Below are 55,531 nucleotides of genomic sequence, written 5' to 3'. Positions count from 1 at the left end.
GCCATCCTGGTCGGCAAGGACTCGACCATCAGCTCCGTCGCCGCACTCAAAGGCAAGAAGGTCGCCGTCTACAAGGGCAGCTCGGCCAATGCGAACCTGCTGCTGCAACTACAGAAGGCAGGCCTGTCGCTCAGCGATGTCGAGCCGGTCTACCTCGCCCCCGGCGACGGCTACACCGCGCTCACCCGCGGCGACGTCGACGCCTGGGCCACCTGGGACCCCTACACCGCCATCGCCGAAAAGGAATCGGGCGCCAAGTCCATCGCCACCGCCGACCAAGCCGCCAACGGCTACAACTTCTGGGTAGCGGGCAACAAAACCGTCGCCGACGCGGGCAAATCCGCCGCCCTCGCCGACTTCTTCCAGCGCTACGCCGCCGCCACCACATGGTCCGCTGACAACCTCGACACCTGGTCCACCAAGTACGCCGAACTGACCCAGATCAGCGTCGACGCCTCCCGCACCACCTGGACCCGCTCGATCAAGCAACCGATCGAACTTTCCGATCAGGTCATCGCGTCCGAACAGGAAATCGCCGACGCCTTCACCAAGGCCAAGGCCATCCCGGGCAAGGTCGATTTCGAGTCGTTCGTCGACACCCGCTTCGACAAGTCGTAATCCGCACCACAGGACATCGGCGCCCGCGATCCATCTCCGATCGCGGGCGCCGTTCGCGTGACGCGCCCACTGTTCGCTCGTTGCCGGGTCAGGCTCCCCGGCGAACAGCTGAGTGATGCGCCCATTGTTCGCTCGTTGCCCGGTCAGGCTCCCCGGTGAAGCGCTGATGACTCGGTAGGTTGAGCGGCGGATCGGTCATGACCAGGAATCGGCGGTGAAGCTGAGTGGTGGGCACAAGTGCTGAGGCGTACGGATCGGTGCGCTGGGTCATGCTCGGGGTGCTGTGCGCGAGCCTGTTGCTGGTGGCGATGGATGCCACCATCCTCAATGTGGCGTTGCCGTCGCTGATCGAGGATCTGCAGGTCGGCCCGATGGAGCAGCTGTGGATCATCGACATCTACGGGCTCGTGCTCGGTGGTTTGCTGATCACCACGGGGGCGCTCGGTGATCGGGTCGGGCGAAAGTTGTTGTTCATCAGCGGGTTTGTGCTGTTCGGTGTGGCTTCGGTGGTCGCGGCTACGGCGGGGAGTGCGGCGCAACTGATCGGTGGGCGGGTGTTGCTCGGGATCGGTGGGGCGATGGTGATGCCGTCGACGCTGTCGCTGATCCGCACCATCTTCACCGACGTGCGGGAACGCACCATGGCCATCGGGATCTGGGCCGCGGTGGCGGGGGTGGGCGCGACGGTCGGGCCGATCGTCGGCGGGTACCTGGTCGAGCATTTCGGGTGGGCGTCGGCGTTCTGGCTCAATGTGCCGGTGGTGGTGCTGACGGTGGCGGTCGGGCTGTGGGTGCTGCCGGAATACCGTGCGCCCCACACGGGCAGGCTCGACTGGTTCGCCGCCGCTGCCTCGGTGGTCGGCATCGTCTGCCTGGCCTGGGGTGTCAAGCATCTGGCGAAAGGTGAAGCAACCGTGGTGGACTGGGCGATCCTGGTAGCGGGCATCGCCGCGCTTGCCTGGTTCACCCGTCGCCAGCTCACCGCCACAGATCCGCTGCTGGACGTACGCCTCTTCCGCAACGGCGCGTTCACCGCGGCCGCGCTGGCGACCCTGCTGGCGATGATGGCGATCGGCGCGGCCATGTTCCTGATCTCGCTGTGGCTGCAATACGTCCACGGCTACAGCCCATCGCAGGCCGGCATCCGAATGCTGCCCGCAGCCCTCACGCTGCTCACCGCCTCCCTGCTCACGCCGATGCTGATGGAGAAGTTCGGTGTCCGCGCGGTACTCGGGGTCGGCCTCGGCGCGGTCGCGCTGGGCTTCCTGCTGCTCGCGGTGAGCCCGGAGCCGACCACCTATCCGGTGGTCGCGCTGGTCCTGGTGTCCTTCGGCCTCGGCGACGGCATGGCCGTCACCGCAGCCGCCGCGGTCCTGGTCGGCGCCGTCCCCGCAGACCGGGCAGGCCAAGCAGGCGCGGTCGAGGAGACCAACTACGAGGTAGGCATCGGCTTCGGCGTAGCCCTGCTCGGCAGCCTCCACGCCAGAATCTTCACCCAACACATGACCGACCTCCCCGTCCCCGCCGACCGCCTCGACCAGGCAAGCGGCTCGATCGGCGGCGCCGCCGAAGTAGCCGCCGACCTCCCCGACCCCGCCCACACCCAACTGACCCAAGCCGCCACCCACGCCTTCGACACCGCCCTCACCACCACGTCCTACCTCTCCGCCGCGGTGGTAGCTGTGGTCACCGTCGTCACCGTCTGGCTGGTTCCCAAGGGATTCAAGATCACTGGCGGCCACTGAACGCGGACCTTGCCAGGTCCTGAATACCGTCGATCCGGCGTAATCGACCAATCGGACGCAGAAAATACAGAAAACCGACTTTCGAGCGCCGTTTTGGACGATTACGCCGGGCCGATGCTGCCATCACCCGTCGCGCGGTCGACGGAAGGCAAAGCAGCAGGTACCGGGGCCGCGTGGACAGTTATCCACAGCTTGAAAGTTATCCACAGGGGCGGCTGTGAACGGGGTATCGGCCTGAGTCGCCGGCGCAGAATGCCTGGCATGGACAGAATTGTCACCCGCGCGCAGTTGGCCGCCGAGGGAGTTGCGTCGAGCACGATCGGTGATCGGTGTCGTCGCGGCCGGTACGTGCGCCTGTTACCTGGCGTCTTCTGCGAAGGCACGCCGACAACTTTGGCCCGTTGCGCGGCGATCGTGGAGTGGCTTCCGGACGCGCATTTGAGTCACCGAACGGCCGCCTGGCTGTGGGCGATGTTGCCAGAGCCGCAGATTTTCGAGGCGACCGTGCCGGTCGCCCGGCGTCGGCAGACTCCATCCTGGTTGCGGCTTTACCGCCGCGATCTGCCTGCCGATGCCAAGGACGACCTGGCCCAGCTGCCGGTGACCACCGCGGCACAAACCGTGCTCGATTGTCTGACCGTGCTGCCTACTCCAGAGGCGGATGCGCTGATCGATGAACAGATCTGCCGCACAGTGGATCCGACTGAATTGACCGGCCTGTGCGAAACCCGTCGTCATGGAGTTCCCGTTTTGCGCCGACAGTTGCAACAGGCGGCGCTGCGGCCGATGTCGGAGCCCGAGCGGTTGTTCGCCCGTGCACTCGCCCGGCGAAATCTGCCTTTGGCGGCCAATGAACCTGTTGGCCCCTACACCTGCGACTTCGTCGATCATCGTGGTCGCACTGTGGTGGAGATAGATGGCTGGGAGTTCCACCGAGACAAGGTGAACTTCCGTCATGATCGACTCAGGCAGAACTGGTTGGTGATCCATGGTTGGTTCGTGCTGCGCTATTCCGCGCACGACGTACTGCGCAACCTCGACCACTGCGTGGACGAAGTCGTGGACGTGGTCCGCCGTCGGCGATCCGGTCGCGGACTGGCGTAATCGACCACTTCGGCCCCGCTCAGTCGGAAAACGGACCGAAAGCCATGCCGATTGGTCGATTACGCCGGACCAACCCTTGACGCAACCATTCGGTTGCCATACTCTGAGTTGCAACCAGTCAGTTGCAATATACGAGGAGCGCATCATGGGATTCCCTGATCAGATCGTGCGGACTGTCGAGCTCGCGCATCCGCCGGAGAAGGTGTGGGCGGCGATTACTACCGCGGAGGGACTGGCGAGTTGGTTCGGTAATACTGCCGAGATCGATCTGCGGCCGGGTGGGGCGATGCGGATGACCTGGACCGAGGGGTTCTCGGCGGATATTCGGGTGGAGCGGGTGGAGGAGCCGAGCGTGTTCGGGTACACCTGGCCGATCAATGGACTGCCCGACGAGGATCCGCGGCGCACCTATGTGGAGTTCACGCTGGAGCCGGTCGGTGCGGGGACGCGGTTGACCGTAGTCGAGACCGGGTTCGCGCAGCTGTCCGACGATGCCTACAAGGAGGCGTTCGAGGGCAATGTCGGTGGCTGGAAGAGCGAGTTGGGTGAGCTGGTCGAGTACCTCGATGCGGCCTGAGTCAGAGGCGACCGCCGAACGAGTCTTCGTCGCGCTGGCGGATCCGAGCAGGCGAGCGGTGCTGGCCGCCCTCGCCGCCGACGGGCCCGCCACCGCGACGGACCTCGCCGATCGTCTGCCCATCACGCGGCAGGCGATCACCAAACACCTTGTCCTGCTGGCAGATGCGGGCTTGGTGATCGCGGAACCGGGGGAGCGGCGCAGGGTGCGCTACCGACTCGACTCCGCTCCTATGCAAGTGGCTCAACAGTTTCTGGCCGCCATGGCCCGTGACTGGGACGGGCCGTTGGACGCCCTCCGGAAGCATCTGGACGGCTGAACCGAAGGAAAAGCAATGAGCAACAACAACTTCACCGCGACCACCATTGTCGACGCGACACCCGAGGAGGCGTTCGCAGCGATCAACAACGTGCGCGGCTGGTGGAACGAAACGATCGAAGGCACCACGGGCGTCGTGGGCGACAGCTACCGCTTCGAGGTCCCTGGCGCGCACCGCTGCACCATGACCACCACCGAGTCGATCCCCGGTGAGCGCCTGGTCTGGCACGTGACCGACACCTACATCTCCTTCATCGACGACACCGCCGAATGGGAGAACACCGACGTGGTTTTCGAGATCTCCGAACGCGACGGGGGCACCGAAATCCGGTTCACGCACGTGGGTTTGCGGCCCGCCGACGAATGCTACGAGGTGTGCGCCAATGCCTGGGGCGCCTACATCACCAAGAGCCTGCACGACCTGATCACCACCGGCACCGGTGACCCGTTCCGCACCGACAGCACCTTCGAGACCGAGGTGCTCAAGCACGGCAACGCCGACTTGGTGAAGCCGCGTACATAGGCGCTGCGGACGCTGTGTCCTCCGCGCGCGGCGCAGCCACCATCACGACTGGGCAGCGCCGCTCCACCCTGGTGAAGCCGCGAAGCTAACGAGGTGCCAGCAGCAGGGTTTGGGTGCTGCGGCCCAACGGTCCGGTCTCGTCGAACAGTGCTGATTCGGCGAGGCCGATGCCGTGGGGTTGGGGGTGGGTGATGGCGTCCAGGCACACCCATTCGCCGATCGGTTGGCGGTGCAGGGTGACGGTGAGGTCGGTGTTGATGAACAGGTACTTGGACCAGTCGAGGACCGCGCTCACGCCGTTGCCCGAGTCGGCGGCGGCGAGTGTGCGCTCGAGCGGGCTGGGGGTGGTGCCTGCGACGATCGGGTACTTCAGGCGGATCCAGCAGACGGCGGGTCCGGGTTCGTCGAAAGAACCAGTGGCGAAACGGTATTCGATGCCGGTGTGAAAGCCGACTTCGTGATCGGTCGGGAACGGGGAGGGTTCCGTGGCTTCGGGGAACGGTCGGGTGCCGGTGGGCAGGAATTCCGCGGGGAGGTCGAGGGCGGGCTCGGCCAGCTTGATCCGCCACGCCTTGGCCTGCATCACCGGTCCACGCTCCGAGGACAGGGTCGCCTCGATCAGTTCGACGCTGCGGCCCGACCGCACCACCTTCGCGTGCGCGGTCAACGGCGCCAACGGGACGGGCCCGAGAATCTCCACCGCGACCCGCCCGACCTGGAACCCCGGCCGTGGCTCGCACCGTTCGATCACGTGCCCGAGCAGCGCGGACGGCGGTCCGGCGTGCTGCGCGTCCGGCGACCAGGGGCCGCGCGTGAGCTCGGTCGAGATGTACCGATCGGAGTCGGCGGGATCGGCTAGGTAAAAGGCTTCGGCCACCTCGCCGACGTTACCCCGCACCCTGACCCCGCCGCCCCTCACTCCGGGAGAGAACTGATGCGCCACGCGACGACGCGCCCGACCTGTGGCGACGCGCTCGACCGGTGGCGGCGGGTCTGACGTGTGGCGACGCGCTCGACCGGTGGCGGCGGGTCTGACGTGTGGCGACGCGCTCGACCGGTGGCGACGCGCTCGACTGGTGGCCACGCGCTCGACTGGTGGCCACGCGCTCGACTGGTGGCCACGCGCTCGACCGGTGGCCACGCGCTCGACCGGTGGCGACGCGCTCGACCGGTGGCGACGCGCTCGACCGGTGGCGTCGGGTCTGACGTGTGGCGACGGGTCTGAACTATGGCATCAGGTCTGAGGCGTGGCGCCGCGTCGGGCGGTGGCCACACGTCTCACTCCGAGTTACGCGGTCCCCCCGGAAGCGACATGCCCCGCCCGGACTGGCGGACTTAGGCGCTGCCCGTGGTCAGGGCTGTGAACAGGTCGAACAGGGGGCGTAGGGCGCAGGGGCTGGTGTCCGAGGTGCAGCCGATGGAGGACGAGCCGGAGTCGGCGACCGGCAGGGATGCGGCCTGGGCGGTGCCGAGCGGGGCGGCGACGGACAGGGCGGCGGCCGCGAGGGCCCCGGCGACGATGCGCTTCATTCATTCACTCCAGTGCTAGGCGTGCCGGCAGGTCGACACGCTTACCAAAGCTACCGATCTCCCCGGCGAGCGAAAGCCCCGAAATCCGGGGTGTGCGCGGTGCCGCGGAGCGAACAGCGCGATGTCCCGGTGTGCGAGACAGCGCGACGCCCGCCTGATCGCGAGGACCGGGCGGGCGTCGACGATGGTGGTGCCGTGGTCAGGAGACGACCGGGAGGTAGACCTTGTTGCCCTGGTCGGCGAACTCGGCGGACTTCTCGGCCATGCCCGCCTCGATGGCGGCCACGTCGGTCAGGCCCTGCTTTTCCGCGTACTCGCGCACGTCGGCGGAGATGCGCATCGAGCAGAACCTTGGACCGCACATCGAGCAGAAGTGCGCGGTCTTGGCGGGTTCGGCGGGCATGGTTTCGTCGTGGTACTCGCGGGCGGTGTCGGGATCCAGCGAGAGGGCGAACTGGTCGTGCCAGCGGAATTCGAAACGGGCCTTGGACAATTCGTTGTCGCGGTCCTGGGCATGCGGGTGACCCTTGGCGAGGTCGGCGGCGTGGGCGGCGATCTTGTAGGTGATCACGCCGACCTTGACGTCGTCGCGGTTGGGCAGGCCCAGGTGTTCCTTGGGGGTGACGTAGCAGAGCATCGCGGTGCCCGCCTGGGCGATGATCGCGGCGCCGATGGCGGAGGTGATGTGGTCGTAGGCGGGCGCGATATCGGTGGCGAGGGGGCCGAGGGTGTAGAACGGCGCCTCTTCGCACAGTTCTTCCTCGAGGCGGACGTTCTCGACGATCTTGTGCATCGGCACGTGGCCGGGGCCTTCGATCATCACCTGCACGCCATAGGATTTCGCGATCTTGGTGAGCTCGCCGAGGGTGCGCAGTTCGGCGAACTGGGCCTCGTCGTTGGCGTCGGCGATGGAGCCGGGGCGCAGGCCGTCGCCGAGGGAGAAGGTGACGTCGTACTTGGCCAGGATCTCGCACAGTTCACGGAAGTGCGTGTACAGGAACGATTCCTGGTGATGCGCCAAACACCAAGCGGCCATGATGGATCCGCCCCGCGAGACGATGCCGGTGACGCGCTTGGCGGTGAGCGGGATGTAGCGAAGCAGCACGCCCGCGTGCACGGTCATGTAGTCGACACCCTGCTCGCACTGCTCGATCACGGTGTCGCGGTACATCTCCCACGTCAGCTTGGTGGGATCACCGTTGACCTTTTCGAGGGCCTGGTAGATCGGCACGGTGCCGATCGGGACCGGCGAATTGCGCAGGATCCACTCGCGGGTCTCGTGGATGTTCTTGCCCGTGGACAGGTCCATGATCGTGTCGGCGCCCCACCGCGCGGCCCACACCATCTTCTCGACCTCTTCGGCGATCGACGACGACACCGCCGAGTTGCCGATATTGGCATTGATCTTGACCAGGAACTTCTTGCCGATGATGGTCGGCTCGAGCTCCGGGTGGTTGTGGTTGGCCGGGATCACCGCGCGACCCAGCGCGACTTCGTCACGCACCAGCTCGGGCGAGACACCCTCGCGAGCGGCGATGAACCGCATCTCGGGCGTGATGAAACCCTCACGCGCCCAATGCAACTGGGTGCGCGGACCTTCGACGGCGGGCTTTTCCCATTCCGCACGCAGCTTCGGCAGCCCGGCTTCCAGGTCGATCACCGCGTTGTCGTCGGTGTACGGGCCTGACGTGTCGAAGACGTCGAAGTGCTCCCCGTTGGTGAGATTGATGCGACGAACCGGAATCCGCAGGCCGTCGACCTCGTTGTAGTGCTTGACGCTGCCCTGGATCGGGCCTGTGGTGACGGTGTCGACAGACGTGTTCGAGCCCATGAAAATCCTCCCTACGCCGGCATTACCCGGTCAGGTTCATACGGTCGACGGCCCTGACGCCCGATTGGGCTAGCCGTCCTCTCAGCCCGCTGGTGCGAGCCCCCGTTGGTGTGAATTGCCTGGCCGACGATACCCGCCGCCGTTCGCGACCCGCCCGGGGATCGACCGGACGGATCGCGAACAGGACGTACTACACCGAGGCCGAGTCGAGTCGCTTCGACGCGTCCGGCACCGAGTCGTCACCTTCATGCAGGCCGAACTTGTTGTGCAGCAAGGCAAGCGGCTTCGGTGCCCACCAGTTCCAGGTCCCCATCATGCGCATGAGCGCGGGCGCCAGCAGGCCGCGGATGACGGTCGCGTCGCTGATCACCGCGAGTGCGCAGCCCAGGCCGAACAGCTTCATCATCGCCACGCCCGAAGTGGCCACGCCGAGGAACACGATGCTCATCAGCAGGGCGGCGGCGGTGAAGATGCGGCCGGTGCGGGCCACGCCCATCGCGACGGCCTCGGTGTTGCCCTGGGTGGTTTTGGGTCCGGCCAGCCATTCCTCGCGAATCCGCGACAGCAGGAACACCTCGTAGTCCATGGACGCGCCGAACGCGAGACTGAACATGAGGATGGGCATGGCCAGGTTGAGGGTGCCGGTGGCGGTGAAACCGAGCAGTTCCGACAGGTGGCCCTCCTGGAAGATCCACACCATCGCGCCGAACGTCGCCGCCAGCGAGAGCATGTTGAGGATCAGTGCCTTGATCGGCAGGACCACGCTGCCGGTGAACAGGAACAGCACCACCAACGTGGTGAGCGCGATCAGCGCGCCCGCCAGCGGTAGTTTGCCGGTGATGGCGGTGACCGAATCCTGGTTCAGCGCAGCGGGTCCGGTGATCAGGGCATCGGTGGGCGCGGGGATCGCACGCAGGGTGTCGAGTTGGGCGCCGCCCGCGTCGGAGTACGGGTCGAGGGAGGTGGCGACCGACAGGTACGCGCCGTGCTGCGCGCTGGACATCGCGGGGATGCCCGCGGCCACGCGGAGTCCGTTGCGGTAGATCGCCGCGCTGCTGAGTACGGCAGGTACGTCGGGGACCTTGGACAGTTCGCGGGCGTAGGGGTCGAGCTCGGCTGCGGTGCCACGGAATTCGGGCAGCACGATGGTTGCGCTGGAGGCGAGGTCGGCGTCGAATTCTGTGCGCAGGATGTCGCCGACCTCGCGACTGGCGACATCGGTGGGCAGCGATCGGTCGTCGGGGTAGCCGAATTGCACGCCGAGGAACGGTGCGCCCAACAGCAGCAGGAACGCGGTGGTCGCCAGCGCGATCGACATCGGGCGCTTCATCACCGCGATGACCAGGCCGTACCAAAACGTCTGGCGCGGCGGCCTTTCCACCGCGGGCGACAGTCGGAACAGCTTGCGCAAGGGGCCGCGCAGGTCGCCGGCGTCGATGCGGTGGCCGACCAGGATGAGCATGGCGGGCAACACGATCACCGCGGCGGCGGCCGCGGCGGCGACCACGGCGATACCCGCGTAGGCGAACGACTTGAAGAAGTACTGCGGGAACACCAGCAGCGCCGACAGCGACAGCGCGACAACCAGTGCCGAGTACACGACCGTGCGTCCCGCGGTCTGAACCGAGCGCAACACCGCCGCCTCCGGCGTGGCACCACCGGCCAACTCTTCGCGATACCGGCTGACGATGAACAGGCTGTAGTCGATCGCCAGGGCCAAGCCCAACGCCGTGGTCATGTTCAGCGCGAAGATCGACACGTCGGTCAGCGCGGTGAGCACGCGCAGGATGCCCAGCGACGCCGCGATGGCGAACAGTCCGATCGCCACCGGCAACGCGGCGGCCATGAGACTGCCGAACACCAGGGCCAGCAGCAGACCGGTGATCGGGATCGCGATCGCCTCGGCGATGATCAGATCCTTGCTGATCTCGGCGTTCATATCGGCGAAGGTGGCGGCGAGACCACCGGCTTTCACCGTCACCGGGCCGCTGTCGACCTGCAATTGCTCGTTCAGTTCGGCGGCGCGAATCGGTAGCTCGGCATCATCGCCGTCGATGCTGGCCATGATCAGCGCCAGCTCGCCGTCTTTGCTGCGCAGTGCCTGTTTCAGGGTGGGGTCGGCGGTCCAGTAGGACTGCACCCCGGCGACGTAGGAATGCTCGCGTAGACCCGCGATCGTGCGCTCGGCGGCGTCGCGCGCGGCGGGGGAGTCGGGTCCGTCCGCCGCGTCGACGGTCAGGATGTAATTGGGCTCGCTGCCGGGGAAATGCTCGCTCAGGTACCGGTTGGCGCGCACCGAGTCGAGATCGCTGGTGACGAATCCGCCCGATTTCATGTGCGAGTGCACCGTGGCGCCGATCGCGCCGCACAGGATCATCAGCAATAGCGCGACCGCGATCACCAGCCGGGGTCGGCCGACGGCGGTGCGGGCGATTCTCGTCAACATCGTCGGGTGCCCTCTTTGCTGGAGACTGCTAGGAAACGTGTTGACGTCACCGTAGCCCGCGCCCGATTCTCCCCGATACCCACTCAGGGCGGAGAGTTATGGACTACGATCTCCGCCCCTGGGTGGAGGTAGTTACCTGTCGAAGCCCGACCGGGAGAGCCCCGACGAGGTCGAACAGATGGGCAGGTCATCGGATGTGTTTCCCCCCGGATGGCCCGGCCCGACGCATAAACCCGCGTCAACGTATCGGCACCGCGGTGGCTTCGTCAGACGTAAGTTCCAGTTCTCAGGTGTTGTGCGCCTGCAGGATTCGTCCACTGACTTGTCCGAGTCCGATCCGTCTTCCCTCGGTGCCGGGCGCAGTAGCCGTAATGCTGACCTCGTCGCCATCGGCGAGGAATGTGCGCTGCTGGTCGCCCACGATGATGGGTTCTGCTCCACCCCACGACAATTCGATGAATGAACCAGATTCGGTGCGTTCAGGTCCGGAGATCGTGCCGGAGGCGTAGAGGTCGCCGGGGCGGATGGAGGCGCCGTTGGCGGTGAGGTGGGCCAGCATCTGTGCGGGGGACCAGTACATGCGCGAATACGGTGGGCGGGTGACGGTTTCACCGTTCCAGGCGACGGTCAGGTCGATGTCGAGGCCGTATTCGTCGGTGCCACGCAGGTAGGGCAGCGGTTCGGGATCCTGCGTCGGCAGTGGGACGTGGGCTTGCGACAGGGCGGCCAGCGGGGTGATCCAGGCCGACATCGACGTGCTGAACGACTTGCCGAGGAACGGGCCGAGCGGCTGGTACTCCCAGGCCTGGATGTCGCGGGCCGACCAGTCGTTGACCAGGGCGACACCGAACACGTGCTCGGTGAACTCGTCGACGGTGACCGGTGCGCCGAGGGTGGAACCGGTGCCGACGACGAAGCCCAATTCGGCCTCGATGTCCATGCGCTGAGACGGTCCGAAATCAGGTGTGCCAGAGGCTGTTCGACGCTGGCCGTGCGGCCGAATGATCGGCGTGTCCGACACCACGACCGTGCCCGCGCGGCCGTGATAGCCCACCGGCAGATGACGCCAGTTCGGCAGCAGCGGTTCACTGTCCGGACGGAACAGACGGCCGAGATTGGTGGCGTGGTCGATGCTGGCATAGAAGTCGACGTAGTCGCCGACGCGCACCGGCAGCGCCATCCGCACCGAAGACACGGGATACACGGCGTCGACCGGCAGCGCCGTATCGGCGAGTTCGCGCAGTCGTTCGCGAACCTCGCGCCAGCGGCCGGCGCCCTGTGCCAGAAAGGCATTCAAGGAAGCACGTGCGAAGACCGAATCGTCCAGCAGTGCAGCCAGATCCAGGACCATATCGCCCAGTCGACAGCCGACCCGGAAATCACCGTCGGGCGGTGCGAAGACCCCGTACGGCATATTCTCCGGCCCGAACAGCGAGTCCGCAGGCACCTCGACACGCAACGACCCTTCGCTGATCATCGACATCTACCGCCCCGCTGCCCGCTCATCGCAGTCCCGGCCCACGACCCGACCACGTCCACGCGTACGCGGGATCCTCGCAGGCCAGCGCACCCTCGCCCAGTTGCAGCGGCCGGAAAGTATCCACCATCACCGCCAGTTCATCGAAGAATTCCGCACCGATACTGCGCTCATAAGCACCGGGCTGCGGGCCGTGCGCGTAACCGCCTGGATGCACCGACACCGAACCCTGAGTGATCCCGGAACCCTTGCGCGCCTCATAGTTTCCGCCGCAATAGAACATGATCTCGTCGGAATCCACATTCGAGTGGTAGTACGGCACCGGAATCGACAGCGGGTGATAGTCCACCTTGCGCGGCACGAAATTGCAGATCACGAAATTGGTGGCTTCGAAGGCTTGATGCACCGTCGGGGGTTGGTGCACGCGGCCCGTAATCGGTTCGAAGTCAGCGATATTGAACGTGTACGGGTACAGGCAGCCGTCCCAGCCGACGACGTCGAACGGATGCGTCGCGTACGTCATCTTGGTGCCGATCACCTCGTTGCCCGCCCGGTGCTTGACCAGCACCTCCACGTCGGTCTCGTCGATGAGCAGCAATTCGGTGGGCCCGTGCAGGTCTCGCTCGCAGTACGGCGAGTTCTCCAGCAGCTGGCCATATTTCGACAGGTACCGCTTCGGCGGGGTGATGTGGCTCGAAGCCTCGATCACATACGCGCGCAACGGTTCCTCGCCGGTCGGTAGCCAGCGGTGGGTGGTCGCACGCGGCATCAGAACCTGATCGCCCTGCCGAACCGGCAAGCTCCCGAACACCGTTTCCACCACGGCCGCACCGGATTCCACGTACACCAGCTCGTCGCCGATGGCGTTGCGGTACAGCGGCGACGCACCCTTGGCGACGACGTACGAGATCCGCACATCCGCATTGGCCAGCAAAAGTCGGCGGCCGGTGACCGGGTCGGTCGAGACGGCGGTGTCGCCGGGAAACAGCAGCGGAAGACGTAAATGCCGGTGTCGCAGTGGATGATTCGGCGTCAACGTCTGATCGGGCAGCTCCCACACCGTCGCGTCGACGATCGCGGGCGGCAAGGCGCGGTGATACAGCAGCGAGGAGTCCCCGGAGAACCCCTCTTCGCCCATCAACTCTTCGTAGTAGAGATTGCCCCGCTCATCGCGATGTTGCGTGTGGCGTTTCGGCGGCACCGCACCCACCTGGCGATAGAACATCGAGCACCTCCCGCTACGTTGCAGGCTGAAAATTCTCCCTCCAACGTAACCGAGACGCGCGGAAAATCCGTCAGAATTCGGCGATCACCGGAGCATGGTCGCTGGCGCCCTTGCCCTTGCGCTCCTCACGGTCCACCGACGCGTCCTTGACCTGGTCGGCCAGCGCGGGCGAGGCGAGGATGAAGTCGATGCGCATGCCCTCCTTGCGGGGGAAACGTAGCTGCGTGTAGTCCCAGTAGGTGTAGACGCCGGGGCCGGGCGCGAACGGGCGCATCACGTCACGGAAGCCCAGATCGAGCATGGACTGGAACGCCTCGCGCTCGGGTGCGGAGGTGTGGGTCTTGCCGATGAACAGCTCCGGGGCCCACACGTCGTCGTCGGTCGGGGCGATATTCCAGTCGCCGACCAGGGCGATCTTGGCGTCGGGGTTGTCGGCGAGCCAGCCCGCCGCCTTCTCGCGCAGCGTCGACAGCCACTGCAGTTTGTAGGTGTAGTGCGGGTCGTCGACCGCGCGGCCGTTGGGGACGTACAGGCTCCACACTCGCACCCCGCCGCAGGTCGCGCCGAGCGCGCGCGCCTCGACCACCGGCGTTTCGATCAGCGAATCGCCCGCGTTCTTGTCGAAGCCGGGCTGATCGGGAAACGCCACCTCGACATCGGCCAGCCCGACCCGCGACACGATCGCGACCCCGTTCCACTGATTGAGCCCCACATGCGCCACCTCGTACCCGGCGGCCTCGAACTGCTCGAACGGGAACTGGTCGTCGCGACACTTGGTCTCCTGCAACGCCAGCACGTCGATGTCGTGACGGTCGAGAAAGGCGATCGCCCGATCGACGCGGGAGCGGATCGAGTTGACGTTCCAGGTGGCGAGACGCACGGGTGCGCGGTCCTTTCGAAGTCGCTAATGATTCTGTGGAGCGGCGTACCGGTACGCGTGATGTTCGATGAAGCCCAGCTCGCGGTAGAGGGCCAAAGCCTCGGCGTTGCCGACTTCTACCTGTACGTAGGCGTGCGTGGCGCCCTGTTCGGCACCCCATCGCAGCAGTTCGGCGCATACCAACGCGCCCAGTCCTTTTCGGCGATGCGCGGCGGCAACCGCGATGCAGGTGAGGCCGATCCAGCGTCGGCCGTCGGGTGCGGTGGTCACCGCGCCGCGGCCGATGGACAGCGGTTCGGGCAGGCCGAGCGAAGCGAAACCTAGGGTGCCGTCGATCACCGAGGTGAGCACAGAGAAGTTCGGTTCGCGCACGTTCGGGTCCAGCGGCAGTTCCCCGCGGTAGCGATGCGCCGTCAGCCAGCCCTCATCGGGTTCGGGCGCGATCCGCACCATCGACGGACCCTGTGGGAGAACGAAATTGGCGATGTCGAGTCCGAGGACGACAGTTTCGCTCCAGCTGTTCCAGCCCGGCGGCACCGGAGCCAGCCGGTCCGGCAGTTGCAGTAGCAGCGGCAGTCCCTGACTGGTGTACCAGTCCGCGATCTTGTGCATCGTGTCGATCGACAACACCGCGGGAACACCCGAACTGCCCAGCGGCACAGCCGAATTAGCGCGCCCGGTGTACCCGTTGCCCGCACGCGCAAGCCACCCGTCGATCCACAGATGCGCGGTACCCGGCCAGGCCATCGCCGCCGCCGTCTCCAGCGACCTGATCTCCTTGGTCCGAATAGGTCTTGGCCCCAACGCTTTCAACGCCACCACGCGATCGGGCGACACCGAAACCAACTCACCCTCGGCAGTGCGCACCGACGGCGGAGTCAACGACACCAGTTCACCGATCACATCGGTGAGTGGTTGTGGATAACCGGCGGGCAGCTGATAACGCATCACCACCCGTCGGCCGAGGGGGATTTCAGTCGTCATGACCGAAGGGGTCCGGCACGGTGCCCGGGATCCAGCTCAAACCCGGTGTGCCCCAACCGTTTCGCTTGATCGCCTTCTTCGCGGCGCGGGCATTGCGGCCGATCAGCACGTCGACATACAGGAACCCGTCGAGGTGACCCACCTCGTGCTGCAACATTCGCGCGAAGAACCCGGTGCCCTCGATGTCGACCGGGTCGCCGTTCTCGTCGGTGCCGGTGACCCTGGCCCAGTCCGCGCGACCGGTCGGGAACTGCTCGCCGGGCACCGACAGGCAGCCTTCCTCGTCGTCATCGGGGTCGGGCATGGTCTCGGGGATCGCCGAGGTCTCCAGCACCGGGTTCACCACCACGCCCTTGCGGCGGACCTGGTTGCCGGCTTCGTCGAAGTCGGGGCAGTCGTAGATGAACAGCCGCTTGCCCACGCCCACCTGGTTGGCGGCGAGGCCGACACCCTTGGACTCTTCGAGCGTGTCGTACATATCCGCGATCAGCTCGGCCAGCTCCGCGGGAGTCTCCGTCACCGGGGCGGTGGGGTTGTGGAGAACGGGGTCACCGACGATCACGATCGGGAGAATTGCCATGCTCGCCATTATCGCCGCCCGCGCGCGCGACGCGGCGGCGACCCCTGTGGCCCGCGACACCACTGCTGGCGGCCAGTCAACACGCCGTGACAGGGGTCGAAGGTTCGGCGACACCCGTGGTTGAATGACCACGGTATTGAAGCGTCTCGTGATACTCGGCGAGGGAGCAAGATGGACGGCGCAGCGGCTCGGCATGTTTCCGGGATCCAGGACGGCTCCACTGCGGGCGAACAGGACTCGGCGGTCGCCGATGGCACCGGCCTGAGTCGGCGCGACCTGGACATCCTCGACTTCGAACGTAAATGGTGGAAGTACGCGGGCGCCAAGGAAGACGCGATCCGCGAGCTGTTCTCCATGTCCGCCACCCGGTACTACCAGGTCCTCAACGCCATCGTCGACTCCGACGCGGCACTGGCCGCCGACCCGATGCTGGTCAAGCGGCTGCGCCGACTGCGCGCCAGCAGGCAGAAGTCGCGGGCCGCGCGCAAACTCGGTTTCCAGGTCTGACATGACAGCCACACACCGTCGGATACGACTAGGGTTGGGCGGGTGAGCAACCCGAATCCCACCCCCGGCGGACCGCCGTTGCGCGCGCTGGCGATGGTGTTGATCGCGCTGGGCATCGTGTTCGCCGGCCTGGGTGCGATGTCGCTGTCGAACTCCGATGCGCAGGCATCCGAGGAGCCGACGCCGACCACCACCTCGAGTGCGGTCGCGCAGGCGCCGGCCACCACCTCCGCCGCGCCGAAGACCACCACCAGTGAGGCCACGACGACAACCGTGGCGCCCACTACCACCACCACGACCCCTGCCGCGGGCGGCACGGATCAGGCGGTGTCGGTGCGGGTGCTGAACAACAGCCTGGTCGCGGGCCTGGCCGCGCGCACCGCGAGCGAACTGACCGCCGCAGGCTGGACCAACGTGAGCACCGGCAACTACAGCGGCGCGAACCTGACCACCACCACGGTGTACTACGGCGGCGGCGCGGGCGACAAGGCCGCGGCCACCGAGATCGCCGCGCAGGTCGGTGGGAGCGTCGCGCCCAAGTCGGGGGACACCTCGCCGGGTGTCGTAGTCGTACTGACCGGTCGCTGAACGCGGCACGCGGTGCCGCAAGCCGTCGCGCCGCTGTGGCATCATCTTCAGCGGTATAGCCCCAGTCCGATAAGGAGTGTCTCCTGATGGCCACGTCGACAACTCGTCGCCCGTCCTGGCGCATTGTGACCCCGGTGCTCGCGGTCGCCGCGCTCGGGCTCGCAGCCTGCAGCAACAGCCAGGAGTCGAGTGACGTCAAGGGCACCACGCCGCCGGTGTGGACCTCGTCGTCGGCGCCTGCGGGCGAAAGCGGCGGCCACGGTGGCGGTCACGCCGCACCGTCGACCACCGCGGCCCCCGGCCACGGTGACGATCACGGTGCCCCGGCAGCGGGCGGTCTGAAGACCACGCTGAAGAACGCCGCCGGTGCCGATGTCGGCACCGCGACCATCGCGCAGTCGGGGAGCCACCTGGTGGTCACCGTCGAAGCGCACGGTCTCACTCCCGGCTTCCACGGCCTGCACTTCCACCAGAACGGCACCTGTGAGGGCGACTTCGCTTCCGCCGGTGGACATCTGCAGGTCGGTGCCGCCACCGCGCACCCGGCCAGCGGTGACCTCACCTCGCTGCAGGTGCTGGCCGACGGTTCCGCGAAGCTGGTCACCCAGACCGACACGGTCACCCTCGACAACGTCAAGGGCAAGGCGCTGATCGTGCACGCCGGTGCCGACAACTTCGGCAACATCCCGCCGCGCTACACCCGTGAGGGTGGCACCGGACCGGACGAGACCACCCTGACCACCGGTGATGCGGGCGCGCGGGTGGCCTGCGGCGTGGTCGGTTAGCGAGACTCGCGTGGCCGGGGCATTCCAGCCAGTTGCGTTTCACGGTTCGCCCCGGCCGACCATCGGCATCGAATGGGAGATCGCGCTCGTCGACAAGGTGACGCGCGATCTGTCCAATACCGCCTCGGCGGTCTTCGACGCGGTCGGTGACCTGCGCGCGCACGACGGCACGCAGCAGGTGACCAAGGAATTACTGCGCAACACAGTCGAATTGGTGACCGGCGTGCACGACACGGTCGGCGGCGCGGTCGAGGAACTGCGCGGCACCATGGACGCGGTGCGACGCGCGGCCGATCCGCTGGGCGTCGACCTGTTCTGCGCGGGCACGCATCCGTTCGCGCAGTGGTCGGCCCAACAGCTCACGCGCTCACCGCATTACGACGAACTCATCGAGCGCACCCAGTGGTGGGGCCGCCAGATGCTCATCTGGGGCGTGCACGTGCACGTGGGAGTTTCGCACCGGGACAAGGTCTTTCCGATTCTGAACTCGCTGCTGCTGTCGTATCCGCATCTGCTGGCGCTGTCGGCGTCGTCGCCGATGTGGTCCGGTGACGACACCGGCTACGCCAGCAATCGCGCGTTGATGTTCCAGCAGTTGCCCACCGCCGGGCTGCCGTTCCAGTTCGAGAACTGGCGCCAGTTCGAAGGTTTCGTGCACGACCAGGTGAAAACCGGTGTGTTCGAACAACTCGGCGGCATGCACTGGGACATCCGGCCCGCACCCAAGTGGGGCACCATCGAAGTGCGCGTGTGCGACGGGCTGTCCAGCCGCGCGGAACTGGCCTCGGTGGCCGCGCTGATCCACTGCCTGATCGTGGACCTGGACCAGCGGCTGGAAAACGGTGAGACGCTGCCGACCCTGCCGCCGTGGCACGTGCAGGAGAACAAGTGGCGGGCCGCGCGCTACGGCCTGGACGCGATCATCATCGTCGACGACGACAGCAACGAGCGTTTGGTCACCGACGATCTCACCGACCTGCTCACCCGATTGGAACCGACCGCGCGGCGGCTCGGTTGTGCCGACGAGCTGGCCGCGGTCGCCGACATTCCGCGCCACGGTGCGTCCTACCAGCGGCAACGCCGGGTCGCGGCCGCCACACAGGGCGATATGGTCGCGGTCGTGGACGCACTGGTGCGCGAGCTGGATCAGTAGCGTTCAGCTGCGCAGCGGGCTGGCGTTCACCCGCCGTTTACGATGGCTGGATGCTTGTCGAACAACCTCGCACCGCGGCGGGGGGTGCCACCCTCGGTTCCCGCCTGCGCGAACCGCGGACACTGGCCGTTATCGCGGTGGTCGCGGTGCTCGCGCTGCTGGTCGCCTTGCAGATCGTCGCGTCGGTCATGGGCTTCGAGGGACCGCTGGTCAGTCTGGCTCGTGATTTCGTCGGCACGCCCAAGTCGATGTCGGTGCCGTGGGCCGGGTTCGTGCTCGCGCTGGTCGGGATTTCCACGCGTCGACGGGTGCTCGCGCTGACGGCGGCGATCGGGATCGATGCGGTGTGGGTGGCGTTGCGGCTGCTCGACGGTAGTCCGCTGTCGTTCGGCAACGGTCCGACGATCGTGCTGGCGGCGCTGGGCGTGATCGCGGCGGTGCGGTGGCGTGGGCGGGAGCGCGCCGATGCGTTGAAGGCCGTGGCGCTGGGTGCGCTGTTGGTGCTGGCCACCAAGGTCGGTGACGTGTGGTTGCACCTGACCTCGGCCGTGCGGCCCACGGTGCTCGACGAATACGCGCTGCTGGCCGATCACGCGCTCGGTGACCCGTCATGGGTGGTCGGGCGGGTGCTGGATGTGCTCGGGCCCGAGGTGTACGCGGTGCTGCACTGGGTCTATATCGAACTGCCGGTGGCGGCGATCGCGGTGGCGGTGTGGCAGCTGCGCAAGGTGGTCACCACCGGGCACTGGCCCAGCCACTATCTGGTGCGCACGTTCCTGGTCCTGGGCTTGGTCGGGCCGCTGTTCTATGTGCTGTTCCCGGTGGTGGGGCCGATGTTCGCGTTCGGGGCCGACGGGCACGGGTTCGAGGTGGGCAACTTCTGGCCCGCCGCGCTGCCGCCGATCGACTCGAATCCGTCCGCGTTGACGTTCGACGAGGTCACCCCGCGCAACTGCATGCCCTCGATGCACACCGCCTGGGCGCTGGCGCTGTTCATCCACACCCGCCGTGACATCGACGGGTCGCGCGCGCCGGTCTGGATGCGCTGGGGCGGGGCGTTCTGGCTGGCCGCCACGGTCACCGCCACGCTGGGCTTCGGCTACCACTACGGCGTGGATCTGGTCGCGGGCGCGGTGCTGTGCCTGACGGTGGAGTCGGCGTTGCGTGCGCCCGAGCGTGGGTGGGGTGCGTTCCGGATTCGACTGGTCGGGTTCGGGGTGGCGGTGTTCGCGGCGCTGCTGTTGGCGTACCGGTATCTGGCGGTGCCGATGGCCGAATATCCGATGGCCGGGGGCGCGATCGTGATCGGGCTGTTGGTGGCGGTGGTCGTGGCCTTCCACAACACCTGGTTCGCCGCTGCTCCGGCTGCGCGCCAGGCCGGCTCCGTCGAGCAACTGGCCTGACCGGATGCCGGAATCCTTCGGCCGCTAGGAGATTCCGTCCCGGTGGCGTTGTTCGCGGTAGGCGGTGCGGCCGATGAGGTGGGCGACCACCGGGGCCGTGATGATCGTGAACAGGCCGGTGAGCACCAACATCCAGACATCGACGTCCCCGCGGATGTCGATGCCCGTGCCGAGCAGCACCAAGATCAGGCCGACCACCTGCGGTTTGGTGGCCGCGTGCATGCGGGTGAGGGTGTCGGGGAAGCGGACGATGCCGATCGACGCGGTGAAGGCGAGCACGCAACCGGCCAGGATCAGGATCGCCGAGACCCACTCCCACGCGCTCACCGGTCGTCCCGCACGCGGAATCGAGTGACCGCGGCCGAGCCGAGGAACCCCACCAGCGACAGCGCCACGATCGCCGGGATCACCGAGGTGTCGCCGCTGTACGCCGCCCATACCGCCAGGGCCGAGGCCGAAATGGCCATCAGCGAATCGATGCCGACGACCCGGTCCAGCGTGCTGGGTCCGGCGAGCACGCGGTAGCTGGTGATCACCGCGGCGGCGGTGAGCAGGACCGCGGCGATCACGGCTACGGCGGTCACGGTTGTACCCGCGTGGGGCGACGTCGTTCGCTGGGTCGTTCGAAGGAGTTGATCATCAGGTGCTCCAGCCGTCGGGTCGTGCGGTAGAACTTCGCGACCGCTTCGTCGCTGCCCACATCCAGGACGTGGACGTAGACCACGCAGCGGGGGCGGTCCAGTTCCAGGACCATGGTCCCGGGAATGAGGTTGAGCAGGTCGGTGCACATCACCAGCACGAGGTCGGACTGGATGCCCAGGTGCACGCGCAGCACGCCCGAGACGGGGGGACCTGCGGGGCGGATGGCGAACCAGGCGACCTGCAGACTCGATTCCAGGGCGTAATAGGTGCTCACAGCGAGTAATTCGAGGAACGACAGCGGGTGGAAACGGCCGGAGACCGGAACCAGTGGCAGGGGTAGGGCGACGACCACGATCAGTGCGACGACGATGCCGCCGAGCACGTTGGCGATGCTCAGGTCACCCCACAGTGCTACCCAGACTGCGGTCAGCCAGACCAGCACGCCGAGGCGAAGGACGTTGTCGCGGTTGACGAGTCGGCTCATTGCGCCACCGGACCGAGGACGGAGTCGATGTAGACCGACGGGTTGTGCAGGTCGTCGGCTGCGCGTTCGGCGATGCCGAGGATCGGGCCGGCGAACACAGTGAGTGCGAGTCCGGCGGTCACGAGTCCGGCGGTCGCCAGCACCATCAGTACCGGCATCCGGCCGGGGTCGGTGCGGTCCTCGTAATGCACGTCGGTCGAATCCTCCACCAGCGTAGGCAGATTCGCGGCGGTGAGGTGTCCTTCCGGGGCTTCCTCGCGCGGCCGCCAGAAGGCTTTGCTCCACACTCGCGCGACCGCGTACAGCGTGAGCAGGCTCGTGATCACCGAGCCGGCGACCAGTACCCAGGCCAACACGCTGCCCTCAGCGGCACCAGCTTCCAGGAGTGCGACCTTGCCGATGAACCCCGAAAAGGGCGGAATGCCACCGAGATTCAAGGCAGGAAGCAGGAACAGCACGCCCAGTAGCGGGCTCGCGGTGGCCAGGCCGCCGATCCGGCGCAGCGACACCGACCCGGCCTGCCGTTCGATCAGTCCCACGGCCAGGAACAGCGCGGTCTGCACGAGGATGTGGTGGGCCACGTAGAACACCGCGCCGGTCAGTCCGGCGGTGGTGGCCAGGCCGATGCCGAAGACCATATAGCCGATGTGGCTGATCAGGGTGAACGACAGCAGTCGTCGGATATCGGTCTGCGCGATGGCGCCGAGGATGCCGACGAGCATGGTCGCCAGGCCGCACACCAACAGGATGTTGTCGAACGCGCCGTCGGGGAACCACAGCGTGTGGGTGCGGATGATCGCGTACACCCCGACTTTGGTGAGCAGGCCCGCGAACACCGCGGTGACCGGTGCGGGCGCGGTGGGGTAGGAGTCGGGCAGCCAGCTCGACAGCGGGAACACCGCCGCCTTGATCCCGAACGCCACCAGCAGCACCGCGTAGCAGGCGGTGCGCACGCCGTCGGGGATGGCTTCCAGTCGCACGGCCAGCTGCGCGAGGTTCAGGGTGCCCGTGGCCGCGTAGGTGATGGCGATGCCGATCAGGAAGATCAGCGACGACACCATCGACACCATCACGTAGGCGATGCCGGTGCGGATGCGTTCCTCGGTGGCGCCCACGGTGAGCAGCACGAACGAGGCGACGAGCAGGATTTCGAAGCCGACGAACAGGTTGAACAGGTCACCGGCCAGGAACGCGGTCGACACGCCCGCGGTCAGGATCAGGTAGGTGGGGCGGTAGATCGAGGTGGGTTGGTGTTCGTCGCCGTCGGAAATGTTCTGTCCCGCACCGTAAATCGAGACCACGAGCAGGACGAAGGCCGAGACCAGCAGCATGGCGGCGCTGAGTCGGTCCACCACCAGGGTGATGCCGATCGGGGTCGGCCAGCCGCCGACCTGCACGGCGGTGGTGCCGTCGCGGTCGGCCAGGTACAGCAGCAGGGCGCTGATCACCAGCACCACCGACAGTGCCGACAGCGTGATCATGGCCTGTACTCGCGGGCGTCGGCCGAACACCAGGGTGGCCGCGGCGGCCAGCAGCGGAACCAGCACGGGCAGTGCGGCGATGCCGGGCAGGACATCCGGGGACAGCGTCACAGTTCGGGGTCCTCCCGTTCGCGGCGGGAGGCGACCTGGGCGTCCTCGGGGTCGTTGGTGATGTCTTCGGTGGTGGTCAGCATGTACGCGCGGTAGGCCAGGGCGAGCACGAAAGCGGCCAGGCCCATGGTGATCACGATCGCGGTGAGCACCATCGCTTGGGCGAGCGGGTCGGCCATGCCTTCGGGGGAGGTGTCGGAGCCCGCGATGATCGGCGGTTTGCCGTCGGGGCCGCCCAGGGTCAGGATCAGCAGGTTGACGGCGTTGCCGAGCAGGATCATCCCCAGCAGCATCTTCGACACCACTCGCTCGAGCAGCAGGTAGACCCCGCACGCGGTCAGCACGCCGATGGTGATGAGCATGATCAGGTTCGCGCTCATGACAGTTCCTTGTCCAGGCGGGCGCCGAGGCTGCGCAGCACGTCCAGCACGAGCCCGACGATCACCAGGTAGACGCCGAGGTCGAAGAACATGGCGGTGACCAGCTTGATATTGCCCAGCAGGGGCAGGGTCACCTCGATGATGGTGGAGGACAGTGGGGGTGCGCCCAGTAGCAGCGAGGCGGTCGCGGTGCCCGCGGCCAAGGTGAGGCCCGCGCCGAGCAGGTGACCGGCGTCGACCGGGAGGGCTTCGCCCAGTTCGTAGCGTCCGCCCGCGAGGTAGCGCAGGGTCAGCGCGAGCCCGGCGACCAGGCCGCCCGCGAAGCCGCCGCCGGGGGCGTTGTGGCCGGAGAAGAAGAAGTACACCGACAGCACCATGATGGTGGGGAAGACCAGGCGGGTGGTGATCTGCAGGACCATCGACCGGTCGCGGCTGTCGAGCAGGCGCGCGGCGGGCAGCCAGCTCACCTTGTCGGGGTCGTAGTGGGGTGATTCGGCGGCGCGGGGGGCGCTGCCGAAGCGGCGGCTGCGGAACACCAGCGAGGCGACACCGGTCGCGGCGACCACCAGCACCGAGATCTCGCCGAGGGTGTCCCAGGCGCGGATGTCCACCAGCAGGACGTTGACCGCGTTCTTGCCGCCGCCCAGTCGGTAGGCGGCATCCGGGATCGCGTGCCAGATCGGGTCGCTGTGGCGGGCGGCGATCGCGAACGCGGCCAGCACGGGGACGGTGACGCCGACGGCGATCGCCAGCAGTGCTCGCCGGAATTTGAAGGCGGTGCCCTGGCTTTCGGCGATCTCCGCGGGGAACGCCCGCAGCACCAGCACGAAAGTGACCAAAGTGACTGTCTCGACCAGGAATTGGGTCAGTGCCAGATCGGGCGCACCGTGCAGTGCGAAGATCACGCCGCAGCCGTAACCCACCACGCCGACCACGAGCACGCTGGCCAGACGATTGCGTAAGACGGTGGCGGCCAACGCCATCGCGATCATGATCCCGCCGATCCCGGCCTGCAGCGGCGAATCCCACAGTCGCAGTTGCACTCCCGTGCGGGTGCCGACCGCGAGCAGCACCGTGGGCAAGATGATGAGCGTGCCGAGGATCGTGGCCTGGCTGGCGGGGAGCGAACCGGACTGCACGGTGCCGGTGATTCGCAGCGAGAGGCGGTCCATCGCGCGCAGGGCCGCGTCGTAGTTGCGGTCGGCGTTGCCGAGGCGCGGGTGGGCGGGTTCGCCGATGCGGCCGCGGATCAGGAACAGGGCCACACCGGTGGCGACGATGAGCACCGTCAGGCCGAGCGGGCCGTTGAAACCGTGCCAGAGGGCGAGGTGGGTGTCGAGCACGCCGGACAGTGACTCGGCGTAGGGGTTGAGCCAGCGGTCCACGGTCGGGGTGGTGAGACCGCCGACCAGCCCGGCCACTGCGAGCACCGCGGGCGGGCCGAGCAGCAGTGGACCGGGTGCGTGCCAGGTCGTTTCGCGTTCGGGGTTCGCGGTGATGCCGAAAGCGCCCCAGACGAATCGGATCGCATAGGCCACGGTGAACGCCGATCCGATAGTGACTCCGGCCAGCATCGCCACGCGCACCGGCGTGCTCAATACTTCCGCCGACCACAGCGCGCTCAGTGCCGATTCCTTGCCGACGAATCCGAGCAGCGGGGGCAGTCCGGCCATGCTCAGCGCGGCGAGTATCGCGATCGCGCACAGCACCGGTGCGCGTTGGCCCAGGCCCGACAGTCTGCGCAGGTCGCGGGTGCCCGCACCGTGGTCGATGATGCCGACCACCATGAACAGGCAGGCCTTGAACAGTCCGTGCGCTACCAGCAAGGTGAGTCCGGCCAGGGCGGCGTCGGGGGTGCCGATGCCGACCATGGTGATCATCAGACCCAGTTGGCTGACGGTGCCGAACGCCAACACCAACTTCAGGTCGTGCACCTGGATCGCTCGCCACCCGGCCAGCAGCATGGTGATGATGCCCAGCGGCAACAACATCAGGTGCCAGGGCGGGGTCTGCGCGAGTGCGGGTGCCAGCCGGGCGACCAGGTAGACGCCCGCTTTCACCATCGCGGCGGCATGGAGATACGCGCTGACCGGTGTGGGCGCCGCCATCGCGCCGGGCAGCCAGAAGTGCAGCGGCACAATCGCGGACTTGCTGATCGCGCCCAGCAGCACCAAGCCGACCGCCACCGACACCGCGCTGCCGCCCGGGGGAGTGTGCGCGAGCAGGTCCGAGAGCAGGAAACTGTTGTAGCGCAGTCCGAGAATGACGATCCCGACCAGCATCGCCAGCCCGCCCGCGCCCGTCACCAACAGCGCCTGGATCGCGGCCCTTCGACTCACCGAACGTTCGGCGTAATGGCCGACGAGCAGGAACGACAGAACCGTGGTGATTTCCCAGAACACGTACAGCAGCAACATGTTATCGCTGGTGACCAGGCCGAACATGGCACCGGCGAATCCGGTCAGCTCGGCGGCGAACACACCCAGCCGTGCTTCGTCACGTTCGAAGTAGCGGCCGCAATAGGCCAGGATCAGCGCGCCGACGCCCAGGATCAGCGTGCACAGCACCGCGGACAGCGCATCGAACCGCAGATCGATGTTCATCGAAATCTGCGGCGCCCACTCCACCCGCGTGCGCACGGTTTCGCCCCAGTGCGCGATCACCCAACCCAGGCCACCGAGCGGGACCAGCGCCAGCAGGTAGAAAGCGTTGCGGCCCAGCACTCGCACGCACAGCGGGGCCAGCAGTGCGGCCAGTGCGTGAACGAGCAGTACGGCTAGCAACTCCCCCTCCGTCAAGGTAGGTAGCGGTCGAGTAGCGCGGGCTCGATCCTACGGGCGGGAACGGGATGTTCGGCGGCACCGCGGTTGTCGCGTCGGCCATGTCGCGCGGGGTGCGGCTATCGCGCTACGGGTCGGGGGGCGTTGTGGGATCGGGCCCTGCCGGTGCAGGGGTGGCCGGCCTGATCCGGTACAGCAGCATCAGTGCTGCGGCGGCGCTGATCGTGATGGCCAGCGCGACGCGACCCGGCGTGCCCTCGTCGACCGGGGTCGAGCTGGTCGGCCATTGCCGATGCCGGGTGGGAATGGACCACAGCACCGACGGCAGGTACAGCGCGCCGATCCCCAGCACCGCACTGGGCAGGTACGTGACCCGCACCGAGCCAGCCGCGAAACCCGTTGCGGCGGTGAGCAGCACCACGCCCGACGTCCACGCGATCGACCACGGCAGCCGATCGGCCAGCGCCGCGAACACGCAGACCGCGCCGACGCCCAACAGCGCGCCCCACGGTGTGGCCCAGCGCAGTCCCGCCAGGATCGCGGCCGCGCCGATCGCCAGCACGAGCACCAGATGCGGACCCAGTGCCTCGGCGTCACCCAGCGCGTCGCCCGCCGCGGCCAGACTGACCGCCACCAGCACGGCCGCGCCGTCGCGCCCCGGCAACAGGACCGCGGCGATGAAGGCCGCCACCACGGTCACCGTCACCGCCACCGCGATCGACCCGAAGTTGTTGCGGCGCCCGTCGAACTCGAGCCCGAGCCATTCGGTGGCCAGCAGCAGCGACAACGACAGCACGGTGATGGACACGATCGGGCTGATCGGCAGGTCCGCGGCCAGGCGTGGGGACGGGGTCGGCATGAAGCCGTGCCGGTGCCGCAGCGTGTTCGCCGCCAACAGCACGCACGCGCCGCCGATCAGCCAGATCGGCGTGTGCACCGCGGTCTGCGCCGTGGCCGCGGTGTTCGAGCTGAACACCGCGACTACCTCGCCGTACACGAACACCGTCACGATGCCCAGCGCGAAACCGATTGCGGCCCACCACAATCGCAACGCGCAGATGCCCAGCGAACCCAACAGCACGCCACCGGTGAGCGCGTCGATGTAGTTCTGGGTGGACAGCACATCGGCGGAGGTCATCCACAGTCCGAGCGCGTAGTTCACCCCCGAAGCCGCCGCCGCGCCCGTCGCCACGAGCCAGACCAGCCCGGGCCGGGTGATCGGCCGGATCAGCACGGCCACGACCACGGCCACGATCAGGCCCAGCGCCGCCGCGCGCGGGACGCTGTTGACCAGGCTGGTGACGCGATAGGGCGACTCGAGGGTGGAGCCGATGCCGAAGGTGAAGGGCAGAAACAGCGACATCCCCGCTGCCGCGGCCCCGGCGAATGCGGTGACCGCGTCCAGACCATTCCCGATCTTGGGCACCGGATCGACGATACCGGCGATTACCCCTGCCACCTGGGAGGTCGTGGGTGATCAGCGGGTGCGAGTCCCCGCGCGGGAGTACGGATCAAGCCACTGTTGTCGACGGATCAGCTCCTGTTGTGGGCGTAGCGGCGTAGTGATTCGACCTGTGCGGGGTCGAGGGAGGGGCGCACGGTGGCGCGGGCGGTGGCCACGTCTTGGGCGGTGACGTCGGCGGCGGACATGTCTCGGCGCAGGGCGGACAGGGCCGCTTCGCGCAGTAGTGCGGCGCAGTCGGCGGCGGAGTAGCCGTCGAGATCCTCGGCCAGTGCGGCCAGATCGACATCCGGTGCGAGCGGGACCGAGCGGCCCGCGGTGCGCAGGATCTCCAGGCGGGCCGCACCGTCCGGCGGCGGGACGAATACGAGCCGGTCGAGTCGGCCGGGCCGCAGCAGCGCGGGGTCGATCAGTTCGGGCCGGTTCGTCGCGGCGACCACCACCACATCGCGCAGCGGTTCGACACCGTCGAGTTCGGTGAGCAGGGCGGCGACCACCCGGTCGGAGACGCCGGAGTCGCTGTTCTGGCCGCGTCGGGGAGCGAGCGCGTCGACCTCGTCGAGGAAGATCAGCGACGGGGCCGAATCGCGGGCCCGCTGGAACAGTTCGCGCACGGCACGTTCGGAGGAGCCGACCCACTTGTCCATCAGCTCAGCACCTTTCACCGCGTGCACACTGAGTTGACCGGTGCCCGCCAGCGCTCGCACGAGGAAGGTCTTGCCGCAGCCGGGCGGGCCGTAGAGCAGGACACCGCGCGGCGGGTCGATGCCCAGGCGGGCGAACGAGTCGGGGTGGCGCAGCGGCCACAGGACGGTTTCGGTGAGGGCCTGTTTGGTTTCGACCATGTCGCCGACGTCGTCGAGGTCCAGGGAACCGATCGCCAATTCCTCTGTGCCCGAACGAGAGAGAGGCCGGATGACGTCGAGCGCGCCGACCAGGTCGTTCTGGGTGAGTTCGGGTTCGGTGTGTTCGCGGCTGGCTCGACCGGCCGCGCGCACAGCTGCTTCCCGGCAGAGTGCGGTCAGATCGGCTACGACGAAACCCGGTGTGCGCGAGGCGATTACATCGAGGTCGAGTGTTCCTGCGGGTACTTTGCGCAGCAGCTGTTCCAGGAGGGCGCGTCGGATCGCCGCAGTCGGCAGCGGCAGAGCGAGTTCGCGATCGCACAGGTCGGGGCCGCGCAGACGCGAATCCACCTGTGTCGGATGGGCTGTGGTGGCCAGCAGGGCGACGCAGGGGGTGCGCACGGCTGCGCGCAACTGGTCGAGGATGAGGGTGGCGACGGGTTCGGCTTCGGCGGGCAGCAGGGCGTCGATATCGGTGATCAGCAGGACACCGCCCTGACCGGTGGCCACATCGGCGACGGCTTCGGCGACCGTGCGCAGTCTGGCGCCGCTCTCGGTCGCGCCGACGCCGGGGCCGTCCAGTTCGATGATGCGACGCGGTGCGGCAACGGCTTTGGCCAGAGTGGCCTTCCCGACGCCCGCCGGACCGGTGATGAGCACACCCAGATCCGCCGGGGCCCCAAGGGATTTGAGCAACTCGGGCTCGTCGAGAGCCAAGCTCAGCCATTCGCCGAGTTTGGCTGCCTGGCCCTGGACTCCGGCGAGATCCTCCGCCAGCACCGGCGCACTGACTGGGCCTACCGTGTCCACAGGTTGGAGCATTGCCCGATCGGTCTCACCGTCACGTTCGACAGCGTGCATGATCGCCGCAGCCCCGGCACCCCACCCCACCGCCGAATTCGGTTGCACGCTAACCGGTCCCGGCATCGGATCGATCGCGGTGACCGTGAGCAGCTCGGTGGTCCAGGCGATCCCGAACGCACGCGACAGCGCCTGCGTGGCCGCCGACGAACTGATGTCGGGGCCCAGATCGCGCGGCAGCAGCGACACCGTGTCACCCACCGTCACCACTTTGCCCAGCAGCGCCTGCCGCAGGGTGGCCGCCGGAATACTGGCCATCGCGTGCGCCGAACCGCTCAGCGAGATCTGTTTGGCGCCGAACACCGTCACCGGCGCGACGACCACCGAAGCGTTCTCCCGCAACCCCACATTCGACAGCGTCACGTCGTCGAGCAGGGCAACGCCGGGCGGACTCCCCGCGGGCGCTTTCGCCACCACCGCGGCGGTCCGGCGCGCACCGATCAGCGCGATGCCGTCCCATTCGCGTAGGCCCAGGGCCGTCAGCGTCTCGGGGTGCAGGCGCACCACCCCGCGGCGGGCGTCGGCGGCGGAGGGGTTGAGCCGGGCGGTGAGCGAAAGTTCAGCCACCGCCCCATTCTGCCGTGTTCGCGCGCGATCAGGATTCGATAGGAGCATCGCAAGGTCGACGGGCCATTCTGAGCGACATGACGAACTCTGTACGCCAGTCGGTACGCTGCACCGGACGCGCCGGAGGTGCCGGCGCCGCGATCTACCGGGGAAAGCAGCAGATGAACCGAATCTCCCTCGTTGTTCTGGCCGCCGGGACACTGGCACTGGCCGGGTGCGGTTCCGCCGACGAATCCGCCGACGCCAACGGCCTGCGCAAGGGCACGCCCAGCGCCAGCGCACCCGCCACCACCACCAAGACCTCCGCCGCGCCCACTCCGGCCGCGGTCAGCGCGGGCATCACCTGCGCGCAGTTCAAGACCCTGGACGCCGACGGCGAGAAGCAGGCGATCGACGTGATCCTCGCGGAAAACCCCGGCGGCCCGTTCGAAGGCAGCCCCAACGTGGCACTGAGCACGGCCAAGCTGGTCTGCCTGGTTCCTGGCAACGCCGACAAGCCGGTCGCCGACGCCGCCGGGATGAAGCCGTAGTCAGCTGATCTGCGACTGCCAGTCCATCGGCACGCGCGAGGCGGGGCCGGGCACGGACTGATCGGCGGGATGGCTGGTGGGCGGGGCGAGTTCTGGTCCGTCGCTGTACATCTCGCCGGTGGCGAAGTTGTAGAACCAGTCCTCGCCCGGCTCGTAGCTCTGCATGAACGGGTGCTGGGTGGCCTGGAAGTGCTTGGTCGCGTGCTTGCTCGGTGAGCTGTCGCAGCAGCCCACGTGTCCGCACTGGGCGCAGCGGCGCAGGTGCACCCACCAGCCGCCGGTCTCGTCGCACTCCACGCAGCCCGCGCCGCTGGGCGGCACGCTGGGATCGATGCCCGCTTCAGCCATCCTGACCTCCTGTAGTTGGTGTGCTCCCATCCTCCTGCGCGGGGTGCAGGGGCAGTCGGACGATGAACCGCGTGTTGCCTGGTTCTGATTCGACCCGGATGTCGCCGTTGTGTTTGTTCGTCACGATCCGGAACGAGATGTCCAGGCCCAGGCCCGTGCCGTCGCCGACCGGTTTGGTGGTGAAGAACGGTTCGAAGATGCGGCTGCGGAGTTCGGCCGGGATGCCGGGGCCGGTGTCGGCGATTTCGACGGCCGCGCAATCGTTTTCCTTGAAGGTGCGAATGGTGAGCGTGCCCTGCCCGCCCATCGCGTAGACGGCGTTGTCGATGAGGTTGGTCCACACCTGGTTGAGTTCGGCGGCGAAACAGGGGACCGGGGGCAGGCCGCGGTCGTAGTCCTTGACCACGCGCACGCCGTCGCCGAGCTTGCGGTTGAGCATCACCAGCGTGGAGTCGAGCAGTTCGTGCAGGTCGACGACCTGGTAGGGCGCGCGATCCATCTGCGAGTACTGTTTGGCCGCGCCGACCAGGGTGGAGATGCGGGTGGTGGAGTCGAAGATCTCGTTCATCAGCAGTTCGGTTTCGATGGTGTAGTTCAGCCAGCGCACCGCGCCTTCGAAAACCGGTGCGTGACAGGCCTCCAGGGTGGCGTGCACGCCTTCGAGCCAGTCGGTGTCCAGGCCCGCCTGCACGAAGGTGGGGGCCAGGTTCCAGCCGTCGGCGATGCCGCGTTCTTCGAACCAGTCAGCCAGCGCGTCCTCGCGGTCGGCGGCTTCCAGCGGACTCAGGTCGGGGGCCTTGGCGACCTGGTCGGCGGCCTGTTCCTGCAGTTCGACGAGCTTGACCAGCGCCTCCGGCGGGAACTCGCCTTCGGCCATCATCTTCAGCTTGTGTCGCATTCCCGCCACGCGTTCGCGCAGGCCCGAAGTCGCGCGGACCGCGGCGGCCGCGGGGTTGTTGAGCTCGTGGGTCAGCCCGGCCGACAGCGAACCGAGGGCCAGCAGTCGTTCGCGTTCGGCGATGCGCTGACTGGACTTCTGGCTGCCGAAGAACACGCCCTCGAGCAGGTGCACCGCCATCGGGAACCACTCGTTCATCACGCGCGCGAAATCGTCGGCGGCCAGGACCAGGAAACGGGACCGGCGTAGGACGTACATGGAGCCGTTGTAGTCCTGGCTCACCTTGTCGCCCATGTAGGCCATCCAGGCGCCCGCGTACACGCCGCGATTGCCGGTGCGGTTGATCTCGACTTCCACCCCGCCCGACAGCTTGGTCAGCCGCACTTCGCCGTCGATCAGCACGTAGAAGTTGCGCGCGGGTTCGCCTTCGCGGAAAACCGGGCCGGGATCGACGTATTCGATCTTGCCGACCGCGCACAGTTCGGCGAGCTGCGCGTCGGACAGCTTCTCGAACAGGAACAGGGTGCGCAGTTCCTCCGGGTCGCAGATCATGCGAGGTACCGATGTACGAGCATGACCGCCATCGCGCCCTCACCGACCGCGGAGGCGACCCGTTTGGCGGATTCGGCGTGCACGTCGCCCGCGACGAACACACCGGGGACGCTGGTTTCCAGGTGTTGGGGTGGGCGGGGGAGTTCCCAGCCGGGCGGTCGGGCGCCGTCGACCATCAGGTCGGGTCCGGCCAGCACGTAACCCGCGGCGTCACGGGTGACCACGCCGTCGAGCCAGCCGGTTTGCGGTGCGGCGCCGATGAACAGGAACAGGCGTTGGGCATCGACCTTGTCCTCGGTGCCGGTGGTGTTGTCGCGCAGGATGATTCGCTCGAGATGTGCGTCGCCGTCGACACCGACCACCTCGGTTTCGGTGTGCACGACGATGTTGGGAATCGCCGCGATCTGCTGAACGAGATAGTGCGACATCGACTTCGCCAGTGAGTCACCGCGCACCACCAGGTGCACGCGACGGGCGTTGCGGGACAGGAACACCGCGGCCTGCCCGGCAGAGTTCGCGCCGCCGACGATGTAGACCTCCTGCTCGGCGCACTCCGCTGCCTCGGTCATTGCTGATCCGTAATACACACCGCGACCGGTGAATTCGTCCACGCCCGGTGCCGGATGACGTCGATAGTCCACGCCCGTGGCGATCAAAACTGTGTGCGCACACAGCTTTCCACCATCGGCAAACCGCACCGTGCGCGCCGAACCGTTGACTTCCAGCGCCACCACATCGCGGGTGGTGATGATCTCCGCACCGAACTTCGTGGCCTGCCGTCGCGCCCGATCCGCCAGCTGCGACCCCGACACCCCGTCGGGAAACCCCAGGTAGTTCTCGATCCGCGAACTCTGCCCCGCCTGTCCGCCGGTGGCCGTGCGCTCCACCAGCACCGTGCGCAACCCCTCCGACGCGCCGTACACCGCCGCGCCGAGCCCGGCCGGACCGCCGCCGACCACGATCAGATCGTAGAAGTCACCACTGGGTTCGACTGTGAGACCGACGTTTTCGGCCAGCTCGCTGTCGGTGGGCTGGATCAGCGCGGTGCCTGCGGCGGTGATCACCACCGGACACGTCAGCGGATCGGCGCCCGCCGCTTCGAGCAGTCGGGTGCCCTCGGGTTCGTCGACCGGGTACCACCGGTACGGCAACTGGTTGCGCGCCAAGAACTCTCGCACCTGCGACGATCGCGGCGACCACCGATCGCCCACCACCTTGGTCTCGTACACCGGCCGCTGCTCGGCCCCGCGCCACACGTCCAGGAGCCCGTCGATCACCGGGTACAGCTTCTCCTCCGGCGGATCCCACGGCTTGAGCAGGTAGTGATCGAGGTCGATGACGTTGATCGCGTTGATCGCGGCATCGGTGTCGGCATACGCGGTGAGCAGCACCCGCCGCGCGTAGGGGTGCAGGTCCATCGCCTGCTCGAGGAACTCGATCCCGTCCATCCCCGGCATCCGATAGTCGGCGATCAACACCGCTACCGGCTGCCCCCGTAACTTCATCTCCCGCAACGCTTCCAACGCCTGCGGACCCGATTCCGCCCGCAGAATCCGGTAGTCGGCGCCGTACCGCCGCCGCAGGTCCCGCACCACCGCCCGGGAAACCCCCGGGTCGTCGTCAACGCTCAGAATGGCCGGTTTCGTTACCGCAGGAGTGCTCACCGCACCGAGTATTTCAGGGTGGGGTCACAACTGGTGGTGCAGCACCAGATCGAGTTCGCCGGGAGTCAGCAGTCGTTCGAGGCGTTCCTCGCGTTTGAGACGGGTGCCGCGCGGCACGAACGCGCTGGGCAGCGCGAAGGCCTCGTCGGGCCCGATGCTGGGCAGCAGCGGGATCTCGTTGATGGGCTTGCGTGGCAGGAGAGAGCGCAGTTTCACGGCCGATCACCTCGGGTTGACGACGGGAACGCGGAGGCTGAGCTTCGTCGATCAGCTGACGTCGGTAGCGAAAAGTTTGCCAGTATGTCCTAGTTGGTGCAACTGGGAGTAGGTGGACTCGGCGAGCCAACCGCGCGATGGCCTGCTTCGTCGCAGGCCACCGGGGATTCGCAAGATTTGCTGATCAGCTATTTCCAGGCGGGCAGGCGGACAACTTGTGCGGCGTAAGACAGTCCGGCACCGAAGGCGATCAACAGGGCGGTGTCGCCCGGGGTCGATTCGCCCTTGCGTAGCAGGGCCTCCATGGCCAGCGGGATCGATGCCGCGGAAGTGTTGCCCGCTTCCTCGATGTCGTTGGCCAGCGCGCAGTTCTCCGGCAGGTTCAGCACCCTGGCCATGATCTCGATGATCCGGCCGTTGGCCTGGTGCGGGATCATCGCGTCCAGGTCCTCGGTGGTCAGGCCGGCGCGGTCGATGGCCTCGCGGCAGACCTTCTCCAGCGAATGCGCGGCCCAGCGGAACACCGCGGTGCCCTCCATCGTGAGGTAGGGGCGCACCGCGTCGGTGCCCTGTTCGTCGACCTCGGCGAAGAACTCCATCCAGTCCTTGGTCTGGCGGATGGCGTGGTGCTGGGTGCCGTCCGAACCCCACACGGTCGGGCCGATGCCCTGCTCGTTCGACGGGCCGACCACCACCGCGCCCGCGCCGTCGGCGAACAGGAACGCGGTCGAGCGGTCGGTGAAATCGAGGGTGTCGGTGAGCCTTTCCACGCCGATCACCAGCGCGTGCTGGGCAGTGCCCGCGCGGACCAGATCCGAGGCCATGCCCAGCGCGTGACAGAACCCGGCGCAGCCCGCCGAGATGTCGAACGCGGCCGAGCCGGTCATGCCCAGTTCGGTGGCGATCCGCGGCCCGATGGCCGGGGTGAGCAGCAGGTGCGTGGACGTGGCCACGATGACACAGTCGATCTGATCGGTCTGCACACCCGCGGCAGCGATCGCGTCGCGCGCGGCGGCCACGCTCATGAATTGGATGGTTTCCTCGGCCGAGGCGAAGCGCCGCGACTTGATGCCGGAGCGGGTGAAGATCCACTCGTCGCTGGAGTCGATCGGCCCTGCGACCTCGTCGTTGGTGACCACCCGGGTGGGGCGGTAGACGCCCAATCCGAGGATCGCGGTGTGCTCAGCACCCGTGGTCTGGGCGATTCGAGCAGCCATGTGTGTCTCCTATGTACCTGTCAACCGGCGGCAGCACCGCTGGGTGTACCCGAAGCAACGAAATCTGTCCCTCATCAGCAGTGACCCGCGCGTGGATTCGATATGAACGCTGAAGACATGAGGCTTCCTCATATTAGCGTGCGGATCTGATATGTGAGTGTGGATTGTCACAAGCCGAGGCGGGTATATCGTGGACACAAGGCGTTTGCTCGCCGACCCTTCGAGGGATCGAGGACACCATGCTCGGACTCGGCATCATCAGTTGGATCATCATCGGCGGTCTGGCCGGTTGGATCGCGAGCAAGTTCATGAAGACCGACGCACAGCAGGGCATCCTGCTCAACATCGTGGTCGGTGTCATCGGCGGACTGCTGGGTGGTTTCCTGCTCAGCCTGTTCGGCGTCGATGTCGAAGGCGCGGGCTGGATCTTCAGCTTCATCACCTGTCTGGTCGGCGCGTGCGTGCTGTTGTACCTGGTGAAGATGTTCACCGGACGCAAATCTGTCCACTGACCACAGGTGCTTGCCACGGGCTTCCCGTAAGGTGTGATCGCTTGTAGTCATCACACGAAAGAGGGAGCCCGTGGCACGCCGCCCCACCCCGTCCGGCACGCCCGATACCACCGGCGTCGGACATGTCGTCGACTTGGTGCGGGCCGCTGTACCCCCGCTTCACCCCGCCGGACTGCCGTTCGTCGCCGCGCCGTTGGCCGTGGCCGTCATCGGCGGCCGCAACAAGTGGGTGCGCCGCGCCGGTCTGTTCGCCGCGGCCGCCTGCGCCGCGTTCTTCCGGCACCCGCACCGCGTGCCGCCGAACCGGCCGGGCATCGTCGTCGCCCCCGCCGACGGTGAGGTCGCGCTGGTCGACACCGCGATCCCGCCCGTCGAACTCGGACTCGGCGAGACGCCGCTGCCGCGCGTGAGCATCTTCTTGTCGGTGCTGGACGTGCACGTGCAGCGCGTTCCGGTGTCGGGCACCGTGCGCGAGGTGCTGCACCAGTCGGGCACGTTCCTGTCCGCGGATCTGCCCGAGGCCTCCGACGCCAACGAGCGCAACAGCATGGTCATCGACACCGCCGACGGCAAACAGGTCGTGGTGGTGCAGATCGCCGGCCTGCTGGCCCGGCGCATCGTCTGCGACGCCCGCGTGGGCGACCTGCTCACCATCGGCGACACCTACGGCCTGATCCGGTTCGGTTCGCGCGTGGACACGTACTTCCCGGTCGGCACCGAACTGCTGGTCACTCCCGGGCAGCGCACGATCGGGGCCGAGACTGTCCTGGCTGTGCTGGGATGATCGACCGGGCTCGTAAGCGCCCACGCTCGGTGCGATTGCTGCCGAGCGTGGTCACCATCCTCGCGCTGTGCGCGGGCCTGTCGGCGGTGAAATTCGGGCTCGACGGCGAGCTGGGCATTTCCTTGGCGATGGTCGGCGCGGCCGCGGTGCTCGACACCCTCGACGGCCGCCTGGCGCGCATGCTCGACGCGACCTCCAAGATGGGCGCCGAACTCGATTCGCTGTCGGACGCCATCTCGTTCGGTGTCGCGCCCGCACTGGTCATCTATGTGACCCTGCTCGACGGATACAGCGCGGGCTGGATCGTCGCGCTGCTGTTCGCGGTGAGTCTTGTTCTGCGCCTTGCTCGTTTCAACACTCTGCTCGACGACGATTCGCGGCCGAACTGGGCGCGGGAGTACTTCGTCGGGGTGCCCGCGCCCGCGGGTGCGTTGATCGCGCTGGTGCCGATCGCGTTGAAGGTGCAGTTCGGTGACGGATGGTGGGACAGTTTCGCTTTCGTCGCTGCCTGGACGATCTTCGCCGCGCTGCTGTGTGTGAGCACGATTCCGACTTTGGCGATGAAGTCGGTGTCTGTCGCACCGCAGGCCGCAGCCGGTCTGCTGGTGCTGACCGCGCTGGCCGCCGCTCTGCTGGTGACCTATCCGATCGTGCTGCTGTTGATCTTGGTGGCGCTGTATCTGGCGCACATTCCGTTCGCGTGGCGGTCGGCTCGCTGGGTGGCCGCGCGGCCGGAGACCTGGCAGCACAAGCCCGCCGAGCGGCGTGCGCAGCGACGTGCGCAGCGCAAGATGCCCGCGATTCGTCGGCCCGCGATTCGTGGGTCGGCCCGGTTGCGTCTGCGTCGGCCGCGCGACGATAGCTAGACATCCACGCTGAGCGGACATTCTGCGTGAGAGTGGTCGACTTTTCGACCGTCGAAGCGCACAGTGTCCGCTCAGCGTGGTTCCGACGAAAGAGGCACAGATGGAATCCGACGGCGTCGCCGAGTTCATGGAGCACCGGCCCCGGCTGTTCTCGCTGGCCTACCGGATGTTCGGCGCGGCGAGCGAGGCCGAGGACGCCGTTCAGGAGGTCTACCTGCGGTGGGCGTTGGCCGATCGTGGGGAGATCGCCAATCCTGAGGCGTGGTTGACCACTGTCACGGTGAATCTGTGTCGCACGCAGCTGGTTTCGGCTCGGGCTCGACGTGAAACCTATGTGGGGCAATGGCTTCCGGAGCCGGTGCCGACCGGCGGTGGTGCGCTCGGACCGTTGGGGACCGTCGAGGAACGGGAGTCGGTGTCGTTGGCGCTGCTCACCGCGATGGAACGGCTCAGTCCGATCGAGCGCGCGGTGTTTGTGCTGCGCGAGGCGTTCGGGTATCCGCATGCGGAGATCGCGGGGATGCTCGAGCTGACCGAGGCCAATACCCAGCAGATTTTCCACCGGGCGGGGCAGCGGGTGCGCACCGGGAAGCAGCGGTTCGTGGTGTCGGCCGAGCATGCGCGCACGATGATCGAGAAGTTCCTGCAGGCGGCGTCGACCGGGGATGTGGGCGGGCTGCGTGAACTGCTCGCCGATGATGTGGTGTCGATCGCCGATGGTGGCGGCAAGGTTGTCGCGGCCAAGATTCCGGTGGTCGGCGGGGATGTGGTCGCGCGCTACCTGTCCAAGCTGCGGCGTTTCCTCGGTCCGACGGCACGGTTCGACTTCGCCGAGATCAACGGCGATGTGGGGCTGATCCTGATCCAGGACGAGGTGCCCGCCGGTGTGCTCGTGTTCGATTTCGACGAGGCGGGTGCGATCGCGACAGTTCGCACCGTCGTGAACCCCGTCAAGTTGTCGGCCGTCATGGTGTGATGCAGGTCACTGCATAGACCTGTCAGGAACTCGGGGGCTGTTCGGTCTGGTGTGTGTAGGCATCGAGCGAAGGAGCCACACCATGACCGGTCAGCATCGGATCGTCGTCCTCGGCGCCGGGTACGCGGGACTCACCGCCGCCCGCGCCCTCGCGAAGAAGACTCGCGACACCAAGATCACCGTCGTGGACGGCCGCGCCGAATTCGTGCAGCGGGTGCGTTTGCACCAGGACGCGGCCGGTCAGTCGGTCAAGCGGCTCGACCTGGAGAAGTCGCTGGGGCGCAAGGGGATCGAGTTCATCCAGGCCCGGATTACCGACCTGGACCCGGAGCGCAAGATCGTCGCCATCGACGGCGAGTGGACGCTGCACTACGACACCCTGGTCTACGCCCTCGGCAGCCAGGCCGACCGCAATGCGGTGCCCGGTGCCGCCGAGCACGCGAAGTTCGTCGCCACCGCCGAAGACGTGACCGCACTGTCGGGCCAGATCGTGATCGTCGGATCGGGCCCCACCGGCATCGAACTTGCCACCGAACTCGCTGAGTCACACCCGGATTCGCAGATCAGCCTGCTGGGCTCCGAGGACCCCGGCGCCTGGCTCTCCCCGCGCGCGCACCAGTTGATCCGGTCCGCGCTCACCCGGTTCGGCGTGGAAATCCTTTCCGGCGCCAAGGTTGTCGAGGTGCTCGCCGACGCGGTCCGGCTCGCCGACGGCACCCTGGTCCCCGCCGCCACCACCGTCTGGACCACCGGTTTCACCGTCTCCGACCTGGCCGCCCGTGCCGGTCTAGAGGTCGCCGCCGACGGTCGCATCCGCACCGACGAGACCCTTCGCTCGGTCTCGCACCCGGATATCTACGCCATCGGCGACGCCGCGCTGATGATCGGAGTGGACGGGCGTCCGCTGCGAATGGCTTGTGCGACAGCCATTCCCGCCGGGCAGTACGTGGTCGGCGCGATCACGGCACGGGCGAAGGGCCGCGAACCCGAGCCGATGAAGGGGCGCTACGTGGCGCAGTGCATCAGCCTCGGCCGCCGTGACGCGGTATTCCAGGTGGTCAAGGCCGACGACACCCCCACGAACACGGTCGTGACCGGGCGGCTCGGTGCGGTGATCAAGGAACTGATCGTGCGCGGGACCGCGTTCACGGTTGGGCTGCGATAGTTCGCTCGGACTGGCGTAATCGACCAATTCGCAGCCGTTCAGCCCCGATTCCGACCCTGGGGCCTGCGAATTGGTCGATTACGCCGGGGGGTCGGCGAGGTCGCCGCATCGAGTGCGCACTCTTCGGGCATTGTGGATGCCCCGGCCGGCTGAGCGATCAGTCGCGCAGTGCGGTCGGTGTGCGTCGCGCGTGGCGGATCAGTGTCCAGGTCCAGGGTGCGATCGCGATCAGGGCGAGCACGCCGAGCCACGGAAGTCGCCACCACCAGCGCAGATCCCGCTCGGCCGCCGTCGTCGGCTCGGTCAGCAGGCGGGCCGTCGACGACCACACCACGAACGCGTCCCCGATCGGCATCAGCCCGAACGCGTACCGCTTGGAGCCGGGCAGGCTGAGTGGGAGTCCGAGCAATTCGCCTTCGGAACCGATCGCGGCCGCCAGATCGCGGTCACCGTTCACCCGGGCGGCACCTTGGGCGACGACCGTGGCGGACAGGCTGATTCCGGCGATCAGCGGTCCGGAGTCGACATCGCCACTCCCGTCGACCCCCTTCGGATACTCACGAAGCGCGGGCCCGAAACCACCTGGGTAAGCGACGAATTGTTCGCGATAGAGCGCGTATTGGCTCTCGGCGAAGGCTCGATCGATCTCGGGCAGGAATCGGTGGATCGCCGTTTGCGAGGTTGCCCGTGCGCCGGTCGTCATCGATCCGTCCGCTGGTGAAACCTGATGGGGCAGTAGTCCGGTGGCAGGGTCGAGCCGTGTCTTCGCCTGTTCGAGCCAGCGATCGATCACCGGCTCGTACTTCGCACCGAACAGCTTGTCGTGCAGGCGCAGCGATGCCATGGCGACCGTGGAGTCCACTGGCCAGGCTTGGCCCTGGTAGGCCTGGAGAAACGGCGTTTCGGCTGCGGTGAATGCCTGCGCGATTTCGGAGCTGTGCGTGGAAAAGCGTTGTACCTCTTCGGGGTTAGATCTATCCAGCGACACGATCGCCCCGCGCAACCAGTTCGTCCAGCCTGCCCAGAAAACCCCGTATGCGGGCTGCAGTCGGGGGCTGAATATCGCCCGACCCTCGTCGGACTCCAATCGGGCCAGCGCCCACCGTGATTCACGTACCGCCTTGTCGCGTAAAGCTGAATCGGTGTGCGCGGCCTGTACCCACGCCAGGCCATAGAGCACGTTCGAGAAGACGTACCCCTCCGGAAACAGCTCCTGCGCAGCGGTATCGGAGCCCTCGTCGAGCGAATCGCGCACGAAGGCCAATTGACGTTCCGTCGATCCGGGCTGTTGGTCCAGGCCCGGCTGCGGCCACAGCAGACGCCCGGCGCCGACAAGGCAAGCCAAGGTCACGACGATCCCCACCACTCGCGGCGCCCAGCGCCGAAATCTCCCCATGACGACACTGTGCCAGGAATTGACCGTCAACCAACCGTTGACGCAGCCACATCGTCAACCTACAGTTGACGCATGAGCACACCGAACTTCCGCCTCGACGACCTCATCGACGGCATCAAAAAGGCCCGTCCCGACAACGTCCTCGACCAACTCAACGACGCGGTAGTCGTAGCCACCAACCTCGGCGAAGTCGCCGACCACCTCATCGGCCACTTCGTCGACCAAGCCCGCCGCTCAGGCGCGTCCTGGACCGACATCGGCTCGAAGATGGGCGTCACCAAGCAGGCGGCGCAGAAAAGGTTCGTCCCCAAGCAGCCGGGTGACACCGAAGCGCTCGATCCGCAGGCCGGTTTCGCTCGGTTCACCGATCGGGCCCGTCACGTGGTGGTTTCCTCGCAGGAGGTAGCGCGCGCGTCCGGCAATGCCACGATCACCCCGGTGCATCTGGTGCTTGGGCTGCTCGCTGAGCCGGAGGGCCTGGCGGTTCGGGAGATCGTCGCGCGCGGCATCACGCTCGACGCGGTGCGGGACGCGGCTACCGCCGCTTTGCCCGCCGCCTCCGACGACATCCCCGCCCTCATCCCCTTCGGCGCGGACGCGAAAAAGGCGCTCGAACTGACCTTCCGCGAAGCGATCCGTTTGGGCCACAACTATGTCGGCACCGAACACCTGCTGTTGGCGATGCTCGAGCACGAGAATGGTAGCGGCCTTCTGAGTGATCTCGGATTGGAGAAAGCGGTGGTCGAAGCCGATATCCTGCAGCTGCTCAAGCCGTTCATGAAGATCAAGTAGCACTGCCGCCGCAACGCCCGGCGACTTCGGTTGGCCGGGCGCAACCTTGCACTCTCACCACCTGAGTGCTAAAAATGGGCTTGGCACTCGTGACTGTTGAGTGCCAGGTCGGGACGGTGAGATCGGGTTCCATCGACACCCTCGGTCGTCCGTCGCGGGCACCTCCTGGCCAGCGTACTTTGGGGCGATCCAACCTGTGGTCGTCTCGTGTGTCAGCCATAGACATGTGGAGGATCTCAACGCAATGGCCAAGACAATTGCGTACGACGAAGAGGCCCGCCGCGGCCTCGAGCGGGGTCTGAACGCCCTCGCCGACGCTGTCAAGGTGACGCTGGGCCCGAAGGGTCGCAACGTCGTGCTCGAGAAGAAGTGGGGCGCCCCCACGATCACCAACGATGGTGTTTCCATCGCCAAGGAGATCGACCTCGAGGACCCGTACGAGAAGATCGGCGCAGAGCTGGTCAAGGAAGTCGCCAAGAAGACGGATGACGTCGCCGGCGACGGTACGACCACCGCCACCGTGCTGGCCCAGGCGCTCGTACGTGAAGGTCTGCGCAACGTCGCGGCCGGCGCGAACCCGCTGGGTCTGAAGCGCGGCATCGAGAAGGCCGTCGAGGCGGTCACCGCTCGACTGCTCGACACCGCCAAGGAGATCGACACCAAGGAGCAGATCGCTGCTACCGCTGGTATCTCCGCGGGCGACCCGGCCATCGGCCAGCTCATCGCCGAGGCGATGGACAAGGTCGGCAAGGAAGGTGTCATCACCGTCGAGGAGAGCAACACCTTCGGGCTCCAGCTGGAGCTCACCGAGGGCATGCGCTTCGACAAGGGCTACATCTCCGGTTACTTCGTGACCGATCCCGAGCGTCAGGAAGCGGTCCTCGAGGATCCGTACATCCTGCTGGTCGCGTCGAAGATCTCGACCGTGAAGGACCTGCTGCCGCTGCTGGAGAAGGTCATCCAGGCCGGCAAGCCGCTGCTGATCATCGCCGAGGACGTCGAGGGCGAAGCCCTGTCGACCCTGGTCGTGAACAAGATCCGTGGCACCTTCAAGTCTGTCGCCGTCAAGGCGCCGGGCTTCGGTGACCGTCGCAAGGCCCAGCTGGCCGACATCGCCATCCTCACCGGTGGCGAGGTCATCAGCGAAGAGGTCGGCCTGTCGCTGGAGACCGCTGGTCTCGAGCTGCTCGGCCAGGCGCGCAAGGTCGTCGTCACCAAGGACGAGACCACCATCGTCGAAGGCGCGGGCGACCCGGAGGCCATCAAGGGCCGGGTGCAGCAGATCCGCGCCGAGATCGAGTCCTCGGATTCGGATTACGACCGTGAGAAGCTGCAGGAACGTCTGGCCAAGCTGGCCGGCGGCGTCGCGGTGATCAAGGCCGGTGCCGCCACCGAGGTCGAGCTCAAGGAGCGCAAGCACCGCATCGAAGATGCCGTGCGCAACGCCAAGGCCGCCGTCGAAGAGGGCATCGTTGCCGGTGGTGGCGTCGCGCTGCTGCAGGCCGCCCCCGCGCTGGACGGCTTCAAGGGCCTGACCGCTGACGAGGCGACCGGTGTCAACATCGTGCGCGTCGCGCTGTCGGCTCCGCTCAAGCAGATCGCCTTCAACGCGGGCCTCGAGCCCGGCGTCGTGGCCGAGAAGGTCTCCAACCTCCCCGAGGGCGAAGGCCTGAACGCCGACACCGGTGTCTACGAGAACCTGCTGGCCGCCGGCGTTGCCGACCCGGTCAAGGTCACCCGTTCGGCCCTGCAGAACGCGGCCTCCATCGCGGCACTGTTCCTCACCACCGAGGCAGTCGTCGCCGACAAGCCGGAGAAGTCCGCCCCCGCGGGCGACCCCACCGGCGGCATGGGCGGCATGGACTTCTGATCTGATGATCAGCTAGTTCCCGCAAGTCACGAAGGCCGGTCCACCTCACGGTGGGCCGGCCTTCGGCATGAAACCCCGGGAGTGAACATGGCGATCCTCCGCAAGTCCTGCGCGGTCAGCCGACTGGGGTCAACCGCAGACGCTCCGCCAGTTCGTTGAAGATGTAGAAGTTGGGGATGGTGCTGACGGGGGCCAGGGACATCCACATGCCGGAGAGTTTGATGCGGATGTGGCCGCTGCGGGCGTCGATGAGTTGGATGTCTTCCCAGGGCAGGGCTTCGGCGCGGTAGGTGAGGGCGTCCAGGGATAGGGCCAGGTCGCCGAAGGGGACGGTTTCGCCGCTGTCGATGGCGGTGACCGCGGTGGGGAGTTGGGTTGCGGTGACCGCGGATTGGATGGCTCTGGCCCATTCGCGGGCGCGGGCGAAGCCTTCTTCGTCGATGGTGGCCTCGACGCCGCCGGGGCCCGACAGTTCCAGCAGGTAGTGCACGGGGGTGGTGTCGTGGAAGGGGATCTCGTGCTGACGCACTTCGGTGCTGTCCCAACGGAATCCGGCCACGCGCTGACCCGACCGGTAGACGGTGACGCCGTGGTCGAACAGGTCGATGCGCGCGGCCCGGTTCTGCCGGTTGATCACACCGCGACGCAACGCGAGCAGCACGGGCGCGGCCGCGACCACCAGCAGCGCGATACCGCCCTGCCAGGCGCCGACCGCCCCGATGATGACACCGATGGTGGCGATGCAGCCCGCGACGATCCCGCAGCCGCGCACGAACGTGTCGTCGGCCGGGGTGGCGAGAAAGGTGTCGCGGTGCGCGCCGAGCTGCTGATACTCCGCCATCAGGTGTATCAGCTGGGTCAACGGCACTGCATGCCGATTGTCGGCGAGGTCATCCGGCCTGTGCGGAGTGATCACTAATCCCTCCATGAGGCGTTTTCATCCGCGGCGAAGCGTATGCGACGATTCCGATTACCGCCACTGGTGCACGTCCGGCGATCGAGGTAGGCCGAAAAGTGGCTGCTACGCGGGGTGAATCCGGTTGTAGAGGGGGCGCTACGGATTCAGCAGTCGGCTGATGACCGCGTCGACCAATTCCTCGGTCGCGGGCAGGGTGCGCGGCGCGATCCTGGCCAACTGATTGAACCCGTGATAGATGCTCACGGCCACGCTCGCACGGAGGTGCGCCTGGGAGTCGGGCAGGCCGAGTAGTCGCAGTTGCGTTGCGACGTAGTCGATCCGACGTTCGGCGACCCGGCTCATCGCGGCGGCGACGGCGGGCTGATCCACCGAGGCGAGCAGCGCGAGGTCGTCCCTGCCGTCGGCGGCGTACTCGATGACCTGGGTGAACAGTTGCCGCAATCGTTGCGCGGGATCGGTCAATCGGTCGAGTTCGTCGATCACCGCCTGGGTGTCGCGCTGTTCCCACCGCACGAGCACGGCCTCGATCAGCGCGGCCCGGTCCTTGAAATGCCAGTAGAAGCTGCCCTTGGTCGCGCCGAGTCGTTTCGCCAGGGGTTCCACGGCCACCGCAGCCAGCCCACCTTCGCCGAGCGCGTCCAGCGCGGCCCGCACCCAATCGTCGGCGGTGAGTGTGCGCTTCTCCTCTTGCGGCATCCCCATACGCTACCGTATGGTCGAATCCATACGGGACAGTATGGAGGTTTGACCATGACGATCGTTTCCTCGCCACCACTCGCCCACGCGGCCATCGCCGATCCTGACTACTCCGACGCCTATTCCGTGGATGTGCCGCCCGGTGCCGCCACCGACCCTGCCGCGTGGACACGAGCGATCTTCGGCCGCAACGCCTTTCCGGAAAGGGCGATCTCGCCCACCGAGCACCTGACCGGTGATGCCATGCCGATGCTCGATTTCGTCGCATCGGTGCACGTGCTTGACGGTCGTGTGACACTGACAACCCTTGTGCGATACCGCAATCCGCTCGGACGTATGTATTTCTCGGTGGTCCGCCCGTTCCATCGACTGCTGGTGCCGCGGATGGTGGCCCGTGGCGGACGGAAGATGCGCGATGCGAGTTGATCTGCCGCCGGGTCAGCGACCTGCACCTCATGAACCGTTCGGTCTGCCCCAATTCGGCGGCGTCCGTGCACTTTCCGGACCTGGCCATCGGGTCTCGGTCGGCGGAAAGGCTCGCCATCCGGCCCAGTTCGGTATCGACGACTTGTTCGGTGCGGGCGAGCGACTCACCCGAACCAGTGACCTGCACTGCGTCACCCAATGGAGCGCGGTCGGATTGACTTGGGAGGGAGTGCGTTTCGCTGACGTGTATCGCTGGCTGGCCGAGCGGGTGATTCCACACCCCGGCGCCCGCTGGGTCCGCTTCACCGGCCTCGACGGCTACTCCTCGACCATGTATCTCGAAGATGCACTTGCCGCCGATGTCATTCTCGCCGACCGACTTTCGGACAGCGAACTCACCAATGCCTTCGGGGCGCCGCTGCGTCTGGTCGCACCGGCCCATTACGGGTACAAGAGCGTGAAACAGGTGTGCGCGATCGACTTCTTGCGGTCTTACGATCCAGGTCAGGCCAGGATCGTGTCGCACCCGCGCGGGCGGGTGGACCGGGAGGAGCGGGGACGGCTGCTACCCGGACGGTTGTGGCGGGTGGCGGTGACGCCGGGTCAGATCGAACGCGTGCGCGCGCTGTTCCGCGCCGACCTGTAGTCACCGTCCTCGATATTCTGGACGGGTGTTGTTTCTGGACGAAGGACCGCGGACCGGCCCGGCGATCGTGTTCATCCACGGGATCCCGGGTTCGGTCGACTGGTTTTCCGCGGTAGCCGAGCGGATGGTCGGTGAATTTCGCGTGATCCGGGTCGATATGCGCGAGGCGGGCACCGACGGGGATTTCTCCGCCGATGCCCGTACTGCCCCGCTCAGCGCGCTCGTCGAGGAACTCGACCTCACTGACGTGACGGTGGTCGGGCATTCGTTCGGGGCCGAGATCGCCCTGGAACTGGCCGCGATCTCGAACCGGGTGGGCCGCGTCGTGCTCGTCGGTCAGGCTCCGGACTACGAGATCGCCAGCATCCCCGCCGTCGCGAAGTGGGTTGTCCGGCCGTGGTCGGTGCGGCTGGCGCAACGCCTGACACCCGGCCCGGTGATCCGGTTGGCTTGTCGCACCGCCTTCGCGCCCCGCTTCCGCTATGACTCGGCACCCGGGTTGGCTGACGCGCTGGTTCGCGATTTCCGCGCGACCCTGCCCGGAGGCCTCGCCTACGCCGCGGGCCCCCGTTCCGACGACTTCGCCGCGCACCCTCTCGACGCCCGCGTGCGAGCCCTGACCCAGCCCGTCCTCGCCATCCACGGACGCTACGACTACCTCTACGACAGCACCGAAACCCTCGCCCGTTTCGCGGCAGCGGGTGCCGACACCCACCTGGTCGACCACGCAGGTCACTCCCCGCAGGTCGAGCAGCCGGACGAATTCGTTTCCGTACTAAGCGAATTCATCACTAGAACCCACTGATCGCTGAAACCACGAACGTTCCCGGCGTACCTTCCTGGCCCAGCGGCCCGCCCTTGTCGAACTGGGACGACACGATCAACGCTCGATCACCCGAATGCACCATCGTTGTAGGAACATTCAGCGCCGCATCGTGGAATTCGCCTGTGCGAGTGGCTGATCGGCCGTCGTCGGTGAGGGTCCACCGGCTGATCGTGTTGTCGAGGTTGTGAACGATCCACAGCGTGTCCCCGCGCAGGTCCAAACCGTCGCCGTGCAGTGCGTCGCCCCCGGTCAGCGTCATTCTGCGGATCGGATCCGCGTCGCCGGTGAGGTCGATGCGGTACAGCTGGGCCGCTGACATGGCCACGACGATCAGATAGGTCCCGGTCGGATCGGCGACAATGCCGTTGAGCTCGAACACCTTTGGATCTCGCGGGCCGAGCGTGGGAGTCAGGTCGTACGCGACGGTCAATTCGCTACTGCCGGAGCCGATTGCGGCCCGATAGACGACATTGCGCATGCTGTCGGTCAGATAGGCGGTCCCGTCGGCGCCGAAATCCAGGTCGTTGACGAAACGCGGCGCCTCGCCCGGTACGGCGAATGTCGCCAGCAGCACACGTGACGCGATGTCGTAAACACTCACTCCCACACCGGAATCGATCACCCACAGTCGACCGCTTCGATCGACCTTCATGCCGTTCGCGGTTTTCCTGCCGTCGGTGCCCGCGGGCAGGAACACCTCGGCGCGCGAGTCGCCTGCGGCCGCGCGATACACCGCACCGTCGGCGAACGAGCCGACGTAGGTGTCGCCGTTGCGAGCGTCCAAGGCGATGCCCTCGGGGTACACGGCGTTGCCGGGCAATTCGTACGCGGTGCTCAATACCGGTGTGGCGGGCGGGCTCCCGCAGGCGGTCAGGGCCAGGCAGGCCGCGGCGGCTGCGACGGTTCGCAACATGATGAAGCCTCTCAGCGATGTAATACAAGACATCTAAAGATAGACAGTAACGTAGATTAGAGTCGTTATGATCGTCAAGAGAATTACTAGATGATGGGCGGATACCATGCACAGATGACCTCCATGCCCGCCGCCGAAAGGCTCGGCAGCTACATCAAGCGCGCCGAACAAGCCGTGATGGCGACGAAGACGGCCGCGCTGAAACCGGCCGGGCTGACCGTTCCGCAGTACAGCGCGCTGCTGCACCTCGCGGAGAATCCCGGCATCTCGGCCGCGGCGCTGGCCCGGCTCGCCGGTGTCACCCCGCCGACGATGAACACCGTGCTGACCAACCTGCAGGACCGCGGCCTGGTCGACCGCACCCCGCACGAGTGGCACAAAAACGTGCTGGAAACCCGTCTGACCGAGGCGGGTCGGACCGTTATGAACGATGCCGACGGTCGCGCGATCGCGGTGGAGCGGGCGCTGGCCGACCGGTTCACCGCATCCGAACTGGCGGCGCTGCAGGAGTTGCTCACGCGCAGCGCGCAGGCACTCGACGAGATCCGCGACAACCTGCGGTGACGAAAAAAGCCCGCCGGAAATTCCGGCGGGCTCTCGATTCGAGGTGAAATCAGCGCTCGGCGGCGACCTTCACCTTGCTCAAGGTCTCCTGCATGCCCGCGACCAGATCGGCTTCGAACTTCTGCTCGCCGCCCATGGCGACGTCGATCGCCTTGGTCAGCCAGGCGGGCAGGCCCTTGGGGTCGACGGTGCGGGTTTCGACCAGTCGCGTGCCGGTGGCGGTGGGGGAGAGTTCGTAGGTCCAGGTCGTGCGGTTCTCGTTCATGCGGAACGCGAACGCTGTGTTCGGCTCGAAGCGCACGATGCGCGAGGTGGTCGGGTAGATCTTCCAGCCGACCTTGTTGATGTTGACGGTGTACGCGCCGTCGCGAATGCCGCCGACCGCGACCATCTTCACCGTCGTCGGGCTGAACTCGGGCATGCGGCGCAGGTCGGCGAGTACGGACCAGACCTTCTCCGGTGCCGCGGCGATGTCGATACTGGCTTCGAGAGTGTTCGGCAACGGTGCCTCCGGGGTATACGTGACGGACTGTCACGCTCAGCATAGGCACCGGTCACCGGGCGTACCTCCGCCCGTGGTCGGAACTTGGTGGCTAAAGCGTTTGCCGTGACGTGGATGCTTTGTGATGATCGCGGCATGGATATGGGGGTGCTGGAGCCCGACGATGCGTTGGCCCAGCTGCACGCGACGTTGGATGCCCGGCTGCGGCCGGAGAGCGTGGCGTTGCTGGTCTGGTACGTGCTGAAGAACGACCTGGGGCTGATCGACCGTCGTCGGTTGGGCAGCGTGGCTCGTGTCGCGGGGCGGTGGAACGGATTGTCCTCCATGGCTGACGATTTCGAGCGTCCGGTGGGTGGGGCTCGGCAGGTCGCGGCCACCAGTCGGTTGTTCGATATCGCTGCCCAGGTCGATCCCGACGTGCCGGCATCCCTGTTGTCGTTCGCGCAGTCGGTGGGTGCCGCGATTCGCTTCGACCCGCAGCGGCCCGACTTTCGCACCGGCCGACTCAATCGGCGCGACCGCGCGTCCGCCGGTGTCGATATCTCGAAACGTCAGTACAACAGGCGATTTCGTGCGCTGCAGCGAGTCACGGCCAAAGCGGACGTCCTCGGCGCGCAGCAGCGCAAACGCCATCTCACGATGCTGGCCAAGGCCGGATTCGCCGGTGAACTCACCCTCGACAGGTTCCGCGCCGACCCGAACGCGGCGTGCTTCCTCGCCTACTACACCGCCAAGCGCAAGCTGCGCCGCGAGTTCACCCTGTCGGGCCGCGAGAACCCGTTCGACGAGATCGCGGAGCTGCTGTTCGCCCGCTGTCGACGCGATCCGGGCACCGACTGGTGGATGATCGCCCAGGCCTATCCGACCAGGGATGTGCTCGAACACCTCACCGATGAGCAGCGGGGTGAACTGCTGGGTCGGTGGTTCGCGGCGATGCGTTCCACTGCCGAGGTGCTGGAAAGTGTGTGGGCGGCAAGCACGTTCGACCGTGAGCGGATGATCGTGCGGAGCGGAAACGATTCGTCGACGTGGAATCTGCTGTGCGGTGCGTACAACGCGGCGCGCGCGGCGTGGTTGTCGTGCCTGCAGGCCACCGGTGCGACCGGCCTGCTCGAAGTGGCCTGCCCCGGCAAGGCCATGATGCTGATCGCGGGCGATCTCGCCGCCATGCACTTTCGCTCCGGATCGGGACTGCATCCCGATACCCAAGTGTGGGCCGCATTGCCGTTGCCGTGGGAGGTGCTCGCCGGTCGCGCGACTTGCACCGCCGCCGAAGTCATCGACGTCTGTGAGATCGCGGGTGTCGATCCCGAACGCAGTGGGTGGATCGGTCCCAAAGCGGCGGGCGACGTCGGCTCCTTCCGTCCGACACCCGAACTCGTGCACGGTGTGTCGGTTGCGGACCCGATCTGGGCGGGAATGCTGCGCAGCGCAGGGGTTTTCAGCGGCAAGCCGATCAAAGCCGAATACGCGCAGGAACTTTCGGCAGGCGTCCCCGCCACCGTGCTCACGGAATCCGGTGGACACCCCTACCTGCCGTGAGGCACGATCACGGGGCCCGCTGTAGCTCAGTGGTAGAGCGCCCGGCTCTTAACCGGGTGGACGCCGGTTCGAGCCCGGTCAGTGGCACTGGTTTCCCCTCGGTCAAGGCCGAGGGGCACCAGTTCTACCCCCGTTGAGGGGGTGTCGGCGGATGTCTCGTCGTAGCTCAGCGGTAGAGCGCCCGGCTAGGCCCGGGTGGGCGCCGGTTCGAGCCCGGTCGACGAGACGTCCGCCTTCTATTCGTCCGGGTAGGCGAAGTCTTCGATGGTCCATGGGTCGGTGGGCTGGTCTCGCCAGGCCAGGCGGCCCGGGGCGAGGGTGGCCAGTTCTGCCAGGGATGAATCGGTGTCGAGGACGTGATGGATGTGCAAGATGGTGGCGGTGTCAACGCCCAAGGGGGCGTCGGAGCCGTCGCTGATGATCCACTCGCCGTCGGGGTCGTGGACGACGACCCGGGCGGGGAGTTCGCCGGTGGCGACCGTGTTGTAGACGTAGGCGGCGAGGTCGTGGGGGAAGCACCGGCCGTAGGCGTCGGGGGGTGGGTCGCTCGGGTTGCGGTCGGGGAGGGTGGGGGTGGCGGTGCGCCACTGGTCGTTGGCCGTGCCGACGTCGTAGTACCAGAGTTTGTCGGCGTGTCCTTGCAGGAGTGTGGCTTTGACTTCCTCGATGTCGCTGCCGAGCGGCACGTTCAGCGCGACCAACCCTTCGCGGCTGCCTTCGCTTTCGACGCCCAACGGCGCGAACGCGTCGATGACCGCCTGGAGCACCTCGGAGCGCAAGCACCCCTCGACGGGGATGACCCGAATCGTGCAGTTCTGCGACGGTTCGACCACCGCGCCCGCCCAGAGCACGCCCTCGTCGTCGGCTGAAACCTCGACAATGTCACCGTCGGCGAAGCCGTACGCGTGAAAAGGGATGTTGGCCAGTCGAACTCGATCATCGGCGATCCGCACGGCCCACATCCGCTCGGTGCCGGCCACATGCCAGCCGTTCGGATCGGCGGGGATCCGGAACACCACTCGAACGTACTCGACATCCTCATCCGCACTCGCGCTCATCCCGCAAGCTTGCCAGGTGCTGATCCTCCGATCGGCTGGATATCCAGGATGTCGCATCTGGATATCTGAGATATCATGAATGACAGGAGGTGCGACATGAAAATGGTGAAGACCCCCATCGAGATCGATGAGGAAGCTCTCGCGATCGCGGCCGAGGTGCTCGGTACCAAAACCAAGAAGGACACGGTCAACGCGGCCCTTCGCGAGATCGGCCAGCGGCTGGAACGGCTGCGCGCGATCGCGCGTCTGGGTGAAATGGCCGACGCGGGCGACTTCGACGAGTTTCTCGACAACAAGGCGGCCTACCGGCGATGACCACTGCCCTCTATCTGATCGACACGTCCGGCCTGTTCCGGATTCTTCAGAAAGAGCTCAGGAAGGCCTGGGCCGACGAGATCGAGGCCGGTGTCATCGCCACCTGCCCGATCGTGGAGCTCGAGTTCTTGTATTCGGCACGGTCTTCGGCGGACCGGATCGAGAAGCAGCGACTGTTGCGCACCCTGTTCGGGTGGGTGCCGATGGGTGACCGGGCCTACGAACGTGCCGAGGAAGTCCAGGAGCTACTCACTGCGACCGGGCAGCATCGTTCGGCGGGTCCGGTCGACCTGCTGATCGCCGCGACCGCGGAACGTGAGGGCCTGATCGTGCTCGCCGATGACAGTGACTACCGGACGGTCGCCAGGGTGACCCGTCAGCCGGTACGGATGGTCACCGATCCGCCACGGCGTTGAATCCGGTTTCGCCGACGTCGCCCGATACCGGCAAAGTGGGTGCCGCACAGCGGTACACTCGTGTTTCACATGTCGGTTGTTCCGGGCGCGGGGGCCTTGGCGAGACCGAACTTCTTGGGGCTTGTCCTTCCTCACAAAAAATTCTAGGAAATTCCTTTAAAACACTCCCTGTTCACATTTGCGTCGGTATCGTCCGAGACGGCAAATGGCCAGTGACAACGGCGTCACAAAACATCGACTTGGAGTGACACATGCTTTACAACATCACTGATGACAGCAGCGACGGCAACATCCTGACCCTGCTGCTTGGCCTGCTCACCAGCTCGCTGAGCACCGGTTCGGTGCAGGGCTCGGGCAACTGAGCCGTCTGTAGCCATCTTTCGGCTAACGCGCGGTTAGCTGAATGGGCGTACCGAAGGGCCTGATCCATGACGAGGGGATCAGGCCCTTCGGTATTGTCAGCGACAATGTCACAGGATGCGAATACGGGACGAATGTATGCCGGGCAACCCGTAGAGGACCGGCAACGCCAGCGGCGTGCGCGTTTTCTGGAGTCAGGCCTGACGGTCTTCGCGCGCGACGGGTACGCCAACAGCTCGGTCGGAGCGATCTGTAAGGACGCGGGGCTCTCGTCTCGGCAGTTCTACGAGGAGTTCACCGGCCGCGAATCGCTGCTGCTCGAGCTGTACGAGCAGATCGACCGGTTCTCGCGCGAGGCGGTGGCTACCGCGCTGGAGGAGAAATCCGAAGGCACTGTGCTCGAGCAGATCGACGCGGCCGTGCGGGCGTATGTCGAGTCCATCGGCAACGATCCGCGCAAGGCGCGCGTGGCGCTGGTGGAGGTGGTCGGGGCAGGCCCCAAGGTCGAGAAGTTCCGGCTCGAACTGCGTCGCGTGTGGGGCTCGCTGCTGGCCAGCGCCGCCGAGGACGCGGCCATGCACGGTGAAATCCCCACCGGCGACTACGAATTGCGCGTGCTGGCGATCATCGGCGCGGTGAACTACGTCGTGGACGGGTGGAGCGGCAGCGACCCTCGCCCCGAGCTCGATGAGGTGATCAAGGTGCTGAGCCGGGTGATCATGGGCGCGGTCGGGGCTTGATGGCGCGGGTCGAGATCGTCGAGATCCAGGTACCCGACGGCAGCACCCTGCCGGTGCGGCTCATTCCGGCCACCGGCGCGCATCGGCATCCGGTCACGCCCGACGCGCCGCGACCGGTCGTGGTCATCACGCCCGGGCTGGCGGTGCCCGGTGAGTTCTACGAATATTTCGGACATCGGCTGGCCGCGTGCGGTTTCGACGTCGCGATCGGCGAAATGCGCGGCCAGGGCGACAGCACTCACCGCCCTGATGCCGAAAGTACTTACGGCTACCACGAATTGGTGTCCGTGGACTTTCCCGCGATCTTGGCCGCGGTGCGTAACCGTTTCCCCGCCAGCACCCCGTACCTGCTCGGCCACAGCATGGGTGGCCAGCTGTCGGCGATGTACGCGGCACGGGTGCGCGGCAGGCTCGGCGGGTTGATCCTGATCGCTTCTGGCACACCGTATTTCCGCGGCTATCGCGGGGTGTTCGGGCCGGGCATGCTGGTGGGCACGGCGGCGGTGGCGGTGGCGTCGAACCTGGCCGGGTTCTGGCCGGGGGACCTGCTCGGAAAGCGTGCGTACGGCCGTCAGTCCAAGGTGCTGATGTCGGATTGGGCCAGGCTCGCGCGCACTGGTCGTTTCGTGCCCGTCGGCGCCGATATCGACTACGACGAGCGGATGTCGCGGCTGAAGTTCCCGGTCCTGTCGATCACCGTGGCGGGCGACGACATGGCCCCGCAGACCTCGGCCGATCACCTGCTCAGCAAGCTACCCAACACGCAGGTCACCCGGTGGTTCCAGCCGGAGGCCCTGGGGCACAACGGCTGGATCACCAATCCGGATTCCACGGTCGACGCGGTGGAGAAGTGGTTGCGCGACCGCTGACTATGCCGAGCGTCGCCCTTCGATCAGCATCTGGATGAAGAACTCGTAGACCAACGCGGTCAAGTGCGCCGCCTGTTTGTTGTCAGCGGCACCGCCGTGCCCACCTTCGATGTTCTCGTAGTACCAGACGGTACGGTCCTGAGATTCCAACAGCGCGGCCATCTTTCGCGCGTGACCCGGATGTACCCGGTCGTCGCGGGTGGAGGTGGCCAGCAGGATCGGCGGGTACTGCTTGCCGGTGTCGGTGTTCTGATACGGCGAGTACTCGCTGAGGTAAGCCCACTCTTCGGGCTTGTCCGGGTCACCGTACTCAGCCACCCACGAGGCCCCCGCGAGCAGCAGGTGATAGCGCTGCATGTCCAGTAGAGGGACCTGGCAGACGATGGCGCCGAACAGTTTCGGGTAGCGGGTGAGCATGACGCCCATCAGCAGTCCACCGTTGCTGCCGCCGATCGCACCGAGGCGGTCGGGGGTGGTGATGCCGCGCGTGACGAGGTCGCGCGCGATGGCGGCGAAGTCCTCGAAGGCGCGGTGGCGGTGTTCTTTCAGTGCGGCAGTGTGCCATTCGGGCCCGTACTCGCCGCCGCCACGGATATTGGCCACCACATAGGTGCCGCCGCGTTCGAGCCACGCCATGCCCGTGCCGCCCAGATAGCCGGGGGTCTTGGAGATTTCGAAGCCGCCGTAGCCGTTCATGATCGTCGGTCCGGGCGTGCCGCGACGGTCGCGGTGCCGAATCACGAAGTAGGGCACCGCGGTTCCGTCATCGGAGGTGGCGAAGAATTGCTCGGTCTCGATGCCGGTGGCGTCGAAATAGCTCGGCGCCTGTCGCAGCGTCACCGCCGGTTCGCCGATCGCGCTGCTGAGCAGGGTGGTCGGGGTCGTGAAACCGGTTGTGGTGAGCATGAATTCGTCGCCGCCCTCGAGCGGGTCGATGTTGGTCACCGAGGTGGACGACATCGCCGGGACGTCGGTGAGTTCGCTGGTCGCCCAGCCGTCCGGTCCGGGGGTGAGCACCCGGAAGCCGGTCTGCACATCCTGCAGGGTGGACAGGATCAGATGGTTC

The 55,531-nt window shown here is 66.9% G+C and carries 57 protein-coding genes, 2 tRNA genes and 1 riboswitch (2 of these 60 only partly in view); of the genes, 30 read left to right on the top strand and 29 right to left on the bottom strand.

Annotated elements, in window-relative coordinates; genetic code table 11:
- The 6 genes from ACFWVD_RS17130 to ACFWVD_RS17105 all read left to right on the top strand — a co-directional run.
- Positions 1-618, top strand: the 3' portion of a protein-coding gene (locus tag ACFWVD_RS17130) for an ABC transporter substrate-binding protein (RefSeq protein ID WP_379243730.1). The gene continues 393 nt to the left of window position 1, outside the view; only the last 618 of its 1,011 coding nucleotides appear in the window; its start codon lies beyond the left edge, outside the window; it ends in the stop codon at positions 616-618.
- A gap of 227 nt (positions 619-845) precedes the next feature.
- Positions 846-2,363, top strand: coding sequence for an MFS transporter (locus tag ACFWVD_RS17125; protein WP_379243728.1), 1,518 nt, complete (start codon positions 846-848; stop codon positions 2,361-2,363).
- A gap of 93 nt (positions 2,364-2,456) precedes the next feature.
- A complete protein-coding gene (locus tag ACFWVD_RS17120; protein WP_379243726.1) occupies positions 2,457-3,467 on the top strand; it encodes a DUF559 domain-containing protein in 1,011 nt (336 codons plus the stop codon).
- Positions 3,468-3,612: 145 nt separating this feature from the next.
- Entirely contained in the window at positions 3,613-4,044 is a 432-nt protein-coding gene (locus tag ACFWVD_RS17115) for an SRPBCC domain-containing protein (RefSeq protein ID WP_379243724.1), read from the top strand.
- Positions 4,034-4,363, top strand: coding sequence for an ArsR/SmtB family transcription factor (locus ACFWVD_RS17110; RefSeq protein ID WP_379243722.1), 330 nt, complete (start codon positions 4,034-4,036; stop codon positions 4,361-4,363). Before ACFWVD_RS17115 ends, ACFWVD_RS17110 begins: the two co-directional genes overlap by 11 nt.
- A 15-nt stretch (positions 4,364-4,378) precedes the next feature.
- Positions 4,379-4,885: an SRPBCC domain-containing protein gene (locus ACFWVD_RS17105; protein WP_379243720.1), complete on the top strand. Its 507-nt coding sequence runs from the start codon at positions 4,379-4,381 to the stop codon at positions 4,883-4,885.
- 85 nt (positions 4,886-4,970) lie between these two features.
- Here ACFWVD_RS17105 and ACFWVD_RS17100 read toward each other — a convergent pair whose 3' ends face one another.
- The 9 genes from ACFWVD_RS17100 to ACFWVD_RS17060 form a co-directional block, all read right to left on the bottom strand.
- Positions 4,971-5,762 (bottom strand): thioesterase family protein, encoded by a 792-nt coding sequence (locus ACFWVD_RS17100; protein WP_379243718.1) that lies wholly within the window; start codon positions 5,760-5,762, stop codon positions 4,971-4,973.
- 458 nt (positions 5,763-6,220) lie between these two features.
- Complete coding sequence (locus tag ACFWVD_RS17095) at positions 6,221-6,415, bottom strand: hypothetical protein (protein WP_379243716.1); 195 nt, start codon at positions 6,413-6,415, stop codon at positions 6,221-6,223.
- 199 nt (positions 6,416-6,614) lie between these two features.
- On the bottom strand, positions 6,615-8,246 hold the full coding sequence (gene thiC, locus ACFWVD_RS17090; RefSeq protein ID WP_379243714.1) for a phosphomethylpyrimidine synthase ThiC: 1,632 nt from the start codon (positions 8,244-8,246) through the stop codon (positions 6,615-6,617).
- Positions 8,238-8,362: riboswitch (TPP riboswitch) on the bottom strand. Its footprint overlaps the gene before it by 9 nt.
- 74 nt (positions 8,363-8,436) lie before the next feature.
- Entirely contained in the window at positions 8,437-10,692 is a 2,256-nt protein-coding gene (locus ACFWVD_RS17085; protein ID WP_379243713.1) for an MMPL family transporter, read from the bottom strand.
- Positions 10,693-10,978: 286 nt separating this feature from the next.
- Complete coding sequence (fahA, locus tag ACFWVD_RS17080) at positions 10,979-12,175, bottom strand: fumarylacetoacetase (RefSeq protein WP_379243711.1); 1,197 nt, start codon at positions 12,173-12,175, stop codon at positions 10,979-10,981.
- Between the two features lie 19 nt (positions 12,176-12,194).
- On the bottom strand, positions 12,195-13,394 hold the full coding sequence (locus tag ACFWVD_RS17075; protein ID WP_379243709.1) for a homogentisate 1,2-dioxygenase: 1,200 nt from the start codon (positions 13,392-13,394) through the stop codon (positions 12,195-12,197).
- 70 nt (positions 13,395-13,464) lie between these two features.
- Positions 13,465-14,274, bottom strand: coding sequence for an exodeoxyribonuclease III (locus ACFWVD_RS17070; RefSeq protein ID WP_379243707.1), 810 nt, complete (start codon positions 14,272-14,274; stop codon positions 13,465-13,467).
- A 24-nt stretch (positions 14,275-14,298) separates the two neighbouring features.
- Entirely contained in the window at positions 14,299-15,258 is a 960-nt protein-coding gene (locus ACFWVD_RS17065; protein WP_379243705.1) for a GNAT family N-acetyltransferase, read from the bottom strand.
- A complete protein-coding gene (locus tag ACFWVD_RS17060; RefSeq protein WP_379243703.1) occupies positions 15,248-15,838 on the bottom strand; it encodes a peptide deformylase in 591 nt (196 codons plus the stop codon). The genes ACFWVD_RS17065 and ACFWVD_RS17060 overlap by 11 nt, the downstream gene beginning before the upstream one ends.
- Positions 15,839-16,009: 171 nt before the next feature.
- Here ACFWVD_RS17060 and ACFWVD_RS17055 point away from each other — a divergent pair, with 171 nt between their 5' ends.
- The 5 genes from ACFWVD_RS17055 (at position 16,010) to ACFWVD_RS17035 (ending at position 20,274) form a co-directional block, all read left to right on the top strand.
- On the top strand, positions 16,010-16,345 hold the full coding sequence (locus ACFWVD_RS17055; protein WP_379243701.1) for a DUF3263 domain-containing protein: 336 nt from the start codon (positions 16,010-16,012) through the stop codon (positions 16,343-16,345).
- A gap of 42 nt (positions 16,346-16,387) precedes the next feature.
- Complete coding sequence (locus tag ACFWVD_RS17050) at positions 16,388-16,933, top strand: LytR C-terminal domain-containing protein (RefSeq protein WP_379243699.1); 546 nt, start codon at positions 16,388-16,390, stop codon at positions 16,931-16,933.
- Between the two features lie 86 nt (positions 16,934-17,019).
- Positions 17,020-17,718, top strand: coding sequence for a superoxide dismutase family protein (locus ACFWVD_RS17045; RefSeq protein WP_379243697.1), 699 nt, complete (start codon positions 17,020-17,022; stop codon positions 17,716-17,718).
- A 10-nt stretch (positions 17,719-17,728) separates the two neighbouring features.
- Positions 17,729-18,871: a glutamate--cysteine ligase gene (locus ACFWVD_RS17040; protein WP_379243695.1), complete on the top strand. Its 1,143-nt coding sequence runs from the start codon at positions 17,729-17,731 to the stop codon at positions 18,869-18,871.
- 50 nt (positions 18,872-18,921) lie between these two features.
- Positions 18,922-20,274, top strand: a complete 1,353-nt coding sequence (locus ACFWVD_RS17035; RefSeq protein WP_379243693.1) for a DUF5933 domain-containing protein — start codon at positions 18,922-18,924, stop codon at positions 20,272-20,274.
- A 24-nt stretch (positions 20,275-20,298) separates the two neighbouring features.
- Here ACFWVD_RS17035 and mnhG read toward each other — a convergent pair whose 3' ends face one another.
- The 8 genes from mnhG to ACFWVD_RS16995 form a co-directional block, all read right to left on the bottom strand.
- Positions 20,299-20,601, bottom strand: coding sequence for a monovalent cation/H(+) antiporter subunit G (gene mnhG, locus ACFWVD_RS17030; protein ID WP_379243691.1), 303 nt, complete (start codon positions 20,599-20,601; stop codon positions 20,299-20,301).
- On the bottom strand, positions 20,598-20,858 hold the full coding sequence (locus ACFWVD_RS17025; RefSeq protein WP_379243689.1) for a monovalent cation/H+ antiporter complex subunit F: 261 nt from the start codon (positions 20,856-20,858) through the stop codon (positions 20,598-20,600). The genes mnhG and ACFWVD_RS17025 overlap by 4 nt, the downstream gene beginning before the upstream one ends.
- Entirely contained in the window at positions 20,855-21,400 is a 546-nt protein-coding gene (locus tag ACFWVD_RS17020) for a Na+/H+ antiporter subunit E (RefSeq protein ID WP_379243687.1), read from the bottom strand. Before ACFWVD_RS17020 ends, ACFWVD_RS17025 begins: the two co-directional genes overlap by 4 nt.
- Positions 21,397-22,992, bottom strand: a complete 1,596-nt coding sequence (locus ACFWVD_RS17015) for a Na+/H+ antiporter subunit D (RefSeq protein ID WP_379243685.1) — start codon at positions 22,990-22,992, stop codon at positions 21,397-21,399. Before ACFWVD_RS17015 ends, ACFWVD_RS17020 begins: the two co-directional genes overlap by 4 nt.
- Positions 22,989-23,372, bottom strand: coding sequence for a Na(+)/H(+) antiporter subunit C (locus tag ACFWVD_RS17010; RefSeq protein WP_379243683.1), 384 nt, complete (start codon positions 23,370-23,372; stop codon positions 22,989-22,991). Before ACFWVD_RS17010 ends, ACFWVD_RS17015 begins: the two co-directional genes overlap by 4 nt.
- Entirely contained in the window at positions 23,369-26,155 is a 2,787-nt protein-coding gene (locus ACFWVD_RS17005; protein ID WP_379243681.1) for a Na+/H+ antiporter subunit A, read from the bottom strand. Before ACFWVD_RS17005 ends, ACFWVD_RS17010 begins: the two co-directional genes overlap by 4 nt.
- 124 nt (positions 26,156-26,279) lie before the next feature.
- Complete coding sequence (locus ACFWVD_RS17000) at positions 26,280-27,578, bottom strand: hypothetical protein (protein WP_379243679.1); 1,299 nt, start codon at positions 27,576-27,578, stop codon at positions 26,280-26,282.
- Positions 27,579-27,685: 107 nt separating this feature from the next.
- Complete coding sequence (locus tag ACFWVD_RS16995) at positions 27,686-29,935, bottom strand: AAA family ATPase (RefSeq protein ID WP_379243678.1); 2,250 nt, start codon at positions 29,933-29,935, stop codon at positions 27,686-27,688.
- A gap of 29 nt (positions 29,936-29,964) precedes the next feature.
- On the opposite strand from ACFWVD_RS16995, the gene ACFWVD_RS16990 reads away from it, so the two are divergent.
- A complete protein-coding gene (locus ACFWVD_RS16990; RefSeq protein ID WP_379243676.1) occupies positions 29,965-30,417 on the top strand; it encodes a hypothetical protein in 453 nt (150 codons plus the stop codon).
- On the opposite strand, the gene ACFWVD_RS16985 is transcribed toward ACFWVD_RS16990, so the two are convergent.
- From ACFWVD_RS16985 to ACFWVD_RS16965, 5 genes are all read right to left on the bottom strand, one after another.
- Positions 30,418-30,765, bottom strand: coding sequence for a UBP-type zinc finger domain-containing protein (locus ACFWVD_RS16985; protein WP_379243674.1), 348 nt, complete (start codon positions 30,763-30,765; stop codon positions 30,418-30,420). It lies immediately after the preceding gene.
- Positions 30,758-32,215 carry an ATP-binding protein gene (locus ACFWVD_RS16980; RefSeq protein ID WP_379243672.1) on the bottom strand — a complete coding sequence of 486 codons (1,458 nt, stop codon included), beginning with the start codon at positions 32,213-32,215 and terminating at the stop codon, positions 30,758-30,760. The genes ACFWVD_RS16985 and ACFWVD_RS16980 overlap by 8 nt, the downstream gene beginning before the upstream one ends.
- Complete coding sequence (locus tag ACFWVD_RS16975; RefSeq protein ID WP_379243670.1) at positions 32,212-33,879, bottom strand: FAD-dependent oxidoreductase; 1,668 nt, start codon at positions 33,877-33,879, stop codon at positions 32,212-32,214. Before ACFWVD_RS16975 ends, ACFWVD_RS16980 begins: the two co-directional genes overlap by 4 nt.
- Before the next feature lie 24 nt (positions 33,880-33,903).
- Positions 33,904-34,095, bottom strand: a complete 192-nt coding sequence (locus ACFWVD_RS16970) for a hypothetical protein (RefSeq protein ID WP_379243668.1) — start codon at positions 34,093-34,095, stop codon at positions 33,904-33,906.
- 188 nt (positions 34,096-34,283) lie between these two features.
- Complete coding sequence (locus tag ACFWVD_RS16965) at positions 34,284-35,312, bottom strand: beta-ketoacyl-ACP synthase III (RefSeq protein ID WP_379243666.1); 1,029 nt, start codon at positions 35,310-35,312, stop codon at positions 34,284-34,286.
- Between the two features lie 239 nt (positions 35,313-35,551).
- Between ACFWVD_RS16965 and ACFWVD_RS16960 the strand changes: the two genes are divergently transcribed.
- From ACFWVD_RS16960 to ACFWVD_RS16940, 5 genes are all read left to right on the top strand, one after another.
- Positions 35,552-35,824 carry a GlsB/YeaQ/YmgE family stress response membrane protein gene (locus tag ACFWVD_RS16960; protein WP_379243664.1) on the top strand — a complete coding sequence of 91 codons (273 nt, stop codon included), beginning with the start codon at positions 35,552-35,554 and terminating at the stop codon, positions 35,822-35,824.
- 70 nt (positions 35,825-35,894) lie between these two features.
- A complete protein-coding gene (locus ACFWVD_RS16955) occupies positions 35,895-36,608 on the top strand; it encodes a phosphatidylserine decarboxylase (protein WP_379243662.1) in 714 nt (237 codons plus the stop codon).
- Complete coding sequence (locus ACFWVD_RS16950; protein ID WP_379243660.1) at positions 36,605-37,474, top strand: CDP-alcohol phosphatidyltransferase family protein; 870 nt, start codon at positions 36,605-36,607, stop codon at positions 37,472-37,474. The genes ACFWVD_RS16955 and ACFWVD_RS16950 overlap by 4 nt, the downstream gene beginning before the upstream one ends.
- 100 nt (positions 37,475-37,574) lie before the next feature.
- Positions 37,575-38,450, top strand: a complete 876-nt coding sequence (locus ACFWVD_RS16945; RefSeq protein ID WP_379243658.1) for an RNA polymerase sigma-70 factor — start codon at positions 37,575-37,577, stop codon at positions 38,448-38,450.
- A gap of 82 nt (positions 38,451-38,532) precedes the next feature.
- Positions 38,533-39,615 (top strand): NAD(P)/FAD-dependent oxidoreductase, encoded by a 1,083-nt coding sequence (locus ACFWVD_RS16940; RefSeq protein WP_379243656.1) that lies wholly within the window; start codon positions 38,533-38,535, stop codon positions 39,613-39,615.
- A 157-nt stretch (positions 39,616-39,772) separates the two neighbouring features.
- Here ACFWVD_RS16940 and ACFWVD_RS16935 read toward each other — a convergent pair whose 3' ends face one another.
- Positions 39,773-41,011, bottom strand: a complete 1,239-nt coding sequence (locus ACFWVD_RS16935; protein ID WP_379243654.1) for a hypothetical protein — start codon at positions 41,009-41,011, stop codon at positions 39,773-39,775.
- A 72-nt stretch (positions 41,012-41,083) separates the two neighbouring features.
- Between ACFWVD_RS16935 and ACFWVD_RS16930 the strand changes: the two genes are divergently transcribed.
- Entirely contained in the window at positions 41,084-41,803 is a 720-nt protein-coding gene (locus ACFWVD_RS16930; RefSeq protein ID WP_379243652.1) for a Clp protease N-terminal domain-containing protein, read from the top strand.
- 244 nt (positions 41,804-42,047) lie between these two features.
- The gene (gene groL / locus ACFWVD_RS16925; protein WP_379243650.1) at positions 42,048-43,673 is read left to right on the top strand and encodes a chaperonin GroEL; all 1,626 of its coding nucleotides are present in this window, start codon (positions 42,048-42,050) and stop codon (positions 43,671-43,673) included.
- Between the two features lie 115 nt (positions 43,674-43,788).
- Here the strand turns inward: groL and ACFWVD_RS16920 are convergent, their stop codons facing one another.
- On the bottom strand, positions 43,789-44,541 hold the full coding sequence (locus tag ACFWVD_RS16920; RefSeq protein ID WP_379243648.1) for a DUF6585 family protein: 753 nt from the start codon (positions 44,539-44,541) through the stop codon (positions 43,789-43,791).
- A gap of 186 nt (positions 44,542-44,727) precedes the next feature.
- A complete protein-coding gene (locus ACFWVD_RS16915; protein ID WP_379243646.1) occupies positions 44,728-45,288 on the bottom strand; it encodes a TetR/AcrR family transcriptional regulator in 561 nt (186 codons plus the stop codon).
- Positions 45,289-45,342: 54 nt separating this feature from the next.
- Between ACFWVD_RS16915 and ACFWVD_RS16910 the strand changes: the two genes are divergently transcribed.
- Genes ACFWVD_RS16910 through ACFWVD_RS16900 form a run of 3 tightly spaced genes read left to right on the top strand, consistent with a single transcriptional unit; the run spans position 45,343 to position 47,165 of the window.
- Positions 45,343-45,714, top strand: coding sequence for a DUF2867 domain-containing protein (locus ACFWVD_RS16910; RefSeq protein ID WP_379243644.1), 372 nt, complete (start codon positions 45,343-45,345; stop codon positions 45,712-45,714).
- Positions 45,704-46,360, top strand: coding sequence for a molybdopterin-dependent oxidoreductase (locus ACFWVD_RS16905; RefSeq protein ID WP_379243642.1), 657 nt, complete (start codon positions 45,704-45,706; stop codon positions 46,358-46,360). Before ACFWVD_RS16910 ends, ACFWVD_RS16905 begins: the two co-directional genes overlap by 11 nt.
- Positions 46,361-46,385: 25 nt before the next feature.
- Complete coding sequence (locus ACFWVD_RS16900; RefSeq protein ID WP_379243640.1) at positions 46,386-47,165, top strand: alpha/beta fold hydrolase; 780 nt, start codon at positions 46,386-46,388, stop codon at positions 47,163-47,165.
- Here ACFWVD_RS16900 and ACFWVD_RS16895 read toward each other — a convergent pair.
- A complete protein-coding gene (locus tag ACFWVD_RS16895) occupies positions 47,152-48,099 on the bottom strand; it encodes an SMP-30/gluconolactonase/LRE family protein (protein ID WP_379243638.1) in 948 nt (315 codons plus the stop codon). The genes ACFWVD_RS16900 and ACFWVD_RS16895 overlap by 14 nt on opposite strands.
- A gap of 114 nt (positions 48,100-48,213) precedes the next feature.
- On the opposite strand from ACFWVD_RS16895, the gene ACFWVD_RS16890 reads away from it, so the two are divergent.
- Positions 48,214-48,663, top strand: a complete 450-nt coding sequence (locus ACFWVD_RS16890; protein ID WP_379243636.1) for a MarR family winged helix-turn-helix transcriptional regulator — start codon at positions 48,214-48,216, stop codon at positions 48,661-48,663.
- A 49-nt stretch (positions 48,664-48,712) separates the two neighbouring features.
- Here ACFWVD_RS16890 and ACFWVD_RS16885 read toward each other — a convergent pair whose 3' ends face one another.
- The gene (locus tag ACFWVD_RS16885; RefSeq protein WP_379243634.1) at positions 48,713-49,165 is read right to left on the bottom strand and encodes an SRPBCC family protein; all 453 of its coding nucleotides are present in this window, start codon (positions 49,163-49,165) and stop codon (positions 48,713-48,715) included.
- 114 nt (positions 49,166-49,279) lie between these two features.
- Here ACFWVD_RS16885 and ACFWVD_RS16880 point away from each other — a divergent pair, with 114 nt between their 5' ends.
- The 3 genes from ACFWVD_RS16880 (at position 49,280) to ACFWVD_RS16870 (ending at position 50,933) form a co-directional block, all read left to right on the top strand.
- Positions 49,280-50,707, top strand: coding sequence for a hypothetical protein (locus ACFWVD_RS16880; protein WP_379243632.1), 1,428 nt, complete (start codon positions 49,280-49,282; stop codon positions 50,705-50,707).
- A gap of 14 nt (positions 50,708-50,721) precedes the next feature.
- Positions 50,722-50,794, top strand: a tRNA-Lys gene (locus ACFWVD_RS16875).
- A gap of 68 nt (positions 50,795-50,862) precedes the next feature.
- A tRNA-OTHER gene (locus ACFWVD_RS16870) sits at positions 50,863-50,933 on the top strand.
- Between the two features lie 10 nt (positions 50,934-50,943).
- Here the strand turns inward: ACFWVD_RS16870 and ACFWVD_RS16865 are convergent.
- Positions 50,944-51,765, bottom strand: coding sequence for a DUF4265 domain-containing protein (locus tag ACFWVD_RS16865; protein ID WP_379243630.1), 822 nt, complete (start codon positions 51,763-51,765; stop codon positions 50,944-50,946).
- A gap of 96 nt (positions 51,766-51,861) precedes the next feature.
- On the opposite strand from ACFWVD_RS16865, the gene ACFWVD_RS16860 reads away from it, so the two are divergent.
- From ACFWVD_RS16860 to ACFWVD_RS16845, 4 genes are all read left to right on the top strand, one after another.
- Complete coding sequence (locus tag ACFWVD_RS16860; RefSeq protein ID WP_379243628.1) at positions 51,862-52,080, top strand: type II toxin-antitoxin system VapB family antitoxin; 219 nt, start codon at positions 51,862-51,864, stop codon at positions 52,078-52,080.
- A complete protein-coding gene (locus ACFWVD_RS16855; protein ID WP_379243626.1) occupies positions 52,077-52,496 on the top strand; it encodes a PIN domain nuclease in 420 nt (139 codons plus the stop codon). Before ACFWVD_RS16860 ends, ACFWVD_RS16855 begins: the two co-directional genes overlap by 4 nt.
- A gap of 467 nt (positions 52,497-52,963) precedes the next feature.
- Entirely contained in the window at positions 52,964-53,596 is a 633-nt protein-coding gene (locus tag ACFWVD_RS16850) for a TetR/AcrR family transcriptional regulator (RefSeq protein WP_379243624.1), read from the top strand.
- Positions 53,596-54,465 carry an alpha/beta fold hydrolase gene (locus ACFWVD_RS16845; protein WP_379243622.1) on the top strand — a complete coding sequence of 290 codons (870 nt, stop codon included), beginning with the start codon at positions 53,596-53,598 and terminating at the stop codon, positions 54,463-54,465. The genes ACFWVD_RS16850 and ACFWVD_RS16845 overlap by 1 nt, the downstream gene beginning before the upstream one ends.
- Here ACFWVD_RS16845 and ACFWVD_RS16840 read toward each other — a convergent pair whose 3' ends face one another.
- Positions 54,466-55,531, bottom strand: partial view of a prolyl oligopeptidase family protein gene (locus tag ACFWVD_RS16840; protein ID WP_379243621.1) — the 3' portion only. It continues 995 nt past the right edge of the window; only the last 1,066 of its 2,061 coding nucleotides appear in the window; its start codon lies off the right edge, out of view — the gene reads right to left on this strand; the stop codon is at positions 54,466-54,468.

The sequence above is a fragment of the Nocardia sp. NPDC058666 genome, assembly GCF_042714895.1.
Taxonomy (GTDB): Bacteria; Actinomycetota; Actinomycetes; order Mycobacteriales; family Mycobacteriaceae; genus Nocardia.
Note: the sequence above shows the minus strand (reverse complement) of the source record. Positions and strands in the feature narration are given on the sequence as shown.

Bases quoted from the DNA above. Each gene is read 5' to 3' on its own strand.
- ACFWVD_RS17115 (WP_379243724.1), top strand. From the start codon at position 3,613: ATGGGATTCCCTGATCAGATCGTGCGGACTGTCGAGCTCGCGCATCCG.
- ACFWVD_RS17110 (WP_379243722.1), top strand. From the start codon at position 4,034: ATGCGGCCTGAGTCAGAGGCGACCGCCGAACGAGTCTTCGTCGCGCTG.
- ACFWVD_RS17105 (WP_379243720.1), top strand. From the start codon at position 4,379: ATGAGCAACAACAACTTCACCGCGACCACCATTGTCGACGCGACACCC.
- ACFWVD_RS17095 (WP_379243716.1), bottom strand. From the start codon at position 6,415: ATGAAGCGCATCGTCGCCGGGGCCCTCGCGGCCGCCGCCCTGTCCGTC.
- thiC (WP_379243714.1), bottom strand. From the start codon at position 8,246: ATGGGCTCGAACACGTCTGTCGACACCGTCACCACAGGCCCGATCCAG.
- ACFWVD_RS17085 (WP_379243713.1), bottom strand. From the start codon at position 10,692: ATGTTGACGAGAATCGCCCGCACCGCCGTCGGCCGACCCCGGCTGGTG.
- fahA (WP_379243711.1), bottom strand. From the start codon at position 12,175: ATGTCGATGATCAGCGAAGGGTCGTTGCGTGTCGAGGTGCCTGCGGAC.
- ACFWVD_RS17075 (WP_379243709.1), bottom strand. From the start codon at position 13,394: ATGTTCTATCGCCAGGTGGGTGCGGTGCCGCCGAAACGCCACACGCAA.
- ACFWVD_RS17065 (WP_379243705.1), bottom strand. From the start codon at position 15,258: ATGACGACTGAAATCCCCCTCGGCCGACGGGTGGTGATGCGTTATCAG.
- ACFWVD_RS17060 (WP_379243703.1), bottom strand. From the start codon at position 15,838: ATGGCAATTCTCCCGATCGTGATCGTCGGTGACCCCGTTCTCCACAAC.
- ACFWVD_RS17055 (WP_379243701.1), top strand. From the start codon at position 16,010: ATGGACGGCGCAGCGGCTCGGCATGTTTCCGGGATCCAGGACGGCTCC.
- ACFWVD_RS17045 (WP_379243697.1), top strand. From the start codon at position 17,020: ATGGCCACGTCGACAACTCGTCGCCCGTCCTGGCGCATTGTGACCCCG.
- ACFWVD_RS17035 (WP_379243693.1), top strand. From the start codon at position 18,922: ATGCTTGTCGAACAACCTCGCACCGCGGCGGGGGGTGCCACCCTCGGT.
- ACFWVD_RS17020 (WP_379243687.1), bottom strand. From the start codon at position 21,400: ATGAGCCGACTCGTCAACCGCGACAACGTCCTTCGCCTCGGCGTGCTG.
- ACFWVD_RS17010 (WP_379243683.1), bottom strand. From the start codon at position 23,372: ATGAGCGCGAACCTGATCATGCTCATCACCATCGGCGTGCTGACCGCG.
- ACFWVD_RS16995 (WP_379243678.1), bottom strand. From the start codon at position 29,935: ATGCTCCTATCGAATCCTGATCGCGCGCGAACACGGCAGAATGGGGCG.
- ACFWVD_RS16990 (WP_379243676.1), top strand. From the start codon at position 29,965: ATGACGAACTCTGTACGCCAGTCGGTACGCTGCACCGGACGCGCCGGA.
- ACFWVD_RS16985 (WP_379243674.1), bottom strand. From the start codon at position 30,765: ATGGCTGAAGCGGGCATCGATCCCAGCGTGCCGCCCAGCGGCGCGGGC.
- ACFWVD_RS16980 (WP_379243672.1), bottom strand. From the start codon at position 32,215: ATGATCTGCGACCCGGAGGAACTGCGCACCCTGTTCCTGTTCGAGAAG.
- ACFWVD_RS16965 (WP_379243666.1), bottom strand. From the start codon at position 35,312: ATGGCTGCTCGAATCGCCCAGACCACGGGTGCTGAGCACACCGCGATC.
- ACFWVD_RS16960 (WP_379243664.1), top strand. From the start codon at position 35,552: ATGCTCGGACTCGGCATCATCAGTTGGATCATCATCGGCGGTCTGGCC.
- ACFWVD_RS16950 (WP_379243660.1), top strand. From the start codon at position 36,605: ATGATCGACCGGGCTCGTAAGCGCCCACGCTCGGTGCGATTGCTGCCG.
- ACFWVD_RS16945 (WP_379243658.1), top strand. From the start codon at position 37,575: ATGGAATCCGACGGCGTCGCCGAGTTCATGGAGCACCGGCCCCGGCTG.
- ACFWVD_RS16940 (WP_379243656.1), top strand. From the start codon at position 38,533: ATGACCGGTCAGCATCGGATCGTCGTCCTCGGCGCCGGGTACGCGGGA.
- ACFWVD_RS16935 (WP_379243654.1), bottom strand. From the start codon at position 41,011: ATGGGGAGATTTCGGCGCTGGGCGCCGCGAGTGGTGGGGATCGTCGTG.
- ACFWVD_RS16930 (WP_379243652.1), top strand. From the start codon at position 41,084: ATGAGCACACCGAACTTCCGCCTCGACGACCTCATCGACGGCATCAAA.
- groL (WP_379243650.1), top strand. From the start codon at position 42,048: ATGGCCAAGACAATTGCGTACGACGAAGAGGCCCGCCGCGGCCTCGAG.
- ACFWVD_RS16915 (WP_379243646.1), bottom strand. From the start codon at position 45,288: ATGCCGCAAGAGGAGAAGCGCACACTCACCGCCGACGATTGGGTGCGG.
- ACFWVD_RS16910 (WP_379243644.1), top strand. From the start codon at position 45,343: ATGACGATCGTTTCCTCGCCACCACTCGCCCACGCGGCCATCGCCGAT.
- ACFWVD_RS16905 (WP_379243642.1), top strand. From the start codon at position 45,704: ATGCGAGTTGATCTGCCGCCGGGTCAGCGACCTGCACCTCATGAACCG.
- ACFWVD_RS16895 (WP_379243638.1), bottom strand. From the start codon at position 48,099: ATGTTGCGAACCGTCGCAGCCGCCGCGGCCTGCCTGGCCCTGACCGCC.
- ACFWVD_RS16890 (WP_379243636.1), top strand. From the start codon at position 48,214: ATGACCTCCATGCCCGCCGCCGAAAGGCTCGGCAGCTACATCAAGCGC.
- ACFWVD_RS16880 (WP_379243632.1), top strand. From the start codon at position 49,280: ATGCTTTGTGATGATCGCGGCATGGATATGGGGGTGCTGGAGCCCGAC.
- ACFWVD_RS16865 (WP_379243630.1), bottom strand. From the start codon at position 51,765: ATGAGCGCGAGTGCGGATGAGGATGTCGAGTACGTTCGAGTGGTGTTC.
- ACFWVD_RS16860 (WP_379243628.1), top strand. From the start codon at position 51,862: ATGAAAATGGTGAAGACCCCCATCGAGATCGATGAGGAAGCTCTCGCG.
- ACFWVD_RS16855 (WP_379243626.1), top strand. From the start codon at position 52,077: ATGACCACTGCCCTCTATCTGATCGACACGTCCGGCCTGTTCCGGATT.
- ACFWVD_RS16850 (WP_379243624.1), top strand. From the start codon at position 52,964: ATGTCACAGGATGCGAATACGGGACGAATGTATGCCGGGCAACCCGTA.
- ACFWVD_RS16845 (WP_379243622.1), top strand. From the start codon at position 53,596: ATGGCGCGGGTCGAGATCGTCGAGATCCAGGTACCCGACGGCAGCACC.